This window comes from Brevibacillus sp. B_LB10_24, from assembly GCF_046036945.1.
Taxonomy (GTDB): domain Bacteria; phylum Bacillota; class Bacilli; order Brevibacillales; family Brevibacillaceae; genus Brevibacillus_C.
Map to the genome: position 1 here is coordinate 1 of NZ_JBJQOQ010000041.1, position 46,174 is coordinate 46,174.

Here is a 46,174-nt window from a genome sequence, read left to right on the forward strand (position 1 = left end):
CCGGAACGGTCGAATTCAGCGTGGACATTCGCGACACTGACGAGGACCGGCGCGACGCCGCGATTTCCCGCATCCAATCCGTTGTCGACGATGTGTGCAAGCGCCGCGGGCTGACCGCTGAAGTGAAGATCAACGAGCGAGCCAAGCCTACTCTCTGCTCCGAGCAAGTGATGGCAACGATGGAGCGGGCCGCCGAGGCGCTAGGCCTTACCCCGCCGAAACTGGTCAGCGGGGCGGGTCACGATGCCATGTGCTTGGCCGAGATCGCTGATATGGGGATGATCTTCGTCCGCTGCCTGGATGGGATCAGCCACAACCCGAGAGAATATGCCAGTCAGGGAGACATCACGGCCGGGACGGAAGTGCTGCTGGCGACGACATTGGAATACGTGAAATAGGCAGTATTTTATCTTCCAAACAAGGAAAATGCGACACGGGAATCCCGCAGGCTTCGAGCGGAGGATTCCCTTTTTCTTGTTGCACTTTACCGCGTTTACGGCGAAAGCGGTATCCATTTTCAATAAGAAACAAATACCAGTCGATTGATGATATAATGTATAAGAATGAAACAAATGTAGGAAGTTCCCTGTGTTTTTGGGTATTTTAACCAAAACACTTGTAAAAATAGGAGTAGGCGGGTAGTGAGATATGGATGATATAAATATAGTTTCAATCGTGTATTTGTGCATTGTTTTTGGCCTTATTGCCTTGTTTGTTGTTTCTCTTACGCTTTTTATAAGAAGATTCCTTGTCAATTCCTCCATAAAAAATAATCAATTAAATAAAATTGAAAAGAAACTCGATAAAATCATAGAATTACTCGAAAAGGATAGAAACTCCTAAAAAGCGTAACAAGTCCGTAACATGCCAACAGTTTTGTTGTGAGATTTTTGACACTATCGAAAAAAGGCCTTGCTTTTTCTACACTCGTAGAGAATCGAGGTCTTTTTCTGTTTTTTTCATGACAGGAAGCCTAAATCGTCTACTTTGCTTAAAACAGGGGATGTTATGAATGGGTGAATACCCCATGGCGATAAGTGGGAAAACAAAAAAATATTGTCCGCGCCATATAGACATCAAGAAACAAAGATGCTACTTTAAAGATAGAAATCATTGATTTAATGCGTTTTTATTAGTCCTCGTACGGAGGACATTTGTTTGTCTGGAAACCACTTTGGATATCATGAAGGAGGAATCTGTCTTGGCGAGCAAAACTCTTGAGCATTTTTTGCAAGAAAATTTGGCGGGATTAAAAAGGGAAGGCCTGTACAATGAAATCGACCCGTTGGAGAGCGCAAACGGACCTGTCATCAAGGTCAATGGGAAAGAACTGATTAACTTGTCTTCCAACAACTATTTGGGTCTGGCTACGGATCAGCGGCTTAAGGAGGCAGCCATCGAAGCCGTCAAGACCTACGGTGTCGGCGCCGGTGCCGTCCGCACGATTAACGGCACGCTGAAGCTTCATGTAGAATTGGAAGAAAAACTGGCCCAATTCAAGCATACGGAAGCTGCAATCGCTTACCAATCCGGTTTTAACTGCAACATGGCCGCGATCTCAGCGGTGATGGACAAGGAGGATGCCATCTTGTCCGACGAATTAAACCATGCTTCGATTATCGACGGCTGCCGGCTGTCCCGGGCAAAAATTATTACCTTTAAACATTCGGACATTGCCGACCTGCGGGAAAAAGCCAAGCAAGCGAGCGAATCCGGGCTGTACAAGAAAATCATGGTGATTACCGACGGCGTCTTTTCCATGGACGGGGATATCGCCAAGCTGCCTGAGATCGTCTCGGTTGCTGAAGAATTTGATCTGATCACCTATGTTGACGATGCCCACGGCTCGGGCGTGCTGGGAAAAGGGGCGGGCACCGTCAAGCACTTTGGCCTGTCCGACAAGATCGATTTTCAAATTGGCACGCTGTCAAAAGCGATTGGCGTCGTCGGCGGATATGTCGCCGGACGGCGGGACCTGATCGACTGGCTGAAGGTAAGAAGCCGGCCGTTCCTCTTCTCCACGGCACTCACCCCGGGAGATGTGGCAGCCAGCATCAAGGCGATCGACATCCTGATGAGCAGCACCGAACTGCACGACAGGCTGTGGGAGAACGGCCATTACCTGAAGCAAGGCCTAAAACAGCTCGGCTTTAACATCGGAGAGAGCCAAACCCCGATTACGCCGTGTATTATCGGAGAAGAAAAGACGACCCAGGAGTTCAGCAAAAAGCTGTATGAAGCGGGCGTCTATGCCAAATCGATTGTCTTCCCAACCGTACCCAAAGGGACGGGCAGAGTCAGAAATATGCCGACAGCCGCCCACACCAAAGAAATGCTGGATCAGGCTCTGGCCATTTATGAGCAAGTGGGCAAAGAGATGGGGATTTTGCGATGAAAAAAATCTTGGTAACCGGCGCTCTAGGACAAATCGGTTCAGAGCTTGTCGTGAAGATGAGAGAGATTTACGGAGCGGAGAATGTCGTCGCAACCGATATCAGACCGCATGAAACAGACGAGTATCAGCCAGGTCCGTATGAGATCGTAGACGTGACTGATGCCAAAGGCATGTTTGAGGTGGCGAAGAAATACCAGGTAGACGCCATCATCCACTTGGCCGCCTTGCTGTCGGCGACGGCCGAAGCAAAGCCGCTGCTCGCCTGGAATTTAAACATGGGCGGGCTGGTCAATGCACTTGAGGTAGCCAGAGAGCTTCGCTGCCAGTTGTTTTCACCAAGCTCGATCGGGGCGTTTGGACCGTCCACGCCAAAAGAGCGGACACCCCAAGACACCATCCAAAGGCCGACGACGATGTACGGTGTCAACAAGGTGGCGGGTGAGCTGCTGTGCGACTATTACTACCATAAATTCGGCGTCGATACCAGGGGCGTGCGCTTTCCGGGGTTGATCTCCTACGTGACGCCTCCGGGCGGAGGCACCACTGATTATGCAGTCGAGATCTACTACGAAGCGATCCGGCGCGGAAGATACACGTCGTACATCGCGGAGGGAACCTACCTGGATATGATGTACATGCCGGATGCGCTGCAAGCCGTCATCAGCCTGATGGAGGCGGACTCATCAAAACTCATCCACCGCAATGCCTTTAATGTGACGGCGATGAGCGTCGCACCTGAGGATATCGCTGCGGCAATCAAGCGGCACATCCCCGAATTTGAGCTGGATTTCGACGTAGATCCGGTCCGGCAGGAGATTGCGGAGAGCTGGCCCGACTCCCTTGATACATCGGCGGCCAAAGCGGAATGGGGTTTTCAGGCAACATACGACCTGGAGAAGATGACCGCGGACATGCTCGCTAAACTCCGCAGCAAAATGCTGGAAAAAGTAAACTGACCAAAGACACCCCTTTGATGGTTCGTGATCTCAGAGGGGTGTCTTTTCCCTTTATTCAGTCGAAAATCCCTGGTAGTACACATATGGATCTTCAGGAGCTTTGACCGGCGTAATCTCGTCGGCCTGTAAAACCAGCAGATCATTCCCCTCGTATGTGATGATCCGAAGCGTTCCTTTGACGTGCACCCAGCTGTCTGTCGGGTACTTTTTCGCCTGGGGGGATTGGATCAAAATACCGGATACAACGGCATCCGCGGCGCAGCAGGAGACAGAGAAGCGGGCTGCCACGAATTCGTCTTCCGACAGGCTCGGCTGCCGATAGACAAATCCCGTCATCTCAAGCTTGTGTCCGTTAAATTCCTGGTAAAACAAATCGAGGATCGTCAGTCCGTCCAAGAAGATTTTGTCGTTCAGGTCGATGACCGGCTGTTTGTACATGGCGATCGCTGTTTTATTATAGAAGTCGCCAAACCCCGCATCCAGGAACATCCGTTCCAGTTCGACATCATCCTTGGGTTTTCCCGCAGCACTTTCTACAGGCTGGGGAGATGCCAGTTCAGGATCGCTAGAACTGGCGGTGTCCGGGAGATCAGGATCCACGGACAGATCGAGAGACGCCGGATCGGGATTAGACGAACGGCTGCTGTCCGGGTTATCATCGCCTGCATACGGAGCAGGGGCCGTTTTCCCAGACTCCTTATTCGCAGACAGTACCGTTTTCGCGTCCCCTTTTAACAGGTTCATCCCCTTTTGCTGGGCGACTTCACTCCCCAATACTTTATCCGGCAGGAAGAGCCCCATCGCCACTGGCAGAAGGAACAAGCTGTAGATCAGGATGTTTTTCCAAAACCCGCTGGGCAGGGTATGTACGCCGCCGCATTCACACTCGTCTTCAGATGCCCCTTTGATCGCTTGGACGAGACTGATGACAGACAAGAACACCAGGATGCCCAGCGTCACATAGCACAACGTCTGCAAGCGGGGAGCCAGGTAGTAGTTAATCGATCCGGTAAACAACAGCTTCGCCAATACGAGAGAAAACCCGCCTAGGACGAAGCAGCGGAACAGGTAATGGCGCCTGATCGCCTTGTCATTCATGAAAATCCCTCCTTACATGGGAAGAAAAAGTGTAAAAGCGAGAACGAGTGTGAATACGACGGCAATGAGCTTGGCGACAAAGGGGAAGCGAAACACACTGAGCAGCATCAACGTATTTTTGAAGTCGATCATTGGGCCGAACACCATGAAGGCGACGAGCGAGCCCTTGCTGAACGTATTGGCAAAGGAGGCTGCGATGAAGGCATCCGCTTCGGAGCAGAGAGAAAAGACAAATCCCAGACCCATCATGGCCAGGTGGGAGTAAACGGGCGTTTGCCCTACGGCAGTCAGGATCTCCCGCGAAAAGTAGACTTGCAGGACAGCGCTGACCAGAGCACCGAAGATCAAATATTTCCCCATGTCAAAAAACTCGTCCACGGCGTGTCTGAAGACCGCGCCCAGTTTGCCCCGATTGGCCTCATCATGCCTGGCCTCGTGTTCGATGCCAAGCTCCGCGCCCCATTTCAGCGGATTTCTTTTCAGGAAGATCTTGACCAGAGCGCCCGTCGATACAGCCACCAAGGCCGCAATCAGACTGCGGTGCAGCACCATATCAGGCTGTGCCGGGAAGGCCATGTAGGTAGCCGCCATAACCACGGGATTGATGACGGGGCCGGCGAGCAAAAATACGATGCCGACGTAGACAGGCATTCCCTTGAGGATCAGCCGCCGGACGATCGGCACAATCGCACATTCGCACACCGGGAACAAAAATCCCAACAAAGCGGCAAACGGGATGGCGATCAACGGGTTTTTGGGCGTCCAGCGGCGAACCTGCTCGTCCCGGACGAAGGTTTGGATGAACGCGGAGAAGAATACGCCCAACAATACGAAAGGAATTGCTTCGAGCAAGATGCTGAGAAACAGGGTTTTGACATCCAACAAGCGAGGCGATGCCGCGAGATGGAAGGAAGAGAAGTCAACGGTCTTGTCCATCAGAAAAATAGCAAGCACGACCGCAATAATGGGCAGAAACAGGATCTCCAACAGGTAATTGCGCCATTTTACCATTCGCTACACGACCTCCAGCTCACTAAAAAGGAATGTCCTTCCGATAGTATATAGCATATTGCAGTAAAACGAAATCATTACGTTTTGTAAAAAAAGAAAAGACTTTTTCGGGTTGACGGCAGTGGCAAAATGGTGTAGCTTATGTGATATAAACCGTAATGATTACGATTTAAAACGACGCTTTCGTTTTCCCATGTAACATCACAAGGGGCGCATGTTTGCGGCGCTGCATGGCATGGCGACCCTCAAGTCGCAGGGGAGAGCAATGGATATTAAATCGTAATTATTCTTATTTGAGGAGAGAAGCCTAATGGAAGACAAAAGAATTCCTGTAACGGTGCTGAGCGGGTATCTCGGTTCCGGGAAAACAACGATACTGAATCATGTTTTACATAACCGGGAAGGGCTTAAGGTCGCTGTGATAGTCAATGACCTGAGTGAAGTGAATATTGACGCAGAATGGGTGAGGGGCAACAGCAGTGTTTCGAGGGTCGACGAAAAAGTGGTGGAGATGTCTAACGGCTGTATCTGCTGTACCCTGCGTGAAGATCTATTGGTAGAGGTCCAGCGATTGGCGGAAGAGAATCGCTTTGATTATATTTTGATCGAATCGACGGGTATTGGCGAACCGGTGCCGGTTGCCCAGACCTTTACTTATGTGGACGAAGCGAACGGGATTGATCTCTCATCGATTTGCCGTCTGGATACGATGGTGACGGTTGTGGATGCCTACCGCTTTTGGCACGATTTTTCCTCAGGCGAAAGCCTCCTGCAGCGCGGACAGGCGGTAGACGAGACAGATACCCGGGAAGTGGTGGATTTGCTCATCGACCAGATCGAGTTTTGCGATGTTCTGCTGCTCAACAAGTGTGACCTGGTACCTGAAGAAGATTTGCAAGAACTGGAACAAGTGCTGCGCAAACTTCAACCGACGGCAAAGCTGATTCGCACGACCCGCGGACAGGTGGAACCGCGCGAGATATTGAACACGGGCCGGTTTGATTTTGAACGGGCAAGCCAGTCGGCGGGCTGGATTTTGGAGCTGCAAAAGGGCAGCCATACGCCGGAGACCGAGGAATACGGAATCTCGTCCTTTGTGTATCGGCGCAGGATTCCGTTCCATCCTGCCCGATTACATCGCTGGCTGGAAAATTGGCCTGACGAGGTGGTCAGGGCAAAGGGCTTTGCCTGGATTGCCACCCGCAACGATTTTGCCATCAGCCTGAGCCAGGCGGGTCCTTCTATCGAGATGGGAACGGCCGGTTATTGGGTAGCCGCGCTGCCTTGGGCGGAGCAGCAGGCTGTGCAGGCGGAACACCCTGAGCTGAAAGAAAGCTGGGACCCCGAGTTTGGTGACCGGGTGACGGAACTGGTCTTTATCGGGATCGATATGAACCGGGAAGAGATTTTGCGGGGGCTGGATCAGTGCCTGCTGACAAAGGAGGAGATGAGCCGGGATTGGCATTCCCTGCCGGATCCCTTGCCAAAAAGCAATGTGATAGTAGAGGCATAGCTGAAAGCCCGATCGTTAAAAATCAGGTCTGCAGGTTAGCGATAGCATCATAGCGAGCATGCGCGAAAGGCGCAAAGCTCGCTTTTTTTGTATTCGGAAAGGAGAATGGAGTTATCGAAATCATGGAAAGAAAGTGTAGACATTTATCAAAATAGAAAGTAAGATAAACACATGAATACATTATTGTCGACAATTAAGTAGACAATAAACATTTCGAAAGGAGAATGTTCCATGGAGATTCGCAAAATGGTCACGACAGTAGAAGAAACGTACATCGAAGGGTTTAAACAAGCGGAGAAACCGGTAAGGGTGGCGGTAGCCGCCGTCGTCATCAAAAATCCCTACGCAGGGAGATACGTGGAAGATCTGCAGCCGCTCATTGAAGAATACGCTGCCAAGCTGGGAAAGCTGCTGCCGGTAAAAGCGCTGGAAGCCTTGGGCTTGTCGGGCGAGGAGTGTGAAGGCTATGGCAAGGCCGCTTTGGTCGGTCTGGACGGGGAAGTGGAGCACGGTTCAGGGATCATTCACACGATGCTTTTCGGCAATGAGTTCCGGAAGGTGTGCGGAAATGCCAAAACGCTGCTGCCCTCGGCCGAGAAGCGCGGAGGAGCCGGATCTTCGATCGATTTGGCGATTAAACATAAAATGGATGCAAAAATCCGCTCCCATCACATGAGTTTCGAATTTCGAATTCCGGATGCTCCCCGAGCGGATGAGATCGTCATTGCAGCTGCAGTCACCTCATCAGGCCGGGCACACCCGCGAATCGGCTCCCTGCACGCCGAGTTGGCGGCACAAGGTGAACAACAAGAGTAAACGAAAGGGAGATGTTTGGCGATGACTCGCATTGGTTTTATTGGAATTGGACAGATGGGCAGGTGGATGTCCGAGCATTTGCTGAGTGCCGGCTACACCCTTACCGTTTATGACGCGAATCCGGAAGCGGCGATGGAAGTGATCAACAGAGGAGCGGTTGCCGCTTCCAGTGTGCAGGAGTTGGCCGAGAGAAGCGAAGTGGTGATCACGATGCTGCCCAACTCAGCTGCCGTAGAAGCGGTTGCCGAAGGTGAGGCTGGTTTGTTTCAGAACATGAAACCGGGCGGAATGATCATCGACATGGGCAGTTCCTATGCGCTTTCCACGCAGCGGCTGGCCAAGAGGGCAGAAGAAGCGGGCTTGACGATGATCGACGCACCGGTTTCAGGCGGTGTGAAAGGCGCCAAAGCAGCGAATCTGACCATCATGGCCGGTGGCTCTGAAGCGGACTTTGCCAGAGCGCTGCCGATTCTGCAATGCATGGGCAAAACGATCAATTTGGTCGGAGAAACCGGGGCCGGGCACGCCCTGAAAGCGATCAACAACTATCTCTCGGCCACTTCGATGTACGCCACTGCTGAGGCGATGATTCTTTGCAAAAAACTGGGGCTCGATTTGAACACTGCGCTGGAGACGATCAACCAAAGCTCTGGCCAAAGCTTTTCCACTCATTATAAATTCCCGACGTTTGTGACAACTCGGCAGTTTAACTCCGGGTTTTCTCTCGAACTGCTGCAAAAGGATGTCAGAATGGTAAACTTGATTGCTCGCGATCAAAAAATTCCTTTGCTGCTGGGCGGGCTCGTCGAACAAATCTACGAGATGGCCTTGCACTCTTTGCCGGGTCACCCGGATCATACGGAGATCGCCGCTTTTTTGGAGAGGATGACCAACATCACGCTATCTGAGGGGGATTCATAATGGCCGAATACACGAACAAGAAGTACGCCGACCTGCAGCCCAGCTGCACGGTCGACAGCGTCATCGAGAAGTTGTCCATTTCGAATACGCATATTTTCGTCGTAATTGCCGCGGCACTTGGATTTATGTTTGATTCGTTCGATACCTACATCGTTTCTTACGCGATGCCGTCGATCATCCAAGAATGGAATATTTCCCCCGTGGTGAACGGCATCCTGCAGTCCACGGGGCTATGGGGAATGTTCCTGGGAGCCATTCTCTGGGGACCGATTACCGACAAGTTTGGCAGGAAAGTAGGCTTTATCGGCACGTTGCTTGGGTTTAGCCTCTTGACTGGTTTGACAGCGCTTACAAATGACGTCTACACATTTGGGATCCTCCGGTTCGTCACGGGACTATGTCTGGGCGGGATGATACCGGTCGATACTGCGCTGACTTCAGAATACATCTCGACAAAGCATCGAGGACGATTTACCTCTGTATTAACGGTGTTATGGCCTGTCGGCATGCTGATCGCAGCCGTGCTTTCGCTTCATTATGTAACCGTTTACGGATGGCGGGTTCTCTTCATCGCCGGTGTCGTTCCAGCGCTGCTCAGTTTTCTGATTCGCTGGAAGGTGCCGGAGTCTCCAAGATGGCTGTCTTCGAAAGGGCGTCTGGACGAGACGAAAGAGGTGTTGAAAAAGCTTGGGGCAACGGAACAGGATGTGGCGAATTTGGAGCTGCAGCCGTTAACCGAAGAAAAAGCAGGCATTCGCGCGCTTTTCGAGCCCAAATATCTAAAAAGATTTATACTCACGGCCGGCTATTATTTCTTTGGCTACTTCGGTTATTACGGCTTCCTGCTCTGGCTGCCATCGATCCTGTCCAGTGTGTACGGGTTGACCATGACCAAGACGTTTACCTACACGCTGTTTGTCGCCATCGCGGCGATCCTTGGACGAGCTACGGCTTTCTGGACCATTGAACGGTTTGGCCGCAAACAGCTGTTCTACGTAGGCTTTGGGCTGGGGGGAGTGGCGGCATTGCTCTTCGGTCTGATTCAAAATCCCGTGCTTTTGGTCTGGGGAGCCTGCCTTTTGTCTTTCCTGTACGAGCAGGGGGTAGCAGGCACCGTCGTCTATACGTCTGAGCTGTATCCTTCACATGTTCGAGCGACGGCAACCAGCTGGTCTACAGGAGCCGGTCGCGTAAGTGCCGCCCTTAGTCCGGTTTTGTTTGGCTACTTCATGCAGATACAATTTTACTATGGCATCTATCTCACGATGGCCGTTTTCTTCTGGGTTGCCGTTGCGCTTGTTTTCTTCCTGGGTCCGGAAACAAAGGGAAAACGACTGGAGGAAATCGGGGCGGCATAATCGTAGAAAGATGAAAATGACAAGAAAGGAGCGATTTCTGTCATGTCTTACACCATCCATCCCCTTCACCTCGGAACTTTTGAGGCGATGGAAACATCCAATCTTCTCTACCAGGTCAATCCTGGCCTGAAGGTACGCCAGCCCATACTTGGCTGGCTGATTCTTGGCGGGAAGGAACCGATTGTGGTAGATACAGGCGGTTCTGATGAAGAATGGGCCAGGCAGTACCACCATGGACTGCAGCGGCTGCCCGAGCATACCATCGAAGCGCAGCTGCAGAAGCATGGACTGCAGCCGGAGATGATCCAAACCGTCGTGAATACCCACCTGCACTGGGACCACTGTTTTCAAAACGACAAGTTTCAAAATGCCACATTTTACGTGCAAAAGAAGGAGCTCATGGCCGCTGTCGCACCGCTGCCAACCCAGCGCGGTTACTACGAGGCTGGGATAAAGGGTGTCATCCCGAGCTGGATGAAAACCTTTGACCGGATGAAGGCAGTCGAAGGAGATGTGACGTTGACGGAAGGAATCCGCTTGGTGCATCTGCCGGGACATACGCCTGGCATTCAGGGAGTTCTCGTTGATACAAAAGAGGGGCCGTATCTGATCGCCAGTGATACCATCGGCGTCTATGAAAATTGGGAAGGCAATCAGTCGATGGCCCATATCCCACAAGGCATCCACTGGAGTTTGGAGGATTATTTCCAAACATTTGACAAAATGGAAAAGCTGGGGGCCAAGGTTTTGCCCAGCCATGACATGCGCGTACTGGAGGTTGATCATTTTGGGTGATCTGCAGGCTTTTTCTCCGGAATGGATGAAGCTTTTTCAGACAGCGGCAAACCATGATCTTGAGCTGTCGTGGATTGCCAAGCACGTACATTGCAGGTTTCTCTGGAAAATTGGCGGCCGCTCCTTCCTCTTTCAGATCCTGGGAGGGAAAATCACTTCGATCGCCGTACCTACCTGGAATGACAGCTGGGATTTCAGCATAGAGGGACCGGAAGAGGCTTGGAACAAATTTATCCAGCCTGTCCCGCCGCCTGTTTATCAGGACCTGCTGGGAATCGTCACCCGCATCCCGGACTGCCGTCTCGAGGGAAACAGGCTGATGGCCATGCAGTACATGCGAACGCTGACACGCTTGTTTACGGTCGCCCGCGAGGTGCAAGGAGGCGATGGGAGGTGATTCAGGGGCGCTATATAACCGCAGCCATCCAGAACAAATCGTATGATATCTATTACGAAACGGCCGGAGAGGGCATTCCGATCTTGTGTCTTCATACAGCCGGTGCGGATTCGCGGCAGTACTACGACCTGATGCGCAACAAAGAGTTAACCGCGAGATTTCAACTGATTGCCTTTGATCTGCCGTACCACGGGCGTTCGATGCCGGCTGACGGCTGGTGGATGGAACAGTATTTATTGACAACGGAAAGGTATGTGGAGACGATCATGGCCTTTATCGAAGCGGTCGGTCTTGAATTGCCGATCGTAATGGGATGCTCGATGGGGGGAAGCATCACTCTGGAGCTTGCCTGCCGGTACCCGGAGCGTTTTCGCGGCGTGATCGGCTTGGGGGCGGCAGCCCGGACGGAAGGCCGGTTCAACGAGTACTTATTCCATCCCCAGGTAAACGGCGGGGAGCTGTGCGCAACCAATGTGTACGGGCTTCTCGCTCCGCAAAGTCCGGAAGAGCTGCGCAGACGGGCTTGGTGGATCTACAGCCAGGGTTCGCCGGGGATTTACTACGGGGACATCTACTTCTACAGCGAGGAATGGGATGCGACCGATCGCGTCGGCCAGATCAACACGGAAGAATGCCCTGTCTTTCTGTTGACCGGAGAGTATGATTATTCGTGCACACCGGACATGTCGAGAAAGACGGCAGAAAAAATCCCGGGTGCGTCTTTTCAGGTGATGAAAGAGATGGGACACTTCCCGATGACGGAAAATCCTGATTTGTTCATGAAATATCTCGAACCGGTGCTCGCCGCTTTTTTAAAGCGGGAACGAGAAACAGGCGAATAAGCGATAAGGAGGAATCCGCGTGAAATATCGGAATGTTGGCAAGACAGGCATTCAAGTCTCCCAGCTGTGCTTTGGAACCATGTCGTTTGGCAAGGACGCCGACAAAGAGACGGCAAAAGCGATGTTTACCCGCTGCCTTGATGCGGGGATCAACTTTTTTGACACGGCCAATTCCTACAGCAGGGGTCAGGCAGAGGAAATCCTCGGGGACTGCATCAGGGACTGCCGGGATGAAATCGTGCTGACGACAAAAGTCTACAATCCGATGGGAACGGATGTGAACGCTCGCGGCCTGTCCCGCAGGCACATCATGCTAGAGGTCGAAAACAGCCTGCGAAGACTGAAAACGGATCGGATCGATTTTTACTTTGTTCATCATTTCGATCAGCTGACTCCGATGGAGGAAACCATCCGCGCGTTGGACGATTTGCAATCCCAAGGCAAGATCCTCTATCCGGGCGTCAGCAACTGGGCAGCCTGGCAAATCGCCAAAGCGCTTGGCATTGCCGCAAAAGAACAGCTGGCCCGGTTTGAGATCATTCAACCCATGTACAATTTGGTGAAACGTCAGGCGGAAGTAGAAATTCTTCCGCTCGCACAGTCGGAAGAATTGGGTGTCATCACCTACAGCCCGCTCGGCGGCGGACTTCTATCAGGAAAATACGGTACCAGTCAAAAGCCGGTTCAGGGAAGGCTGGTAGAACAAAAGCAGTATGCGGACCGGTATGCCGACAGGGTGAACTACGAGGTGGCAGACCGCTTCACCGCCTATTGCCAGGAAAGAGGGGTTCATCCCGCCACGCTGGCTGTCGCCTGGGCCATGTCACACCCGGGTGTGACCGCGGCGATCATCGGGGCGAGAAATCCGGATCAGCTGGAATCTTCGCTGCAGGCGCTTGAACTCAACATGACACAGGAGCTGCGCAGCGAAGTATCGGCATTGTCCATTGCTCCTGCTCCGGCGACAGACCGTTCGGAAGAGACGTTACGCTAAGCTTTCGACAAAGAGGAAGGAGGGGATCGAACATTCAGTTGGGAATCTCCTGGAAATATACAAGGATAACGGCGATGTTGTATAGTAGAAAGGGGTTTCTAACTGAGTAATGAGTAAAGAACAAAAGGAGAACATAGGGAATGAAGAAAAAAGCGGTAAAAACAGCTCCCATGTTTATAGCGGAAGAGCTAGCTACACGCATAGCAAAAGGCATCCTTCATCCAAAAGAGCATTTGATAGAAACCGTGATTGCCGAAGAATTTCACACCAGCAGAGCACCCGTTCGGGAAGCCCTGTTGATGCTGGAAAAAGACAGACTCGTGACCCGCATCCCCCATCACGGGTTTGTGGTGAAGAAATTCTCGAGAGAAGAGATTCATCAATTATACGATGCCGTATACCGTCTCGAAGAAATCGCGATGGCAAAGGCGATCCAGCATGTGGATGAGGAGCAGATCCGGCGGCTTGATGCCATTCTGGAAAAACAGGCGGAAGCCATCGAAAAGCAGGATATCGCTGGTTACTACGAGTTGAATGAAGAATTTCACTATACCATTTTTTCGATCGCCCAAAATGAGATTTTGACCGAAATGTATCAATCCTTGCGCAGATCGGCACGCCCCTTGCGCATGTCGTCGATGGCACACGGGAGCAACCTCTCGCTTTCCTACCAGGAACACCAGGAGCAAGTGGAAGCGTTAAAGCAGAGAAACAAAGAAGCTGCGATCGCAGCGATCCACAAGCAAGAGATCCGCTCGCTGAAAACACTGGATGTCCTTTACCCGGAATAGCGGAAAACACAGCTTCCGTGAACGGACGAAATGCCGGACAGAAGTTTAAACCTGCAAACATTCGTACATCCTTGTGGTAATTCAGTTTGTATCTTCAGGGGGATGTCAATGAACAGACGGGAAGATATCGGATTATTGCTGCTGCGGGTGGTCTTGGGGTTGGTCTTTCTCGTTCACGGGTGGTCCAAATTCCAGGGCGGGATCGATAAGACGGTCGGATTTTTCGCTATGCTCGGTCTGCCGGGAATTTTGGCCTATATCGTCGCCGTGATTGAACTGGTTGGCGGATTGCTGATGATTTTGGGTCTGGGCACACGGGTGATTGGCGCCTTGTTTGCGCTGGTTATGCTGGGAGCGATCTTTACTGCCAAGCTGTCGGCCGGTTTTCTCGGAGGGTACGAGCTTGACCTGATCCTGTTAGCGGCTTCGATCTGTCTGCTGTTGGCTGGAAGCACGATGTGGGCTTGCGATTCGCTCTTTCGGCGGAAAAACACATAATTAGCAAGGGGCGGATGCCTGACGGCTGAACACCTCCCGCTGATTGGGAGGGACAGCCGTTTTTTCTTTGCCCGGAAACAGTATTAGGTTTGGTATAATATTTCCATTGTGAGAAATGGCTTTCAACAGATAGGAAAAGGGGAGAGAACCATGCGAAAGAGTTTTGCCAGCGACAATTACGCGGGCATTCATCCCGAGGTGCTGGAGTCGATCATTCGCGCCAACACTGGCCACGTGCCCTCGTACGGAAAAGATCCGTATTCCGAAGCAGCGATTTTGAAGTGCAAGGAACACTTTGGTGAGAACATTGAGGTTTTTTTTGTGTTTAACGGCACTGCAGCCAATGTGATGGGACTGCAGGCCATCACCCGGCCGTACCAATCCGTCATCTGTTCGGATCAGGCTCACCTCAATGTCGACGAGTGCGGAGCGCCCGAACGGTTTACCGGCTGCAAGCTGCTGACTGTACCGACTGCGGACGGGAAGATCACACCCGATCAGATCAAACAGCACCTGATTGGCTTTGGCGACCAGCATCACAGTCAACCCAAGGTGATTTCCCTCACACAGTCGACGGAGTTCGGCACGGTGTACCGGCCAGAGGAGATCAAAGCGATCGCCGATCTGGCCCATGAGCATGGACTGCTGCTGCATATGGACGGATCGCGCTTGTCCAATGCCGCTGCTCATTTGGGCGTCTCCTTGAAGGCGCTGACGGCGGATGTCGGCGTAGACGTTTTATCGTTTGGCGGTACGAAGAACGGATTGATGATCGGGGAAGCCGTGATCTTTTTCGATCCGGACTTGGCCCGAGATTTTATGTACATTCGCAAGCAGGGCATGCAGCTCGGTTCCAAGCTGCGCTTTATTGCCGCCCAGTTCGAGGCCTTGCTGTCCAACGACTTGTGGCTTCAAAACGCCCGCCATGCCAACCGGATGGCCTCACTCTTGGCAAGCAGGATTGAGGGGATTCCCGGCGTGCACATCACGCAAAAAGTAGAGGCGAATGCCGTGTTTGCCGTGATTCCCCGGGAATGCATCGCGGCGCTATCCGAGCGCTACTACTTTCACGTCTGGTCTGAGCGGGAATCGCTGGTGCGCTGGATGACTGCGTTTGATACGACCGAGGATGAGATCGATCAATTTGCGGAGGATATAGTTAAGGCACTCTCTTCACATCAACAGAACTAGCACTTCATCTGGTGCAGACACCATGGGAGGACAACATGATTCGGAAAGCAAAACAGGAAGATGCCGCACAAATCATTCCGCTGCTCCACTGCGCGATCGGTTCCATCGCCAATACGCTTGCCGGGACGCCGGACGATGACGAGGCGCTGCGGATTTTGACTGATTTTTACCGGCAAAAGGGAAACCGCATCAGTTACGAAAATATTCTGGTGGAGGAACAGGATGGTCAGGTCGTCGGCATGCTGGTCGCCTACCACGGCAGCCGTTCCGACACGCTGGACAAGCCGTTGCTGGATCGAATCTGCCGCCAGACGGGCAGGACAGATTACACCTTCGAACGGGAAGCAGGGGAGGACGAGTACTATCTCGATTCGCTTGCCGTTCACGAAGCGTATCGTGGACGGGGGTTTGCCAAGGGGCTCATGCTGGCTTTTGAAGCGCAGGCGATGGCGGCAGGGCACAGGAAGCTGTCGCTGCTCGTCGAGGAAAACAACGACCGTGCCTTTGCACTGTACACAAAGATGGGCTATCGCGAGGACGGAAAAACGATGTTGAAAGGGACCGTTTTTCGCCATATGGTAAAATATGTATAACAAAATGCATACAAATGAAGCACAGATTTGCTCTATTATTCGTAAAAAGCTTGAAAATACCCGCATTCTGGTAAATAATCGTGGAAGGGTTACGACCCCTGATCGAGTCATTGCAATCCCTGGATTCGGTATCGTCCATAATATTCCAGGGATTTTCCTTTTCAGCCGCGTTGCACGGAAAAGGACATGCCGTTGATTTCGATCAAGTCGACAAGAGCAGACAGGTGATGAACGTTGGATTGGAATTCTCTTTTGCAAAAACAGGATGAAACGCTGCAACACGTATTAAAAGAACTGCATGACATCAAATACGCCCTGGATCAGGCTTCAATCGTGGCCATCACAGATCAGCGCGGCAGCATTCTTTATGCCAATGAGCAATTTTGCAAAATTTCTCGATACGAACAGAGCGAATTAATCGGGCAGGATCATCGGATTTTAAATTCCGGCTATCATCCTGCTGAATTTTTCCGAACGATGTGGGCAACGATCGGATCAGGACGCATTTGGCGAGGAGAAGTTCGGAACCGGGCGAAGGATGGTTCGTTTTACTGGGTAGATACGACGATTATTCCGTTTTTGAACGACCAGGGAAAACCGTATCAGTACGTCTCGATACGGAATGATATCACCCAGCGCAAGCAAATGGAGGAAGAGATCAAGAAAAGTGAGGAAAAGTACCGTTTAATAACGGAAAATACCTCTGACCTGATCGCCGTGATCGACCGGGATGGAACCTTTTCCTATCTATCCCCTTCCCATCAGGTTGTCTTGGGGTATGAGCCTGCAGAGATGATGTCGGGCAACCTGCTGCAGTGGGTCCTCGAGGCGGATCGGGATGCAGTGGAAGAAGTGATTCATACGGTACTGGTCACAAAAAAAGCGTCCCAGGTGGAATTCCGCATCCCGACCAAGAGCGGCAGTGCTATCGACATGGACGCCAAGATCAACCCGATTCTGAACCAATCCGGTAACGTAAAAGACTTGGTGCTGGTACTGCGGGATATCACGGAACGAAAAAAATCGGAGCAGACGATTTACCATTTGGCCTATCACGACACGCTGACAGAACTGCCAAATCGCCGGTTATTTATCGAACGGCTGCATAAAGAGATCAACCAGGCCAAACGCATCAAGTCGGAGCTGGCCGTCATGTTTCTCGATATGGACCGCTTTAAGGACATCAACGATACCTGGGGCCACGATGTAGGGGACCTGATTTTGATCGAAGCAGCCAAGCGGCTGAAGAGATGCGTCCGCTCGGAAGATGTCGTGGCCCGTTTGGGCGGGGATGAGTTTACTGTCTTGCTCGCCAACATCTCCCGAAAGGAAGAGGTTTCAGCAGTGGCGGAGCGGGTGATCGCCCAATTCCAAAAACCGCTGGAGTGGATGGGACATCAGTACAACCTCTCCTGCAGCATTGGAATTGCCATGTATCCTGCTGATGCGGCAAACGCTGATGATCTGCTGAAACGGGCGGATACCGCGCTATACGCAGTCAAATCACGCGGACGCAACGAGTACGAATTTTTTACGCCGGCGATGGAAGCCAAGTCGTTGGAGCGTATCCTCCTGGAAAACGAACTGCGCAAAGCTATCGAACACGAGCAATTCCGGCTCTACTATCAACCGAAAATGGATTTGACCACGGGCGAGTTGATCGGGATGGAGGCTTTGGTTCGATGGGTTCATCCGGAGCTGGGGCTGATCGCTCCGGGCAAATTTATCCCGCTGGCCGAGGAGTGCGGGCTGATCATCCCGCTGGGCGAGTGGATTCTGCGTCACGCCTGCGAACAAAACAAGGCTTGGCAGGAGAATGGATATCCTCCACTCAAAATCGCTGTCAATATGTCGGCACAGCAGTTTCAGCAGAAGAATCTGTTGGAAATGGTCCGCGGCATTCTCGAAGAGACCCGTTTGGCACCAGAGTGGCTGGAATTGGAGATTACCGAGAGCATCTTTTTGAATTCTGACAATGCCACCGCTATTCTGCAAAACATACGAGAGCTGGGGGTGCAGGTGTCGATCGACGACTTTGGGACAGGCTACAGCTCCTTTAGCTACATCAAGGATCTGCCGATCGATACGATCAAAATAGATGCTTCCTTTATCCGCGATCTGCACCACAACAAGGAGAGCCAGGCGATCGTGAAGGCCATCCTGACGATCGCCCAAAGCCTGAATCTCAACGTCGTCGCCGAAGGTGTCGAAACCGGCGATCAGCTTAATATCTTAAACGGGGATGGCTGTGCACAGGGACAGGGATATTACTTCAGCCAGCCGCTGGCCAGCCAGGAATTTGAAGAGTATCTGCGTGCCGCCTGCCAACCTCAAGCATAGTATGCTTCCCCTTTTGTTGGAAACCCTAAGAAAGGAACCGCAAAGGAGGGGATACGCGTGACAGACGAACAGAAGCCGCATGTCGTCGCCGTACGCAAAAATGGGGACGGCGACATCATCAAGCTGAAATTGTCTGACGGCAATGAGGTGGATTACCTCGTCGCGCAGCGTTTGGCTGAGCAAGGCATGATCGAAAACGTACAGGTATTCAAGGGCAGGGGTGGCGATATTCACCTGCGCAGCATTCCCGATGGCGACCCGTCCAACAACCTGGACAACATGCCTTTATTTTAAGCAGGGCAAAGACAAAACCGGTCTTCAGATAAGCTGAGGACCGGTTTTTTACGCTCATTTGATGATCCCGGTTCGCAGCGCGATCGCTACGGCTTCTGTCCGGTTTTGAGCATTCATTTTTCGCAAGGCAGACTTGATATAGTCTCGAACGGTATATTCGCTTATTCCCATGTGGTCGGCCATCTCCTTGATGAATTCACCCCAGGCCATTCGCTGCAGAACTTCGCGTTCACGATTGCTCAGTACCTGCCGGGGACGCTGTTCCCGCTCGATGAAGGTCTCTCCAATCATCTGCCCGTAGATGGTCAAAGCCTGAAGCATCTTTGTCCCGATCGTGCCCGGTCCGGCGTAACGGGTTACCGTGGCACAGCCGATTGTCAACGGTCCGCTGCAGATCGGCACGACGAGGAGGTAGGAGAGTCCTTGTACATATTTGGCGGGAAAATGTCGAGCCAAACTGGCGGAGTCGATGATGTCTGCCCGTTTCGAATGGATCGCGGCGTGCATCGGCGGGATTGTACGGACGTCTTCCCGAATCTCTCGAATGCTGTATATTCCGCGCTCGCACGCCCGGATGATTCCTTCGCCTGTTTCGTTCATGGCCGAGTAGGTAAACAATGAGGCCGCACGGAAATGAAACAGATCGAGAAATCCGCGAACAGCAAGAACATGTTTCGCCTCCTGCTGCTTTGTTTTGCAAATGCGCTCCAGGTAGCGCAGCATCTCGGCCATCTCCATGAACCAAAACCCCCCTCTTTTAGGGAATACAAGTCTGCCGGATCAGCAAGCTACAATAAGAGGAAGTAAGGCATGCCTCTTCCTTTCCTATACTGTATGTTCCGTATCTGGGAAAAATAGCGCTGTGAAAGGGAGAGCGGCTCTAACTGGGAGTATCTTTTCAGGAGGGGTATTCGTGAGGAAGGAAATGATTACGACGGGTTGTCGGGGACTGAAGACGGATCTGCTGCCGTACCAGCTGTATCAGAAGGCCAAACGGTTTGGCACTTGGAACCCGCAGGACATCGACTTCAGCCAGGACCAGGCAGACTGGGTGAGAATGACAGCGGAGCAGAGAGATGAGACGCTGCGCAGAATGGCCGGCTTTCTCGGGGGAGAGGAAGCTGTCACGCTTGACTTGCTGCCGCTGATCATGGCGATTGCCAAACAAGGGAGAATCGAGGAAGAGATGTTTCTGACCACCTTCTTGTTTGAAGAGGCAAAACATACGGAGTTTTTCCGCCTCGCGCTCGATGCTATCGGGGAAACAGGGGATCTTGCACAGTATCATGGGGACGCCTACAAAAGAGTGTTTTATGAAATTCTCCCCGAGGCCATGGAGCGGTTGATCACTGACCAGTCCCCGGAGGCGGTGGCGGAAGCATCGACGATCTACAATATGTTCGTAGAAGGGGTATTGGCGGAGACGGGCTATTACGCCTTTTACGAGGGGCTGAGCAAGGCGGGCGTCATGCCGGGATTGATGAAAGGGGTCGGCTACCTGAAAATGGATGAGTCGCGCCACATCAGCTATGGCACGTTTTTGCTACAGCGGTTGATTTGCGAACACCCTCAGCTGTTTGAGCAGATCGTCAAAAAGCTGGAGGAACTGCTTCCGCTAGCGCGGGAGATGTATCAGGGATTGGAGCAGAAGGAGAGCAGCGCGTTTGGCGTCCGGTATGCCGACCTGCTCAGCTATTCCCAAAAGCAGTTCAACGTCCGGATCGAGGTGCTGGCGCGGGCAAAGGGGCAATCACTGGAAGAGTTGTACAGAAACACGCAAGCGGCGTCTGATGCATAGCCGGCATAGGGAGACGGCAAGTTCTGAAAGGCGGAGCCTGATTGGCTCCGTTTCTGTTCGCCGGCGGCCCGCAGCGCAAGGGGTCATCCAAGTGTCGAGCGGTACCGTCTTGTCCTTGTCATTCTTCCCGCTTCTACTACAATAGAGAGAAGGGGGGAAATCTGATGAAATTTATCGATAACCAAGGGATCACCGATCCGCGAATCAATCTGGCGATAGAGGAATACTGCTTGAAAAACCTGCCTGACGATGAGGACTACCTGCTGTTTTACATCAATGAACCTTCGATCATTATCGGCAAGAACCAGAATACGATGGAAGAGATCAATATCGATTACGTAACGGAGCACAAAATCCACGTGGTGCGCCGCATGTCGGGGGGCGGTGCCGTCTACCACGACCTGGGCAACCTGAATTTCAGCTTTATCACCAAGGATGACGGCCAGTCGTTCCACAATTTCAAGAAGTTTACCGAACCTGTCGTACAAGCTCTGCGCCAACTGGGTGTCAATGCCGAGCTTACCGGGCGCAACGACATCCAGGTCGGCGAGCGGAAAATCTCCGGAAACGCCCAGTACTCGACCAAAGGGAGGATGTTCAGCCACGGAACGCTGCTGTTCGATTCCAATCTGGAGACGGTCGTGCAGACGTTAAAGGTGAACCCGCAGAAGATCCAGTCAAAAGGGATCAAGTCGATTCGCAGCCGCGTAGCCAACATCTCGGAATTCCTGAACGAAAAGCTCACCATTGAGCAGTTCCGGGAGTCGCTCCTCCGCTTTATTTTCCAAGGAGAAGAAGTGGTCGAGTACCGGCTGACAGAGGAAGATTGGGAAAAGATTCACGAGCTGTCAAAAGCAAAATACCAGAACTGGGACTGGAATTTTGGAAAATCGCCGAAGAGCAATTTCCGCCAGACCAAGCGCTTTGACATCGGAACCGTAGAGGTCCAGCTGTCAATCGACAAGGGAAAAATCCAGCAAGCGAAGGTGTACGGCGACTTTTTTGGCGTAGAAGACGTAGCCGATCTGGAGCAGATGCTGGTCGGCGTCGTTTACGAAAAACAGGCCGTCTATGAGATTTTATCGGGTGTCGACCTTGGAAAATACTTCGGCAAAATCGATGCCGAAGAGTTGACCGCACTGTTTTTCTAAGGTTTGCTTGCATAAAAGGGCCTCTGTCAGGCAAACTACAGCAAAGATGTACCTTTTGCCAGCGACTGGAGGGCCTGCCGATGAATATGGAAGATAAAGTATGGGCTGCTTTGGAAGAAGTGATCGATCCTGAACTTGGCATCAACATCGTCGACCTGGGATTGGTGTATGACGTTGGCGTCGATGATCGTCAAAATGTCATCGTCACCATGACGTTAACGACGCCTGGCTGTCCGCTGCACGGTTTTATTTCCGACGAGGTAACCAAGAAGGTAAAGGGCATTCCCGAAGTGAAGGAAGTGGAAGTCAATCTCGTCTGGGAACCAGCCTGGACACCGGCCCGGATGAACGACAAAGCCAGGGAGGAATTTAGACAGCGCCATGCCATGTTGTAGATCAACAGCGAACCGCCCCAACAGGCGGTCAGTGGGCGGCAGCAACCGTGAAGGGGCTGCCGCTCCATTTTTTCAAGGCTGCAGGCTAAGAGTTGAAACGCTTACTTGACAGAATTCAGCACACGACATACAATCAAGTGTAAATTCAGAATATTCGACGAGAAAGGATATATCTTTATAACTATATACACTTTGGAGAGTGAATGATGAAACTGGACAAGAATTCGCCGATCCCGCTATACCACCAGTTGAAGACGATCATCGAGGAGAAGATTGCGCTTGAAGAGTGGCTGCCGGGCTTTCAGCTGCCGACGGAAAACGAGCTGGCCGAAGCTCTGGAGGTAAGCCGGATTACTGTCAAGCGTGCCATTACCGATCTGGTGCACGCTGGCCTGTTGTACCGTCAGCAGGGCAAAGGGACGTTTGTCACCAGGAAGGGAAGAGAAGAAGATCTGTACCAAAGCGTTAGCCTGGCTAATGACGATGCCAGCTACCCGCACAAGACTGTCAGCTTTTCCATCGAACCGGCGGGGGAGAGTATCGCCAAGGCGCTGGGGATAGCAAAGAGCGACCTCGTAGCCAAGATCAATCGGATCAAGCTGGTTGACGAGGAACCGACCGTCATCGAGTATTCGTACCTTCCCTGCGATGTCTGCCCGGACTTTACGCCGCAGCTGATCGAGAACGACTTGATCTACAATGTCCTGAAAAAACGCTACCAGGTCGTACTGGACCGGGCCAAGATATATCTGGCCTCCTCTGTAGCGAATGAGTATGAAGCGTCCCTGTTGAAAATTCGGAAAGGGACATCCGTGATTGTAATGGAGCGTACCACCTACACTTCGCAAAACCGCATCGTCGAATTTTCCAAGTTCATCGAGCGGTCGGATCGTGCCCGGTACTATCTGGAAGTAAAACTGTGATTTTCTTAAAAAGGAAAAAGCGCAGGGAATCAGTTCTTCACCTAAAAAGGTTATATCAATATATCTATATAAGGAGGAAGAGGTATATGAAAAAACGGTTAGGGTTGGGGCCGTTATTGCTGGCAGCATTGCTGGCAACGGGCTGCGGTGCAGGTGGACAACCGGCATCTTCCGGCGGCAAAGAAGAAAGCAGCACATTAGTCGTGGCTGCCTATGGTGGAAGCCACGAGAAGGCGATGAAAGAGTCGATCATCCCTTTATTCGAACAAAAGTACAAGGCGAAAGTGACCTATGTCACGGGCAGCTCAATGGACACCTTGGCGAAGTTGCAGGCACAAAAGGACAAACCGCAAATAGATGTGGCCTTTATGGACGATGGCCCGCAAGCTATGGCAAAATCCTTCGGCTTGTTGGCACCCCTTGATCCTGCTAAAGTGCCTCATTTATCCGAAGTCTACGACATCGCAAAAGATAGTGACAACATAGGTGTGGCAACCGGTTTGGACGCTACCGGACTGTCGTACAATACCAAGGTGTTTAAAGAGGAGGGATGGACTGCGCCGTCTTCCTGGAACGATATTAGCAACACGGAATTTAAAGACAAGCTGGTGCTGCCCTCAATTGCCAATACTTACGGGGTTCACTTGTTGGTCATGTTAGCCAAGGCGAACGGAGGCAGTGAGAGTAATATTGAGCCCGGTTTTGCCAAGCTTAAGGAAATTGCCCAATATGCTGTTACCTTTGACAAGACGGCTGACGTTTCCAATTACTTCATGCAAGGCGAAACTGTTATATCTGCTTGGGGGGTTGGACGCACCTTTACGCTTCAGTCGAAGAACTTCCCGATTGACTTTGTGTACCCCAAAGAAGGAGCCGTAGCCTTAATGCCGACAGCAAATCTGGTAAAAAATGCTCCCCATCCCGAGTTGGCACAAGCATTCATCGATTTTATGCTAAGTGAAGAAGCGCAGGAAGCGCAAAGTAAAGCCACTTTCACAGGACCGGTCAACAAGCAGGTGAAGCTGCCCGAAGATGTGGCAGCCAAGGTGGTCTACGGCGAAGAGACGGTCAACAAGCTGGTAAGGATGGACTGGAAGACGGTCAACGAAAACCGTGCCGCCTGGACGGAGCGGGCCAACAAGGAAATCGAGATCGCTCACTAGAAGGGGGAAGGCATGTGAGTTACCTGCGGCTGCATAATATAGTCAAAACATTCGGTCAAAGCAAAATTGTCAAACACCTGTCGCTGGACATCGAAAAAGGGGAGTTGATATCGTTTCTCGGCCCTTCCGGCTGCGGCAAGACGACCACGCTCAACATGATCGCAGGATTTTTGGCATTGGACGAGGGAGCGATCGAAGTAGAGGGGAGGCCGGTACATAACCTCCCCCCTTACAAGCGAAGCATGGGCATGGTCTTTCAAAATTACGCGCTGTTTCCCCACATGACTGTCTACGACAACGTCGCTTACGGACTGAAGCTGCGCAAGGTCCCGCGGGATCAGATTCGTCAACGGGTGCAGTCGGCACTTGAGATGACGAGGCTGGAAGCCTTGCGGGACCGCTATCCCAAACAGCTCTCAGGGGGGCAGCAGCAGCGTGTGGCGATTTCCCGCGCGCTGGTGATCGAGCCGACCGTCCTGCTCTTGGACGAACCGCTCAGCAACCTGGACGCCCGGCTGCGCCAGGAGATGCGCGAGGAGATCTCGCTCATCCAGAAGCAGGTGGGGATCACCACCATATTCGTCACCCATGACCAGGAAGAAGCCCTGTCCATTTCTGACCGGATCGCGGTCATGAACGAGGGCAGGATCGAACAGGTGGATACGCCGGAGCAAATCTACAACCAGCCGAAGACGTCTTTTGTCGCCAGCTTCATCGGCGAAGTAAACAGGCTGTCAGGGGAAATCGTCGGTTCCACGGAGCAGGAATGTACCGTGCATGTATACGGCAACACCCTCCAGCTCCCTCTGCCGCCCGCTCCGGCTGGCATAGGGCGTGCAACCTTTTACATCCGCCCGGAGCGAATGCACATCTCCCGCGTGAAGCCGGACGCATATCCGGCGGTTGCGGCCACGCTGGCGAGGAAGGTGTTTCTCGGATCCAAGACGCGGTTCATCCTGCAGGTCAGAGATCAGCAGATCGTGGCGGAAGCGTCAGAATCATCAGTCGGCATGGACGATATCCTGCAGGATGAACAGGTATATGTCTATTGGGAGCCAAAGGATTTGTTGTTGGCGGGAAGCGAGGTGTAGGCGTGCAACCTGCTATCGCCGAAAGCACAACTCAGCCCAATCGGAAAAAAGCGCGGAAATGGGACGTTTGGCTGCTGCTCTTGCCCTGCTTGCTGATCTTTGTCGTTTTCTTCCTGGTTCCGCTGCTCTATCTGTTCGTCGGAAGTTTTCATCCGTTCGATCCTACCTCCGGTATGGGCGAGGGCTGGACGTTGGAAAACTATGGGAAATTCCTGTTTGATCCTTTTTATCTGGGCGTCCTGTGGAATACGATCAGAATCGGTCTGGTCACGACGATCGCTGCACTTGTGATCGGGTATCCAGTCGCGTACCACCTCGTCCAGACCACGGGCCGAACGCGCAACCTTCTGACGCTCTTGCTGCTCTCGCCGCTCTTGATCAGCATGGTGATCCGCTGCTACGGCTGGGTGATCCTGCTGGCCAACAACGGGGTGATCAACAATGTGCTGCTGTCGCTTGGGTGGATCGACAAGCCGCTGAAATTGCTGTATTCCGAACTCGGAGTGGAGATCGGGATGGTCCATGTCCTGTTTCCGTACATGGTGCTGGGCATCGTCGGATCGCTGGAACGCATCGATCCTTCAGTTTTACAGGCGTCGCAAAATCTCGGGGCAAGTCCGGTACGGACGTTCTTTTCGGTCACGCTGCCGCTCAGCTTGCCGGGAGTTTTCGCCGGTTCCGTGATGGTGTTCAGTCTGGCGTCCAGTTCGTTTGTGACCCCTGCGATCCTCGGCGGGCCGCAAGTGAAAGTGATGTCCTACCTGACGTACGAACAGGTGGTCGTGCTGCTCAATTGGCCGTACGGCGGGGCGATCGGCTTTGTCTTGATCCTGATGACGACGCTCATCCTGCTGATTTACAGCCGCTTGCTCAACCAATCGAAAGCGGGGGTGGCGATACAATGAACCGGTCATACTCCAAGTGGGCGCTCCGAGGGTACGTCAGCTTGATCTATCTTTTCTTGCTGGCTCCGGTCGTCGTGATCCTGCTCTCCTCCCTGACGGAGACGGAATATGTCACATTCCCGCCGAAGGGAATTACGCTGCGATGGTATGCCGAGCTGTTCAACCATCCGGAATTCATTCAATCGTTCGGCTTGAGCTTTACCGTCGCGGCCGGAGCGGCTTTGATCGCAACTGCGTTGGGAACACTGGCTTCACTCGCACTGGTCCGCTATGACTTTCGCGGCAAGGCGGCCTTGACGCAATTTTTCGGGTCGCCCATGCTGATACCGTCTGTGGTCTTTGGAATTGCCCTGCTGCAGTATTTTTCCTGGATCGGACTTGCGGCAAGTCCGTTGGCGCTCGTCCTGGGCCATATCATCCTGACCGTCCCCTACGTCATCAGGCTGGTGATGGCCAGCCTTGTCGGCTTCAACCGATCGATTGAACAGGCAGCGATGAATCTGGGGGCATCTCCCCTGCAGGTGTTCTTCCACATCACATTGCCGGTGATCAAATCAGGGATCATCGCCGGGGCCGTGTTTGCTTTTATCACCTCGTTTGACGATTTGACGGTAGCCTTGTTCATCGTCAGTACGGATGTGGTGACGCTTCCGGTGCGGATTTTTACCTACATCCAGTACCAGTACGATCCGATCATTACGTCCGTATCCAGCATCATGATCTTTATCACCATCCTGCTGATGATCGTCATCGAAAAGGTTTTTGGGGTAGGCCGGCTGTACGCCATGAAAAATACGGAGGAGGAGAGACATGGAGATTCTGCATCATCCGGTACTCGGTGAACTGCCAGACGCAGAAAGGATTACGATCGATTTTGAGGGGCGAAAGATAGAGGCCCGGCCCGGCCAGACGGTTGCATTTGCCTTGATGGCAAACGGCATTGTCGCGCTGGGGCGAAGCCGTAAATTGCGGCAGGCAAGGGGTGTGTATTGCGCTTCGGGGAGATGCTGCAGTTGTTTTATGACGATTGACGGACATGAACACGTCCGGGCTTGTGTCACCCGGGTGCGGGCAGGCATGAAGATCCGGCAAAACACAGGCGATCCGCAGGTAGGGAGAGATCTGGATGAAGACTGACATACTCGTGATTGGCGGCGGTCCGGCAGGATTGCTGGCGGCTTATGAGGCAGCCGCCAGCGGCAGGAAAGTGACGATTGTCGAGGAATCGTGGTCGCTTGGCGGTCAACTGCGCCAGCAGACACAGGTGCTGGAGGATTTGCCCGCCCCTTATACCGGGGCGAGGGGATTTGTCTTGGCCGAGCGGCTGCTTGGGCAGCTTGAACCGCTTCCTGTCGATATTCTGCTCGAACACGCGATGATCGGCCGCTTTGCCGACGGCAGCATCGGCATCAGTGACGAGCAGCAGGTGCAAAGGGTCGCCGCTGCCAGCGTAATCTTCGCGACGGGAGCTGCCGAAACGCCTGTCACCTTCCCCGGCTGGACTCTTCCAGGAGTGATGACGCCAGGAGCTGCGCAAATCGCCATCAACCGGGAACGGGTGCTCCCCGGGAAGAAGGCGCTGATGGTCGGTTCCAGCGACTTCGCGATCGAAGTCGTTCGGCAAATGCACGAGGTCGGCATCGATGTGCTGGCAGTCGTAGAGCAAAGCGGAGCGATTCAGGCCAAGCGGAAAGAAAATCATCAGTACGCGGCTGAACATGTCCCCGTGCTGCTCGGGGCTGAGATTAGCGAAGCGAAAGGTACGGGAAGGGTAGAGCAGGCCTTCGTCCGAAAGAACAGCACGGATCAGCCGATCTCCTACGAGGTAGATCTGATCTGTACGGATGGCGGACGCCACCCGATTTTGGAGCCGTTCTCGATCCTCGACTGCGAGCTCGCTTTCCGGCAGCAGTTGGGCGGGTGGCTGCCCAGCTACGATATGGACCTGCAGACCTCTGTCGAAGGGATCTTTGTCGCCGGTAATGCGGCCGGCGTCAGCAGCCAGGCAGCCTGCTTGCTGACCGGAATGATCGCCGGCATTTCCGCAGCCGCCCGCGTAAGCCAGCCGTCCAGCCGGCAAGAGCTGGCGCAGCGCAAACAGGAACTGTGGCAAGCGTTGTGCCGCATCGAGAACGGGGTTGATCCGTTGGTGTGGGATGAGAGAGTGAATCATTTATCCGAGTGGATGAACCTGAGGTTGTCCCGCGATCCAAGCGAGTGGCTGCACGTGTCAGGTCAGGGGAAGGAGTGAAGTACATGGACACATCGACGATTCTCTGCCGCTGCGAAGAGATCACGGCCGAAGAAATCCAGCTGGCACTGCAGCAGGGGGCGGAAAGCTTTGATGATGTAAAGCGATTGACCCGCTGCGGAATGGGCCAGTGTCAGGCGAAAATCTGCCGCATACCGGTGTCGCAGTACATCGCCGACTGCAGAACGATTCACGTCTCAAGCGTGCCGCTGCCCCGTTTGAGAATGCCGCTGCGACCCATACCGATCGGAGTCTTGGCTGCGAGTGTAGACAGCGCTTTTGCGGAAAACGCCCTGTTGGCGGAAGCAGAGCAACCACACCAGGGAAGCAAGGACGGAGGAGGGGATGCAGGTGAGAAGTGAATACGAGACGATCATTGTCGGCGGCGGCGTGATCGGCAACAGCATCGCCTGCCACCTGGCGGAAAAGCGTCAGGAAGGCATCCTCTTGATCGAACAAAAATATCCCTTGACCGGAACTTCTGGCTCGACACAGGCATGGGTCTGGGTCCACACCAAGACTCCATCGTATTACGGCGAATTCAGCATGTACAGCTCGGAGCTGTACCCTTATCTGGAGCGAAGGATCGGCGATGTGGAATTCCATCGCACCGGGGGACTGGCTCCGTTCTTCACCGAGGCGGAGCGGGAGCGGGCGAAGCGGCTGGCCGAAAGTCAGGCGGAAGTGGGAATCGAGATCCAGGTGTTGACCCGTGATGAGGTATTGGCGATGGAACCCGCGCTCTCCCCGGAGGTGGCCGGTGCTACCTTCAGCCGGATTGACGGCAACGTCAACCCGCTGCGGCTGGTGGAGATGTACATGCGCACAGCCAAAAAGCACGGGGTGGAGTACCTGTTTTACAACCGCGTAACCGATCTGGAAAAACACCGCGGCCAATTTGTTGTCCATTCAGAAAAAGGTAGTTTCACAGCGAAAAATCTGATCCTCTGTGCCGGTGTCTGGTCGCGGGAAGTCGGAAAAATGCTTGGCATTAACATACCGATCGATCCGGTTCGGGGCCAAATTCTCATCACGGAGCCGCTCGCCCCGCTGATAAACCATACGATCAGCAGCATGAGGCAGACGCTCAACGGCGAGGTGTTGATCGGTTACTCGCACGAACGTGCGGGGTTTGACCGCAGCAGTACGCTTGACATCATCCAGAATACGGCAAGCCTGGCCGCCCATGTCGTGCCTGCTCTCGCAAAGGCCCATGTCGTTCGCTGCTTTTCCGGCATCCGGGCGATGCCGGAGGATGAACTGCCGATTCTCGGCAAGGTTCCAGGAGTGGAGCACCTGTACGTTGCCGCCATGCACAGCGGCATTACGCTCTCTCCCCTGGTAGGGACGCTGATGACAGAGTTGATCACGGAGGGAGACACGTCGATCCCGATTGACCGGTACAGTATCACCAGATTTGCTTGAAGCCAAAAAAGACATGGAGGGAAGCAGGATGCCATTGGTACATATTGAGCTGTTGGAAGGAAGGTCAGATGAGAAAAAGCTAGCCATGATTCGCCGCGTCACGGAGGCGATGGCGGAATCCTTGGAGATCGAAGCGGAAGAAGTCGACATCATCGTCCGGGAGGTCAGGCGAAAAGATTGGGCGACCGGCGGCGTCACCTGGGACCGGCAGGGATGATCGGCTGAGGGTGCAGGCAGGAATTCGCAGACAAGAGTCGAACTAGATAAAATCGTCAGAAAAGATAAGGGCGCAGTCGGAGCGCCCCGTTTCTTTTGGCTGCGGACAGTGTGAAGTATCGGCAGTGTTGTCAAAAGCAAGCATAGGAGGAATACAGATGATCACGATTACATTCCAAAAAGAAGGCAAGCTGTGTCTGGGAATGAAAACCGACAGAGGAATCCTGGATGTGGAACAGGCGGTTGCAGCCTTTCCCGAATATCAGGACGCGCCGACTACAGTAGGCGACCTGATCGCCCGCGGCGAAGCGGGGAAAGCGCTTCTCGCGCAGCTGGCAGACAAGGCCGGCGAAAACAGCTCTCTGTTCCTCGAGGAGGAGACGCTTCAACTCGGCCCTTGTGTCCCTGAACCGCCAAAAATCGTCTGCGTCGGCCTTAACTACAAAAAACACGCAGATGAGTGCAACATGCCATATCCGCCTGCTCCGCTGTTATTCAGCAAATTCCATAATACACTGGCGGCACACGGTGACGAAATCGAGCTCCCGCAGGCTTCTACCCAGGTAGACTACGAGGCGGAACTGGTGATTGTCATCGGAGCGCAAGCGAAAAACGTAACGAAGGCGGACGCGTTGTCGTACGTTTACGGCTACTGCAACGCCAACGACCTGTCGGCGCGCGATCTGCAGTTTAAAAGCTCCCAGTGGCTGCTCGGCAAAACGTGTGACGGTTTTTGTCCGGTCGGTCCTTACCTGGTCAGTGCCGACGAGATCAGAAATCCCAATGACCTGCGCATTACCGCAACGGTAAATGGAGAAGTCCGCCAAGACTCCAACACATCAGACATGATTTTCGCCTGCGACGAGATCATCAGCTACATATCAGAGCATATGACCCTGCAGCCCGGCGATCTGATCTTGACGGGAACACCTGAAGGCGTCATCACGGGTTATCCGGAAGATCAGCGCGTCTGGCTGAAGGATGGGGATGTCGTCACGATCGAAATCGAAAAACTGGGCCAATTGACCAATCGTCTCAGAAAAGCCTGAACAAAGAGATCGCCCGATCCAAAAGCACCTCAATCGAAAAGCAATGCCGGACTCCGAGCAGCGGAATCCGGCATTTGTTTTTCACTCAAGAGGCTTGCGACATGAGAGTAGGATGTTGTTTGTTACGCCTTGAATTTCCCAACGATCGTCTGCAGCTCGTGTGCCATCTGGTTTAATGTTTGGACAGACTCAGCGATCATTTGTGTGGATGCAAGCTGTTCTTCAGCTGAAGAGGCAACAGCAGAGATGTTGGCCGCCGACTCTTTGGCGATGGAGGCCAATTCCTGTACGGTTGCGGACACCTCTTCGGAGCCGGCCGACATCTGCTGGGAGATGGCCGATACCTCCTGCACCTGATCCGCGACGTCCTGAGTGGCCTGCAGAATATGCTGGAATGCCAGGCCCGCTTCGTTGGCTACGTGGATTCCCACCTCGACCTCTCGCGTCCCTTCCTGCATCGTCTGTACGGCTTTTGCCGTATCCTGCTGCGTTTCTACGATTAAACTGGTGATTTGCGCGGTAGACCGTGCCGATTGCTCAGCCAGTTTGCGCACCTCATCCGCTACGACGGCAAATCCCTTGCCTTGTTCACCCGCTCTTGCCGCTTCGATCGCGGCGTTGAGCGCCAACAGATTCGTCTGCGAGGCAATCTCGGAGATCACATCGACAATCTTGCCGATTTCCTGTGAACGCTCATCCAAAGTAGTGACGACGAGAGAGGATGAGTTGACAGCTCGGCTGATCGCATCGATCTGGCCAACCACTTTGTTGATAGAATTGTAGCCCTGCTGCGCTTTCTCGGCCATGTCAGCCGATGACTCGGCTACGTTGGAGGAGGCTTCCGCGATGCGCTGAATGCCGATCGCCATCTCATCCATGGCTTTGGCATTTTCTTCAGCAGACTGGGCCTGGGTCGTTGTACCGCCGGCCACTTCCTGGATGGCATTCGTCATCTGATTGATCGAGGCGGTGTTCTGCTCCGCGGTCACGGACAGCTCGCTGGCAGAAGCGGCGGCATGCTCGGCGTATTGCTGCACGCGGCGAATGATCGTTCTCCACTGGGACAGGAGGCCGTTTACCTTTTGACTCAATACGCCCAGCTCGTCCTGGCTGTCCACCTTCAGCTCCAGATCCAATCTGCCCTCGCTCATCTGACTGATGGCATCAAACACGTGCTGCAGCGGCGAAAGAAATCTGCGCAAAGCTACAAACTGAATTACGAAAATACCGATAAAGGAGAGGATCAGGACGGCTGCCAGCCACAGCAACAACTGGTTAGTGCCTTTGGCGATGATGCTTGCATCCGTATCCACTCCGAATATCGCGATTACCTGCCCGTTATCATCCATAATGGGCTCCAGGATGGTCATCCACGTGCCGTAAGAGTCGGTATAGACACCAGTGTTGACCGCTTCCTTCGAGCTCATCAGGCGTTGGTAGGCAGCGACCCATTTGTCTGCTTGTTCAAACATATCCCCGGGGCTGTAGCCCGCTTCCTGCACATCGGTAGGAACGGCAACGGTCAGATTGGTATTGCCATTGGTCATTTCCGCTCCGAATATGTATCCTTGGGCGATGTTGGGGTTTTCCTTGGACATGCGGTCCAGCTGCTGTGTCAGCTGCTTTTGAACGGGAGCGGATTTTTCATGCTGGATCAAGGCTTGTTTCACGTCGTCCAGCTTCAGCCCGCCTTTTGCGTAGGAGGCAAATCCCCGCGCCTGTTGATCCAGATTTTCCAACAAAAAAGCTTTTTGGATAAAGTAACTGGTCAGGGTGAGTACGATCCCCATCAGTAAAATGGTCAGTGTCGATAAGATGAGATTCTTGCCGAAAAAAGATAATCGTGAACCTAACCGAAACATTTGCTCTTCCTCCTGTTATAATAGTAACAATTTAATATTTTGCAAGAATTATGCCGAAAGAGAAAATAGGAAGAATAGGGCAGGAAGTGATCGAGACTGAAACCGTTGATGAAAAAAGTAGCCATTATTGCCGGTTCGCTGCGTACGGCAGCATCCATTGCCAACCAATTGGACTCTTTATTTGGAACATTTATCTCATTCACCGCATTTTCGCTCGAAGATTGGCCGGAAAACAACGGCGATTTCGACATGGTGCTGATTAGTACCCACACCATTTTCACTCGGAGGTCCGCCCCCAAAATCAAGACAGGAACAGTTGTTCTCGTCATCAGACGCACTGTGAGAAGGGACAGCTGGGAAAGAGTGATGGCGATTCCTTCCGGGGAGAGGTTCCTGTTGGTAAACGACGAGAAGGATTCGGCGGAGGAGACGATCGCACTGCTTCGCGAACTTGGAGCAGGGCATATTGAATACGTACCGTATTATCCGGAGACCGACCAGGTCGAACAGCTTTCCGCGGCCATTACTCCCGGGGAGAGCCAATACGTCCCGCCGTTCGTCCGCCGGGTCGTCGATATCGGCGAGCGTGTCGTAGATGTCAGCACGATGGTGGATATGCTGACCCAACTTGGTATATTACACGGCGAAACCAGGGAGATTCTGCTGGATTACACCCATCAGATCATCACCCGCAGCCAGGGCTTGCAAGTCGCCATGCAGGGGCTGATCAACACGAAAAACCTGCTGCAGCTCACCCTGGACATGGTCCAGGACGGGGTGATCGCCTTTGACAACGCCGGCAGGATTACGCTGTTCAATCCGGCGGCAGAGACGATCTTTGCCTGCTCGAATGAACAGGCCAGAGAGTTTACGGTTGACGAGCTGCTTCTCCGGGAAGGAGTGGAGTTGGAGTCCGTGCAAGACTCGCTCGTCACCATCAGGAAACAAAAGATCTGGGTGAACAAGCAGGTCATCAAGAGCGACGGCCACATCATCGGCGGTGTGCTCACCCTGAAGGCTGCGAAAAAGGTCGAAGAGTTAGAGCTGAAATTGCGGATCCAGTCCAAGGGACATGAGGCAAGATACACGTTTTCCGATCTCATCAGCAAGTGCGAGTCGATGAAAAAACTGGCTCGCCGCGCCGAAAAGATGGCCATGAGCGATTTAAGCGTATTGATCCTGGGCGAGAGCGGAACGGGCAAGGAGCTGTTTGCCCACGCCATCCATCAGGCCTCTCCAAGAGCCGCATACCCCTTTGTCGCAGTCAACTGCGGTGCGCTGCCCGACAACCTGCTCGAGAGCGAGTTGTTCGGGTACGAAGACGGGGCGTTCACCGGAGCAAAAAAAGGCGGAAAACCCGGGCTGTTTGAGCAGGCCCACAAAGGTACGATCTTTCTCGATGAAATCGGCGATATTTCCGTCAGCATGCAAAGCCGGCTGCTGCGAGTGCTGCAGCAGAAGGAAGTGCTGAAGGTGGGGGGAACGAGACTGCTGCCCGTCGATGTCAGAATTATCGCAGCTACCAATCGGGATTTGCGCAGCCTGGTTGCCGAGGGGAAATTTCGCGACGATTTGTTTTACCGTCTGAAGGTGCTGCAGTTGGAGGTGCCCCCACTGAGGGAGCGGAGGGAAGACATCTTGTTACTCGCCAGCCATTTTTTGCAGAGAAGAGACACCCGCTTGAATCTTGGCAAAGAGATACAAGAAGCCTTGCTGCGCTACCACTGGCCCGGAAATGTCCGAGAGCTGGAAAATGCTATGGAGTACCTGGCATTTATGAATGAAGGGAGTTTGACCTTAGAAGACATTTCCGCCATTCTGGAGGCGCCCCGTTCGCCCCAAGTCGGACAGGATCAGGCTGAGGAGATGGTTGAACGGCCTTTGTTCAGAGGTGAAGTGAATCCGGAACATTTTATTCTGAACCTCATGTACCAGGCCCGGCTGCAGGGAGGGAACACCGGCAGAAGGGCGATCGTGGCGGTTGCCAAAAAGCGGGGTTTGGCTCTGTCGGAAAATGAAGTGAGAAAAACAATCGAGCAATTGCGGCAAGCAGGACTGATCGAAGTAATGACGGGGCGCGCCGGATGCAGATTGACGGAAAAAGGGTACCGTTACATTCAAAATGGGATAGGGTAATGGGATGAATGGGGTATTTACACCCCGTTTATCCCATTTTTTCGACTTATTTCGGGACAAATGGCTTATTTTTCGCTGATAGATTTGGCATCAAACTTGCAAGAAGATGGAAGAGATGATTTGTTCATCAATCAACAGAGGGAACAGCGGAGGGGGAGATTTTTATTTATTGATAAACTTTTTTGATAGCTTGAGTGGATAAGGATGTGGATGAGATGCAGGAGGAAACCCTTGTTGCGCTGATAAGTGATTTAATCCGGATGGAGAATACCCATCCTGCAGCCATAAACAAATCGGCTGAATATTGTGCCAACTGGTTGAGCCAACGCGGAGTGCAAGCCCAATTGCGGGAAAATCGAGGATTAAAGATGGTTGTGGCCAGCTGCAGCCCTGCTGTGAGACCGCGAGCCAGCGTCATTTTAAACGGGCACCTCGATGTGGTCCCGGGCAGCCCTGCTGATTTCGTTCCCCGGCTTGAAGGCGGAAAGCTGTTTGGCCGCGGCAGCTATGACATGCTGGGCGCCGTGGCTGTGATGATGATGCTGACAGCCGAATTGGCAAAAAACCCTCTTGGGATTCAGGTCGTGCTAAAACTGGTGCCCGATGAAGAACAGGGGGGAGAGCTGGGAACCGGGTATCTGGTAGACAACGGCGTGCTGGGTGACTTCGTCATCTGCGGCGAACCGACCAATCTGGGCGTGGCCGTCCAGGCAAAGGGCGTACTGCAGCTTGAGATTGAGTCGACCGGAGAAGCGGCCCACGGCAGCCGCCCTTGGCTGGGGAAAAATGCCATCCTTCAAGCGATGGAAGACTACCGATCGATCGCTTCCCTGGATTTTCTCAAGGCGAGCAGTCCCTATTTTTCCAAGCCTTCCTTTAATCTGGCGAAAATCCAAGGAGGAGGGGCGCTGAACCAGGTTCCGGATTCGTGTGCGTTTCACCTGGATATCCGCTATCTTCCCAACCAAAACCCGGAAGAGCTGGTCGAGCAAGTCCGGCGGGCGGTGCCCAATGCCGCCGTGCGAGTCGTTCAACACGGGGCGCCCGTGCAAACGGATGAACACGACAAGCACGTTCAGCAGCTGCTTCAGGCAGCAGAAGAAGTGACAAAAACGAAGGTCAGGGTGTTTGGCCAGGATGGTTCGGCCGATACGCGCTTTTACGCGAAGCACGCGATTCCCGCGGTCGAGTTTGGGCCGGCCGGAGCCAATCACCACGGTCCCGATGAGCATGTAGAGATTGCCTCGCTGATGACCTATCATGCGATCTTGCAGCAATTTATCAAAAGACTCGGCAGAAAGGAAGGATCGGAATGAAACTGAAAAACAAAGTCGTCATCGTAACAGGGGCAGGTTCCGGGAATGGACGAGCCATCGCCCTGCGGTATTTTGAAGAGGGAGCGACTGTTGTCGTAGCGGATATCAATGAAGCAGGCGCACATGAGACGATTTCTCTTGCCCCGGAGGGCAGCAAAGCGATGGTCGTCAAAGTGGACGTAACGGATAAGGCAGACGTGGAAAAGATGGTGGCACAGACGATCAAGGAGTTCGGCAAGATCGACATCCTCGTCAACAATGCCGGCATCGTCGGTTTTACTCCGTTTTTGGAGCTTTCGGAGGAAGAGTGGGATCGGGTTCACAACGTGAATCTAAAAGCTCCCTTTTTATGCACACAGGCAGTAGCCAAGGAGATGATCAAGGCGGGATCTGGCGGGCGCATCGTCAATATTACCTCGGTCGAAGCGCATCGCGTCGTCTCCAGCAGCGGTCACTGCCAGCCGCACTACAATTCTTCCAAAGGCGGGCTGCACATGCTGACCAAAGCGACCGCGCTTGAACTGTCCGCTTACGGGATCACGGTCAACTGCGTTGCCCCTGGCGTCGTGCAAACACCGTTTACCGAAAAAGGGCTGTCCAACCCGGCGGTCAAACAGTGGATTTTGGAACGCGTGCCAGCCGGCCGGGTGGGCCAACCGCAGGACGTCGCCAATGCCGTTGTCTTCCTTTCGTTGGATGAATCGGAGTACATTACGGGAAGCACACTGGTCGTGGACGGCGGCTGGACGATTTACTGACCGACGAAGGCACAGAATGGGGGGAAAGAGATGGGCAAATTGGAATTAGAGCAACTGGAACAACTGGTGAAAAGCGGGGATATTCAGACGGTTACCGTGGCCGGAGTCGATATGCAGGGCAAGCTGTTCGGAAAAAAGGTGCCGGCCGGGCACTTCCTGGAGGATGCCAAGGACGGGATTCATACCTGCGCAATCAATTTCATCTGGGACGTGAGTTTGAAATTTGCAGAGAATTACTCGTTTTGCAACTTTGAAACCGGCCTGCACGATATGAAGGTGGTGCCGGATCTCTCCACCCTCAGGACCTACCCGTGGATTGACAAGACGGCGCTCGTCCTGGGAGATATCTACAACAAGGATGGCTCTGAGGTCTCCATCGCCCCGCGGAATATGCTAAAGAAGCAATTGGCCAAGGCAAACCGTATGGGATATACGGCGTACGCCGCCTCCGAGATGGAATTCTACATCTTTAAGGAGACCTCCGAATCGGCTCGAGAAAAGAATTTTGCCAATCTGAAGCCGCTGTTTTCCTATCCGATCGACTACTCGATCTACCGCTTGAACGTAGACGACTGGTTCCTGAGTCAGTTGTCTCGCTACCTGGAAGAGGCAGGCGTGCCGCTGGAAGCGATCAAAGGGGAGTGGGGCAACGGCCAGGTAGAGCTTAACGTGAAGTATGCGGAAGCGCTGGAAATGGCTGACCGGACTGCGATCTACAAGAACGGGATCAAGGAGATCGCCGCGCTTAACGACCTGATGGTGACGTTTATGGCCAAACACGACACCAATGATTCCGGCAGCAGCGGACATACGCATATCAGCCTGTGGGACGAAAGCGGCGCCAACGTGTTTTACGACCCCGACCAGAAGTACGGACTCTCCGAGACAGGACGCCATTTCCTGGGCGGCATGATGGCCTTGGCGCCGGAATTCATGCTCTTCTACGCGCCGTACATCAACTCGTACAAGCGCTTGGCCAATACGGGCGGAGCTCCCAATACGCTGACCTGGGGCGAGGACAATCGTACGGTCTCCTTCCGCGTGGACGGAAAGGGAAAAGCCTGCCGCATAGAAAACCGCATCCCTGGCGCCGATGTCAACCACTACCTGGTGCTGGCGGCGTGCCTGGCTTCCGGATTGTACGGGATCGAGAATCGGATCGAGATCGGCGAGCCGACGCGGGGAGATGCCTCGAATACGCCGGGCGTGCAAAGGCTGCCGGGCAATTTGGCGGAAGCGATCGCCCTCTTGGAAAAGAGCGAGATCGCCCGCACCCTGCTCGGAGAAGAGGTCGTCGAGCACTATCTGACGGCCGCCAGGAATGAATTGAACGATTACTTCTTTGAGGTGACGGATTGGGAGCGGAAAAAGTACTTTGAATTCATTTAAGGAAGAGTGAGGAGGGAAACGAGAAGCGTATGCAGCCGATTCAATTGGACGATTGGAATTTTATGTGGATCAACGGAGAACAGGTGCGCCTGCCGGAGTCGACCGATGTGATCAACCCGGCAACCGGTCAGGCTGTCGGACAAGTTCCCAGGGGCGGGGAGGAGATCACCCGCCGGGCGATCGACGCGGCTTCTCAGGCGTTTCCGGCTTGGTCCAAACTGACCCCGATGCAGCGGGCCGGCTACTTGCACGATTGGGCCGACCGCGTGCTTGCCGACCGTGAGAATCTGGCGCTGCTGCTGTCGGTGGAGCAGGGAAAACCGCTGGATGAGGCGAGAGGAGAAATCGAAGGCGTAGCTGTATTCATCCGCTGGAACGCCGAGGAAGGAAAACGGGCTACGGGAGAGATCATCCCGGCTGTTCGCCCGGATCAGCGCCTCTTGGTATTTCGCCAAGCGGTCGGTGTTGTCGGGCTGATCACCCCGGCCAATTTTCCTGCCGCCATTTTGGCCACCAAAGCGGCTCCCGCTCTCGCTGCGGGCTGCACCTTTGTGCTGAAGCCAGCCGAGCAGACGCCGATGATCGCCATCGCCCTGATGCAGCACTTGATGGAGACCAACCTGCCGGCAGGTGTCGCCAATTTGGTGACCGGGGATGCAGATGCGATTGGCCGTACGCTGTCAGCCGATCCGCGGGTGCGGAAAATCTCGTTTACCGGCTCGACAGAAGTCGGCAAAATCCTGATGCGCCAAGCAGCCGACAATGTGAAGCGGCTGACGCTGGAACTGGGTGGAAACGCACCAGTGATCGTCTTCCCCGACGCGGATTTGGATAAAGCGGTCGATGCGATTATGGCCAACAAGTTTGAAAACTGCGGACAAGTCTGCAACGGGATCAACCGCATCTACGTCCACGCGGATATCCATCAGGAGCTGGTTGCGAAGCTCGCGGACAAAATCCGGCAGTTGAAGGTGTCCAGCGGAACAGAGCCGGGATGCCAGATCGGCGCGATGATCGATTCGAATTATCTGGCGAAGGTGGAGGCATTGGTCAGCGATGCCGTCGGCAAAGGGGCGAAGCTGATCACCGGGGGGAGCCGCTTGACCGGCGGAAGCTACGGGGGAGGATATTTTTACCAGCCAACCTTGTTGGACGGTGTCACACCGGAGATGGAACTGACGAAAAAGGAAATTTTTGGTCCGGTGGCACCCGTCCAGTCGTTTACGGATGAAGCGGAAGTGTTGAGGCAAAGCAACAATACTTCCTACGGATTGGCTGGCTATGTCTTTACCAGGGATACGGCAAGAATCTTTCGCATGATTGACGGGATGGAGGTAGGGAACCTGGCGATCAACGGCACGTCATTGGCTTATCCGCAAGCCCCGTTTGGCGGGGTCAAGGAAAGCGGAATCGGCAGAGTAGGCGGCCGCCAGGGCCTGGAGGAGTATCTGGAATTGAAATACGTGGCGCTGACACATGAGTGAGGCGCCACGCCTCTTCTGAGGTTTTGTTCGACACGATCAATTGCATAAGGGAGGGTGTTTATGTCAGAAATGTCAGTAAATACAATGGAGGCAGAGCAATCAACAAACCTTGGTTACAAACAAGAGTTAAAACGAACGCTTACTTTTAAAGATTTGGTGGTCTTCGGGCTGATTACCATGCTGCCGATCGCACCGATCGAGGTGTACGGTATGATCGCCCAGGAAAGCTTCGGCATGGTGCCGCTCGTCTACCTTGTCGGGATCGTCGCGATGGTGTTTACGGCCTTGAGCTACAGCAAGATGAGCAAGGAGTTTCCCATTGCCGGCTCGGTGTACTCCTACGTGCAGCGGGGCTTAAATCCGCACGTCGGGTTTGTGTCAGGCTGGCTGATCGCCGTCGACTACATTATGGCGCCCGCTCTTTTGACGGCTTTTTCGGCAATGTGGCTGGCAAGTATTTTTCCGTCTGTTCCTTCTTTTGTGTTTATTTTGCTGTTCATCGGAATTATCACGTTTATTAATGCGAGAGGCATTACGTTAACGGCTCGCGCCAACATTATCTTCCTCTGTCTGGAAATCGCGGTGCTTTTGATCTTTATCGCATGTGCAATCAAATACGTGTTCATCGACGGCCACGGTATGGGCGGCTTCTCACTGGCACCGCTGTTCCAGGCTGACAAGGTGAATCCTCATTTCCTGGCGACTTCCGCGTCGATTGCCGTTCTCGGTTTTCTCGGATTTGACGTAATCAGCACACTCTCGGAAGAAGTGAAAAATCCCGCCAAAACAGTGGGCAGGGCAACAGTCGCTTCATTGATCATCATCGGTCTGATCTTCATGCTCCAGACCTATCTGGCGGCGCTTGCGCATCCCGCCTACGAGGGATTGGATCCGGACATGGCTTTCTTCGATATCGCCCGCGAAGTGGGCGGGGACTTCCTGTACTACCTCTTGATCCTGGTAGGAGCTGCAGCGGTCGGCATCGCCAATGCACTGGCGATCCAATCCGCCATCTCCCGGATTATCTACTCGATGAGCCGCGACAAGCTGCTGCCGTTCGCCGGGGTGCTGGGAAAAATCCATCCGGTTTACAAAACACCGTTCAACGCCACCATCTTCGTCGGCATCGTATCGTTTTTCGTCGCTGTATTCGTTTCGCTGAATACGATCATCCAGTTGATCAATTTTGGAGCCTTGACCTCGTTTATGGTTTTGAACGTCACTGTATTCGTATACTTTTATGCCAAAAAGCGTCAAAGAGGCGCAGCGGGCTTTTTCCACTACGTCCTGCTGCCGCTGATCGGATTTGCCATCATCGCCTACGTCTGGTCCGGGTTTGACCGAATGACGTTCATCGTCGGGTTTACGTGGATGTTGATCGGCGTGATCCTGGGGGCTGTCAAATCCAAGGGATATAAAGAAGTGCCGCCTGTTTTGCGGGATTTGTAAGGAACCAATCAAAATAGGATCGGGAGGAGCGCAAAATGAGACTTGCAACGAAAGTAGCGATCGTGACTGGAGCGGCGCGCGGGATTGGAGAGGCGATTGCCAAGCGGTTTGCGGAAGAGGGAGCGAGAGTCGTCGTAACCGATCTGCGGGAGACGGGAGAGGATACGGCGAAAGCAATCTGCGACACGGGAGGAGAAGCCGTCTTTTTCAAGTGCGATGTCTCGCAAGCGGAAGAGGTCAGAAACCTGATCGCCTTTACGATTGAAAAATATGGAAAACTGGATGTCCTGTGCAACAATGCCGCGGTTAATATACCCGGCTCTGTCGTTGACTTGGAGGAAGAGGTATGGGACCGGACGATGGAGATCAACGTAAAATCCATGTTTTTAACGGGAAAATACGCGATTCCGGAGATGATTAAGGCAGGCGGCGGTTCCATCGTCAACATGGCTTCGGCCAACAGCTTTGTCGCCGAACCGCTGTTATCCGCCTACGTCGCCTCAAAGGGAGCGATCCTGATGCTGACCAAGCAAATGGCCCTGGACTTTGCGCAAAACAACATTCGGGTCAACTGCATCTGCCCTGGTTGGGTGGATACGACCTTTAACGACGCCCATGCCGAACTGTTCGGCGGACGGGAAAAGGTACTGGAGTCCATCCGTGATATCCAACCGATCGGGCGGACGATTCTGCCGCGCGAGATTGCCAATGTTGCGCTTTTTCTCGCATCGGATGAAGCCTCTGCCATGACGGGAAGTGCAGTAGTGCCAGATGGCGGGGTAACTGCTAAGTAAAACTTGGATTGAAATTCATAACATAACAAACATTATGTAACCTAAATAGCAGCTCTAGTTGGGTTGTTTGTTCGTCCTTTCTTAAAAGATCGAGAGAAATATTTTTTATTTCCGTTAACATCACATGCTTAACATACATTCGTTTTCACAGCCCTTTCCGTATATAATGGAATATTATTCAAGTGTCTGTGAAAGGAGCGATCGGGATGCAGATTTTGGTTTTGCATGGAAGCTCGCGGGAAAACGGCAATACGGAACAGCTGACGAACTGCGCCTTGGAGGGAATACCCCATACCAGCATATTCTTGAGGAAGCTGGATATCAGACCGATTGTGGACAAGCGGCATGATCCGGAAGGCTTTGCACCGGTGACAGACGATTATGACAGCGTGATTCAGGCGGTGCTGTCACACGAGATCTTGCTCTTTTCCACCCCTATCTACTGGTACGGAATGTCTGGCGTGATGAAGGATTTTGTCGATCGCTGGTCGCAAAGTCTGCGGGACAAGCGCTTTTCGTTTAAAGAGTCTTTAGCGAACAAGCAAGCCTACGTAATCGCGGCCGGAGGGGACGAACCACGGATCAAGGGATTGCCGCTGATCCAGCAGTTCCAGTACATCTTTTCATTTGTAGGCATGCCGTTTGGCGGATACATCATCGGAGAAGGGAATAGACCGGGTGATATCCTCCGCGACAAACGAGCGGTTGCGGAGGCGCGGCTCTTAAATGAGAAGCTGAAGAAGATTTTATCGGAGTAAATCGTACACCACTACGCAATAAGGTGAATAGCCTAAAGGAGGTGAAGTACGAAGAAGGAGTGGTCCCCATCTTTTACCAACACTACTACCCGTATGTTCCGCTGCCTGTCAACCTGGAACCCCAACCAGGGGCCGGGAACATGAATTTGGTCATCAGTCTGATCGAACAGGGGATAGCCGGTGAGCGGGAAGACGAATTATTCTACGATTACTTGATCAGTGTGGCTCCTACACAACAGGAGAAGCAAGTCATCGCGGGCATACGGGATGATGAAAGGAAGCACCGACGATATTTTCGGCAGCTTTATACACAGTTGACCGGTATGGCTCCGCCCGCTGCTGAAGGGGAAGGGTTCACCCGTCCGTCCAGCTATTTGGAGGGAATTGAACGGGCGCTGATGGGAGAACTGAAGGCGTTTGAAAAATACCGGACCATCTACCTGAACATACCTGCCCCATACAGGGATGTCATTTTCGAAATCATGACGGATGAATTAAAGCACGCCAGTTACTACAACTGGTTATATGCAAAAAACAAGGCATAAAATAAGCTTGAGCGCCTGTATTGTCAGGTGCTTTTTTTCGTTCAAAAATAAAATTCAAAAAATTCCAATTATATCAAAAGGATTTTTGCCGAACCAGTGAGAAGATATTCGTTGTCAAACATTTTTCCGGGCGGCCAAGCATACAATCTTACCAAAATTTTGCCTGTCTCTGGCAAAGGAAGTGATACATCAGCATACAGTGCTTGTCTTTGTTGGTCACAAAAAAAGAAAAATGAGGAGGATTGCGTAATGTGAGCTCTACCAAACCGCAACAAATTCGACTGATCCGAAACCTGTCCGTCTGGGACGCCATTGTCATGTCGGCCGCATTCATGGGGCCAGCCGTATCGATGTATTTCAATACGACGTACGCCGCCGGATTTGCCGGAGCAGCCATGCCGTTTGCCTTTCTGGTATCGCTGTTTGCAGCCTTAATCCTGGCCAATACGATCGGGGAATTCAGCAAAATCGCCCCGAGCGCCGGCGCGTTTTACACGTTTTCGGTAAAGGGATTCGGTCCGCGTACCGGGTTTATAACCGGCTGGTTGATGTTTTTGGGATACAGTGTGTTGGAGCCTGCCGAGTTGGCTCTCATCGGCATAACGGTGAGCGATCTGCTCCATTCTTACCTGAACCTGAATATCCATTGGCTGATTATCTCGCTTCTCGCCTGGGCTTTGGTCCTGTACGTCTCGTACATCGGGGCCAAGCAATCGATGAAAGTAAGTCTTTACCTGTTTTTGGCAGAAGTCCTGGTCATGGTCGTGCTTTGCATCATCGTGATGGCCAAGGGCGGTTTTAACGGCATTCATTTTACCGTGTTTAATCCCTCGCTCAGCCCTGCCGGATTTTCCGGCATTGCGCTTGGCATGATCTACGGGATGCTTTCCTTTGTCGGCTTTGAGTCGGCGACCACGCTGGCCGAAGAGGTTCGCAATCCGCGCAAGGACGTGTACCGGGCCTTGATGGGCTCCACGCTGTTAGTCGGGTTGATCTACCTCTTTTCCACCTTTACGCTGGTGAACGGCTTTGGCTTGGACAATATGGCACAGCTTGCATCCGACGTATCCCCGTTTGTCACGATTGCCACAAATTTTGGCGGTCCCATCTTCGTACTGTTGATCGCCTTGGCGGGCATCAGCAGCATCTTGGCCGTCTCCATCAATGTGCATAATGCGATTGCACGCGTCGTCTACGTGATGGGGCGGGAGAAGATTATTTCGGCCGCTCTCGCGAAGGTTCACCCCAAATACCACACTCCTGTCAATGCAGTATTGGCCCAAGGAATCCTTTCGCTCGTCCTGATGCTGATCATGGGAATGGCAGTAGGGCCTTCCAACACCTACGGGTACTTGGGAGCGCTGCTGACGCTCGGCATCATCCCGGTATACATGCTGGCGGCGTTTGGATTTGTACGTTACCAAAAGCGGCAAGGGAACTTGCGGCAGCATCCGATCAGGTACGGCTTTTTGCCGATTTTCGCCGCTTTGATCATGCTCGTTCCCCTGATCGGCTCGCTGTATCCTGTTCCACCTGCGCCGTACAGCTATTTGCCCTATATCGTTCTGATTTACCTGGCTGCCGGCTACTTCGTCATCAGGCGATTGGCCCAGGATCCCAGGAGGCTGGAGCAGGTTGGCATGATCTTGTCCGAAGCGGACCAAGGAGCTGAGGAATCTGTATGAACGAACAAAGTGTAAACCAGCTGCTGGAAGACGCCTTATCGGAGGCAAGAAGGTTGGGGATTTCCATCTCCGCGGCTGTGGTTGACTCCGCTGGCCATCTGCTCGGTTTTAAGAGACATGCCGATGCCGAAATCGTCAGTATCACGCTTGCCCAGGACAAGGCCTTCACGGCGCTGGTCAATCGGATGGCGACAGACGAACTCGGCATGCTGTGCCAGCCAGGGGCGGAATTATACGGCCTGCAGCACAATCTCGGCGGGCGGATGGTGATCTTTGGCGGGGGGGTGCCGATCCGCGATCAACAGAATCAACTGATCGGAGCGATCGGCGTCAGCGGAGGAACAACCGAGCAGGACATCTACTGTGCCCGATATGCGATCGACAACATGGCTGAAAACAGGGAGTTTATTCCCAATACCAAAAAGGAGAGATGAATACTCCCGCCACTTACCATCGCTGAGGCTCTGGTTGAAGTGGGGGTTTCTGGTGTATCAATCGCAAATTACCGAATGTGTAACACCAGTGGAGTTGACACGTTGACGGACTGAGTACCGTCCAACCCCTCTATCCCATGAGCCGAAGCGGTTGGGACTACTTTTCGCAGGATATTGGCTGCACCGTTCACATCGGCATTGACCAAGCCTTTCCCACTCTTATATAAGCCGCGTTTGATCCTTTTTCCGGAGAAGCGATGTGTGATTCCTTGTTCATAGGGGGGGAGGGGATCGCGATCCAGAAAATGTCCGATGACGATCGTCCCGATGTTTTGCCGGGCAGCAAGCTGGACAATCCGGTAGCTCGCCTTGTGGAACAGGTCTTTGATTTTGC

At 53.1% G+C, this 46,174-nt stretch carries 47 protein-coding genes and 1 pseudogene; 43 read left to right on the forward strand and 5 right to left on the reverse strand.

Annotation, left to right across the window (positions count from 1 at the left end):
• From ACI7RC_RS24395 to ACI7RC_RS24410, 4 genes are all read left to right on the forward strand, one after another.
• The coding region (locus ACI7RC_RS24395; RefSeq protein WP_408110783.1) for a M20/M25/M40 family metallo-hydrolase at positions 1-398 on the forward strand (398 nt) is incomplete at its 5' end.
• Positions 399-648: 250 nt separating this feature from the next.
• Positions 649-843 (forward strand): DUF4083 domain-containing protein, encoded by a 195-nt coding sequence (locus tag ACI7RC_RS24400; protein ID WP_408110784.1) that lies wholly within the window; start codon positions 649-651, stop codon positions 841-843.
• Between the two features lie 358 nt (positions 844-1,201).
• Entirely contained in the window at positions 1,202-2,395 is a 1,194-nt protein-coding gene (locus tag ACI7RC_RS24405) for a glycine C-acetyltransferase (RefSeq protein WP_408110785.1), read from the forward strand.
• Positions 2,392-3,351 (forward strand): L-threonine 3-dehydrogenase, encoded by a 960-nt coding sequence (locus ACI7RC_RS24410; protein ID WP_408110786.1) that lies wholly within the window; start codon positions 2,392-2,394, stop codon positions 3,349-3,351. The genes ACI7RC_RS24405 and ACI7RC_RS24410 overlap by 4 nt, the downstream gene beginning before the upstream one ends.
• Before the next feature lie 51 nt (positions 3,352-3,402).
• Here ACI7RC_RS24410 and ACI7RC_RS24415 read toward each other — a convergent pair whose 3' ends face one another.
• Both ACI7RC_RS24415 and ACI7RC_RS24420 read right to left on the reverse strand, forming a co-directional pair.
• Positions 3,403-4,449, reverse strand: coding sequence for a TIGR03943 family putative permease subunit (locus tag ACI7RC_RS24415; RefSeq protein ID WP_408110787.1), 1,047 nt, complete (start codon positions 4,447-4,449; stop codon positions 3,403-3,405).
• A 12-nt stretch (positions 4,450-4,461) separates the two neighbouring features.
• Positions 4,462-5,460, reverse strand: a complete 999-nt coding sequence (locus ACI7RC_RS24420) for a permease (RefSeq protein ID WP_408110788.1) — start codon at positions 5,458-5,460, stop codon at positions 4,462-4,464.
• A gap of 310 nt (positions 5,461-5,770) precedes the next feature.
• Between ACI7RC_RS24420 and ACI7RC_RS24425 the strand changes: the two genes are divergently transcribed.
• From ACI7RC_RS24425 to ACI7RC_RS24490, 14 genes are all read left to right on the forward strand, one after another.
• The gene (locus tag ACI7RC_RS24425) at positions 5,771-6,973 is read left to right on the forward strand and encodes a GTP-binding protein (RefSeq protein ID WP_408110789.1); all 1,203 of its coding nucleotides are present in this window, start codon (positions 5,771-5,773) and stop codon (positions 6,971-6,973) included.
• Positions 6,974-7,204: 231 nt separating this feature from the next.
• Entirely contained in the window at positions 7,205-7,789 is a 585-nt protein-coding gene (locus ACI7RC_RS24430; RefSeq protein ID WP_408110790.1) for an amino acid synthesis family protein, read from the forward strand.
• Between the two features lie 15 nt (positions 7,790-7,804).
• Entirely contained in the window at positions 7,805-8,710 is a 906-nt protein-coding gene (locus ACI7RC_RS24435) for an NAD(P)-dependent oxidoreductase (RefSeq protein WP_486303986.1), read from the forward strand.
• Positions 8,710-10,068, forward strand: a complete 1,359-nt coding sequence (locus ACI7RC_RS24440; RefSeq protein ID WP_408110792.1) for an MFS transporter — start codon at positions 8,710-8,712, stop codon at positions 10,066-10,068. Before ACI7RC_RS24435 ends, ACI7RC_RS24440 begins: the two co-directional genes overlap by 1 nt.
• Before the next feature lie 42 nt (positions 10,069-10,110).
• Positions 10,111-10,863 carry an N-acyl homoserine lactonase family protein gene (locus ACI7RC_RS24445; protein ID WP_408110793.1) on the forward strand — a complete coding sequence of 251 codons (753 nt, stop codon included), beginning with the start codon at positions 10,111-10,113 and terminating at the stop codon, positions 10,861-10,863.
• The gene (locus tag ACI7RC_RS24450; protein WP_408110794.1) at positions 10,856-11,260 is read left to right on the forward strand and encodes a hypothetical protein; all 405 of its coding nucleotides are present in this window, start codon (positions 10,856-10,858) and stop codon (positions 11,258-11,260) included. The genes ACI7RC_RS24445 and ACI7RC_RS24450 overlap by 8 nt, the downstream gene beginning before the upstream one ends.
• A complete protein-coding gene (locus ACI7RC_RS24455; protein WP_408110795.1) occupies positions 11,257-12,102 on the forward strand; it encodes an alpha/beta fold hydrolase in 846 nt (281 codons plus the stop codon). Before ACI7RC_RS24450 ends, ACI7RC_RS24455 begins: the two co-directional genes overlap by 4 nt.
• A gap of 19 nt (positions 12,103-12,121) precedes the next feature.
• The gene (locus tag ACI7RC_RS24460; RefSeq protein ID WP_408110796.1) at positions 12,122-13,096 is read left to right on the forward strand and encodes an aldo/keto reductase; all 975 of its coding nucleotides are present in this window, start codon (positions 12,122-12,124) and stop codon (positions 13,094-13,096) included.
• 140 nt (positions 13,097-13,236) lie between these two features.
• A complete protein-coding gene (locus ACI7RC_RS24465) occupies positions 13,237-13,887 on the forward strand; it encodes a GntR family transcriptional regulator (protein ID WP_408110797.1) in 651 nt (216 codons plus the stop codon).
• Between the two features lie 108 nt (positions 13,888-13,995).
• Positions 13,996-14,385, forward strand: coding sequence for a DoxX family protein (locus ACI7RC_RS24470; protein WP_408110798.1), 390 nt, complete (start codon positions 13,996-13,998; stop codon positions 14,383-14,385).
• A gap of 150 nt (positions 14,386-14,535) precedes the next feature.
• Positions 14,536-15,576, forward strand: a complete 1,041-nt coding sequence (locus tag ACI7RC_RS24475; protein ID WP_408110799.1) for a threonine aldolase family protein — start codon at positions 14,536-14,538, stop codon at positions 15,574-15,576.
• A 35-nt stretch (positions 15,577-15,611) separates the two neighbouring features.
• The gene (locus tag ACI7RC_RS24480; protein WP_408110800.1) at positions 15,612-16,169 is read left to right on the forward strand and encodes a GNAT family N-acetyltransferase; all 558 of its coding nucleotides are present in this window, start codon (positions 15,612-15,614) and stop codon (positions 16,167-16,169) included.
• 234 nt (positions 16,170-16,403) lie between these two features.
• A complete protein-coding gene (locus ACI7RC_RS24485; protein ID WP_408110801.1) occupies positions 16,404-18,509 on the forward strand; it encodes a sensor domain-containing protein in 2,106 nt (701 codons plus the stop codon).
• Between the two features lie 57 nt (positions 18,510-18,566).
• Positions 18,567-18,803, forward strand: coding sequence for a DUF3892 domain-containing protein (locus ACI7RC_RS24490; RefSeq protein WP_408110802.1), 237 nt, complete (start codon positions 18,567-18,569; stop codon positions 18,801-18,803).
• Between the two features lie 54 nt (positions 18,804-18,857).
• Here the strand turns inward: ACI7RC_RS24490 and ACI7RC_RS24495 are convergent, their stop codons facing one another.
• Entirely contained in the window at positions 18,858-19,541 is a 684-nt protein-coding gene (locus ACI7RC_RS24495; RefSeq protein WP_408110803.1) for a response regulator transcription factor, read from the reverse strand.
• A 175-nt stretch (positions 19,542-19,716) separates the two neighbouring features.
• Here ACI7RC_RS24495 and ACI7RC_RS24500 point away from each other — a divergent pair, with 175 nt between their 5' ends.
• The 14 genes from ACI7RC_RS24500 to ACI7RC_RS24565 all read left to right on the forward strand — a co-directional run bounded on the left by ACI7RC_RS24500 (position 19,717) and on the right by ACI7RC_RS24565 (position 31,170).
• Positions 19,717-20,601: a R2-like ligand-binding oxidase gene (locus tag ACI7RC_RS24500; protein ID WP_408110804.1), complete on the forward strand. Its 885-nt coding sequence runs from the start codon at positions 19,717-19,719 to the stop codon at positions 20,599-20,601.
• Between the two features lie 164 nt (positions 20,602-20,765).
• Positions 20,766-21,752, forward strand: a complete 987-nt coding sequence (gene lplA / locus ACI7RC_RS24505) for a lipoate--protein ligase (RefSeq protein ID WP_408110805.1) — start codon at positions 20,766-20,768, stop codon at positions 21,750-21,752.
• Between the two features lie 80 nt (positions 21,753-21,832).
• Entirely contained in the window at positions 21,833-22,147 is a 315-nt protein-coding gene (locus tag ACI7RC_RS24510) for a metal-sulfur cluster assembly factor (RefSeq protein WP_408110806.1), read from the forward strand.
• A 206-nt stretch (positions 22,148-22,353) separates the two neighbouring features.
• The gene (locus tag ACI7RC_RS24515; protein WP_408110807.1) at positions 22,354-23,070 is read left to right on the forward strand and encodes a GntR family transcriptional regulator; all 717 of its coding nucleotides are present in this window, start codon (positions 22,354-22,356) and stop codon (positions 23,068-23,070) included.
• An 86-nt stretch (positions 23,071-23,156) separates the two neighbouring features.
• A complete protein-coding gene (locus ACI7RC_RS24520; protein ID WP_408110808.1) occupies positions 23,157-24,233 on the forward strand; it encodes an ABC transporter substrate-binding protein in 1,077 nt (358 codons plus the stop codon).
• 14 nt (positions 24,234-24,247) lie between these two features.
• Complete coding sequence (locus tag ACI7RC_RS24525) at positions 24,248-25,324, forward strand: ABC transporter ATP-binding protein (protein ID WP_408110809.1); 1,077 nt, start codon at positions 24,248-24,250, stop codon at positions 25,322-25,324.
• 2 nt (positions 25,325-25,326) lie between these two features.
• Positions 25,327-26,229: an ABC transporter permease gene (locus ACI7RC_RS24530; RefSeq protein WP_408110810.1), complete on the forward strand. Its 903-nt coding sequence runs from the start codon at positions 25,327-25,329 to the stop codon at positions 26,227-26,229.
• A complete protein-coding gene (locus ACI7RC_RS24535) occupies positions 26,226-27,071 on the forward strand; it encodes an ABC transporter permease (protein ID WP_408110811.1) in 846 nt (281 codons plus the stop codon). The genes ACI7RC_RS24530 and ACI7RC_RS24535 overlap by 4 nt, the downstream gene beginning before the upstream one ends.
• Positions 27,040-27,366: a (2Fe-2S)-binding protein gene (locus tag ACI7RC_RS24540; protein WP_408110812.1), complete on the forward strand. Its 327-nt coding sequence runs from the start codon at positions 27,040-27,042 to the stop codon at positions 27,364-27,366. Before ACI7RC_RS24535 ends, ACI7RC_RS24540 begins: the two co-directional genes overlap by 32 nt.
• Positions 27,356-28,480 carry an NAD(P)/FAD-dependent oxidoreductase gene (locus ACI7RC_RS24545; RefSeq protein WP_408110813.1) on the forward strand — a complete coding sequence of 375 codons (1,125 nt, stop codon included), beginning with the start codon at positions 27,356-27,358 and terminating at the stop codon, positions 28,478-28,480. The genes ACI7RC_RS24540 and ACI7RC_RS24545 overlap by 11 nt, the downstream gene beginning before the upstream one ends.
• Positions 28,481-28,485: 5 nt before the next feature.
• Positions 28,486-28,842: a (2Fe-2S)-binding protein gene (locus ACI7RC_RS24550; protein ID WP_408110814.1), complete on the forward strand. Its 357-nt coding sequence runs from the start codon at positions 28,486-28,488 to the stop codon at positions 28,840-28,842.
• Positions 28,832-29,905 (forward strand): NAD(P)/FAD-dependent oxidoreductase, encoded by a 1,074-nt coding sequence (locus ACI7RC_RS24555; RefSeq protein WP_408110815.1) that lies wholly within the window; start codon positions 28,832-28,834, stop codon positions 29,903-29,905. Before ACI7RC_RS24550 ends, ACI7RC_RS24555 begins: the two co-directional genes overlap by 11 nt.
• Before the next feature lie 28 nt (positions 29,906-29,933).
• Positions 29,934-30,122 carry a 2-hydroxymuconate tautomerase gene (locus ACI7RC_RS24560; protein WP_408110816.1) on the forward strand — a complete coding sequence of 63 codons (189 nt, stop codon included), beginning with the start codon at positions 29,934-29,936 and terminating at the stop codon, positions 30,120-30,122.
• Positions 30,123-30,279: 157 nt separating this feature from the next.
• Positions 30,280-31,170, forward strand: coding sequence for a fumarylacetoacetate hydrolase family protein (locus ACI7RC_RS24565; RefSeq protein WP_408110817.1), 891 nt, complete (start codon positions 30,280-30,282; stop codon positions 31,168-31,170).
• A gap of 122 nt (positions 31,171-31,292) precedes the next feature.
• Here ACI7RC_RS24565 and ACI7RC_RS24570 read toward each other — a convergent pair whose 3' ends face one another.
• Positions 31,293-33,032 carry a methyl-accepting chemotaxis protein gene (locus ACI7RC_RS24570; protein WP_408110818.1) on the reverse strand — a complete coding sequence of 580 codons (1,740 nt, stop codon included), beginning with the start codon at positions 33,030-33,032 and terminating at the stop codon, positions 31,293-31,295.
• Between the two features lie 108 nt (positions 33,033-33,140).
• Between ACI7RC_RS24570 and ACI7RC_RS24575 the strand changes: the two genes are divergently transcribed.
• From ACI7RC_RS24575 to ACI7RC_RS24625, 11 genes are all read left to right on the forward strand, one after another.
• Positions 33,141-35,168 carry a sigma-54 interaction domain-containing protein gene (locus ACI7RC_RS24575; protein WP_408110829.1) on the forward strand — a complete coding sequence of 676 codons (2,028 nt, stop codon included), beginning with the start codon at positions 33,141-33,143 and terminating at the stop codon, positions 35,166-35,168.
• 215 nt (positions 35,169-35,383) lie between these two features.
• On the forward strand, positions 35,384-36,484 hold the full coding sequence (locus ACI7RC_RS24580) for a M20 family metallopeptidase (RefSeq protein WP_408110819.1): 1,101 nt from the start codon (positions 35,384-35,386) through the stop codon (positions 36,482-36,484).
• Positions 36,481-37,242 (forward strand): SDR family NAD(P)-dependent oxidoreductase, encoded by a 762-nt coding sequence (locus ACI7RC_RS24585; RefSeq protein ID WP_408110820.1) that lies wholly within the window; start codon positions 36,481-36,483, stop codon positions 37,240-37,242. The genes ACI7RC_RS24580 and ACI7RC_RS24585 overlap by 4 nt, the downstream gene beginning before the upstream one ends.
• 30 nt (positions 37,243-37,272) lie before the next feature.
• Entirely contained in the window at positions 37,273-38,631 is a 1,359-nt protein-coding gene (locus ACI7RC_RS24590; RefSeq protein WP_408110821.1) for a glutamine synthetase family protein, read from the forward strand.
• A gap of 29 nt (positions 38,632-38,660) precedes the next feature.
• Positions 38,661-40,115, forward strand: coding sequence for an NAD-dependent succinate-semialdehyde dehydrogenase (locus ACI7RC_RS24595; protein ID WP_408110822.1), 1,455 nt, complete (start codon positions 38,661-38,663; stop codon positions 40,113-40,115).
• A gap of 60 nt (positions 40,116-40,175) precedes the next feature.
• Positions 40,176-41,564 (forward strand): APC family permease, encoded by a 1,389-nt coding sequence (locus ACI7RC_RS24600; RefSeq protein WP_408110823.1) that lies wholly within the window; start codon positions 40,176-40,178, stop codon positions 41,562-41,564.
• 35 nt (positions 41,565-41,599) lie between these two features.
• Complete coding sequence (locus ACI7RC_RS24605; RefSeq protein ID WP_408110824.1) at positions 41,600-42,358, forward strand: SDR family NAD(P)-dependent oxidoreductase; 759 nt, start codon at positions 41,600-41,602, stop codon at positions 42,356-42,358.
• Positions 42,359-42,564: 206 nt separating this feature from the next.
• The gene (locus ACI7RC_RS24610; RefSeq protein WP_408110825.1) at positions 42,565-43,116 is read left to right on the forward strand and encodes a flavodoxin family protein; all 552 of its coding nucleotides are present in this window, start codon (positions 42,565-42,567) and stop codon (positions 43,114-43,116) included.
• Positions 43,117-43,157: 41 nt separating this feature from the next.
• Complete coding sequence (locus ACI7RC_RS24615) at positions 43,158-43,661, forward strand: ferritin-like domain-containing protein (protein ID WP_408110826.1); 504 nt, start codon at positions 43,158-43,160, stop codon at positions 43,659-43,661.
• A gap of 251 nt (positions 43,662-43,912) precedes the next feature.
• Positions 43,913-45,346, forward strand: a complete 1,434-nt coding sequence (locus ACI7RC_RS24620) for an APC family permease (protein WP_408110827.1) — start codon at positions 43,913-43,915, stop codon at positions 45,344-45,346.
• Entirely contained in the window at positions 45,343-45,780 is a 438-nt protein-coding gene (locus tag ACI7RC_RS24625) for a GlcG/HbpS family heme-binding protein (RefSeq protein WP_408110828.1), read from the forward strand. Before ACI7RC_RS24620 ends, ACI7RC_RS24625 begins: the two co-directional genes overlap by 4 nt.
• A gap of 68 nt (positions 45,781-45,848) precedes the next feature.
• Here the strand turns inward: ACI7RC_RS24625 and ACI7RC_RS24630 are convergent.
• Positions 45,849-46,174: pseudogene (locus ACI7RC_RS24630) on the reverse strand (RNA-guided endonuclease InsQ/TnpB family protein); the annotation flags it as partial.

Bases quoted from the DNA above. Each gene is read 5' to 3' on its own strand.
- ACI7RC_RS24420 (WP_408110788.1), bottom strand. From the start codon at position 5,460: ATGGTAAAATGGCGCAATTACCTGTTGGAGATCCTGTTTCTGCCCATT.
- ACI7RC_RS24410 (WP_408110786.1), top strand. From the start codon at position 2,392: ATGAAAAAAATCTTGGTAACCGGCGCTCTAGGACAAATCGGTTCAGAG.
- ACI7RC_RS24495 (WP_408110803.1), bottom strand. From the start codon at position 19,541: ATGGAGATGGCCGAGATGCTGCGCTACCTGGAGCGCATTTGCAAAACA.
- ACI7RC_RS24585 (WP_408110820.1), top strand. From the start codon at position 36,481: ATGAAACTGAAAAACAAAGTCGTCATCGTAACAGGGGCAGGTTCCGGG.
- ACI7RC_RS24605 (WP_408110824.1), top strand. From the start codon at position 41,600: ATGAGACTTGCAACGAAAGTAGCGATCGTGACTGGAGCGGCGCGCGGG.
- ACI7RC_RS24575 (WP_408110829.1), top strand. From the start codon at position 33,141: ATGAAAAAAGTAGCCATTATTGCCGGTTCGCTGCGTACGGCAGCATCC.
- ACI7RC_RS24470 (WP_408110798.1), top strand. From the start codon at position 13,996: ATGAACAGACGGGAAGATATCGGATTATTGCTGCTGCGGGTGGTCTTG.
- ACI7RC_RS24545 (WP_408110813.1), top strand. From the start codon at position 27,356: ATGAAGACTGACATACTCGTGATTGGCGGCGGTCCGGCAGGATTGCTG.
- ACI7RC_RS24560 (WP_408110816.1), top strand. From the start codon at position 29,934: ATGCCATTGGTACATATTGAGCTGTTGGAAGGAAGGTCAGATGAGAAA.
- ACI7RC_RS24600 (WP_408110823.1), top strand. From the start codon at position 40,176: ATGTCAGAAATGTCAGTAAATACAATGGAGGCAGAGCAATCAACAAAC.
- ACI7RC_RS24475 (WP_408110799.1), top strand. From the start codon at position 14,536: ATGCGAAAGAGTTTTGCCAGCGACAATTACGCGGGCATTCATCCCGAG.
- ACI7RC_RS24440 (WP_408110792.1), top strand. From the start codon at position 8,710: ATGGCCGAATACACGAACAAGAAGTACGCCGACCTGCAGCCCAGCTGC.
- ACI7RC_RS24515 (WP_408110807.1), top strand. From the start codon at position 22,354: ATGAAACTGGACAAGAATTCGCCGATCCCGCTATACCACCAGTTGAAG.
- ACI7RC_RS24400 (WP_408110784.1), top strand. From the start codon at position 649: ATGGATGATATAAATATAGTTTCAATCGTGTATTTGTGCATTGTTTTT.
- ACI7RC_RS24570 (WP_408110818.1), bottom strand. From the start codon at position 33,032: ATGTTTCGGTTAGGTTCACGATTATCTTTTTTCGGCAAGAATCTCATC.
- ACI7RC_RS24565 (WP_408110817.1), top strand. From the start codon at position 30,280: ATGATCACGATTACATTCCAAAAAGAAGGCAAGCTGTGTCTGGGAATG.
- ACI7RC_RS24535 (WP_408110811.1), top strand. From the start codon at position 26,226: ATGAACCGGTCATACTCCAAGTGGGCGCTCCGAGGGTACGTCAGCTTG.
- ACI7RC_RS24510 (WP_408110806.1), top strand. From the start codon at position 21,833: ATGAATATGGAAGATAAAGTATGGGCTGCTTTGGAAGAAGTGATCGAT.
- ACI7RC_RS24610 (WP_408110825.1), top strand. From the start codon at position 42,565: ATGCAGATTTTGGTTTTGCATGGAAGCTCGCGGGAAAACGGCAATACG.
- ACI7RC_RS24580 (WP_408110819.1), top strand. From the start codon at position 35,384: ATGCAGGAGGAAACCCTTGTTGCGCTGATAAGTGATTTAATCCGGATG.
- ACI7RC_RS24540 (WP_408110812.1), top strand. From the start codon at position 27,040: ATGGAGATTCTGCATCATCCGGTACTCGGTGAACTGCCAGACGCAGAA.
- ACI7RC_RS24445 (WP_408110793.1), top strand. From the start codon at position 10,111: ATGTCTTACACCATCCATCCCCTTCACCTCGGAACTTTTGAGGCGATG.
- ACI7RC_RS24520 (WP_408110808.1), top strand. From the start codon at position 23,157: ATGAAAAAACGGTTAGGGTTGGGGCCGTTATTGCTGGCAGCATTGCTG.
- ACI7RC_RS24425 (WP_408110789.1), top strand. From the start codon at position 5,771: ATGGAAGACAAAAGAATTCCTGTAACGGTGCTGAGCGGGTATCTCGGT.
- ACI7RC_RS24415 (WP_408110787.1), bottom strand. From the start codon at position 4,449: ATGAATGACAAGGCGATCAGGCGCCATTACCTGTTCCGCTGCTTCGTC.
- ACI7RC_RS24480 (WP_408110800.1), top strand. From the start codon at position 15,612: ATGATTCGGAAAGCAAAACAGGAAGATGCCGCACAAATCATTCCGCTG.
- ACI7RC_RS24550 (WP_408110814.1), top strand. From the start codon at position 28,486: ATGGACACATCGACGATTCTCTGCCGCTGCGAAGAGATCACGGCCGAA.
- ACI7RC_RS24590 (WP_408110821.1), top strand. From the start codon at position 37,273: ATGGGCAAATTGGAATTAGAGCAACTGGAACAACTGGTGAAAAGCGGG.
- ACI7RC_RS24430 (WP_408110790.1), top strand. From the start codon at position 7,205: ATGGAGATTCGCAAAATGGTCACGACAGTAGAAGAAACGTACATCGAA.
- ACI7RC_RS24625 (WP_408110828.1), top strand. From the start codon at position 45,343: ATGAACGAACAAAGTGTAAACCAGCTGCTGGAAGACGCCTTATCGGAG.
- ACI7RC_RS24595 (WP_408110822.1), top strand. From the start codon at position 38,661: ATGCAGCCGATTCAATTGGACGATTGGAATTTTATGTGGATCAACGGA.
- ACI7RC_RS24465 (WP_408110797.1), top strand. From the start codon at position 13,237: ATGAAGAAAAAAGCGGTAAAAACAGCTCCCATGTTTATAGCGGAAGAG.
- lplA (WP_408110805.1), top strand. From the start codon at position 20,766: ATGAAATTTATCGATAACCAAGGGATCACCGATCCGCGAATCAATCTG.